The sequence below is a fragment of the Kitasatospora sp. NPDC049258 genome (assembly GCF_040678895.1).
Classification (GTDB): Bacteria; Actinomycetota; Actinomycetes; order Streptomycetales; family Streptomycetaceae; genus Kitasatospora.
The window spans coordinates 1-57,160 of the sequence record NZ_JBFAQT010000015.1; the positions used below are offsets into that span (position 1 = coordinate 1).

Genomic DNA, 57,160 nt, shown 5'->3' on the forward strand with positions numbered 1-57,160 from the left:
ATGCTGCGCCTCGGTCGCCTTCTCGCTCGGACCCCGGCGGACCTGCTCCCGAAGCTCGTGCAGCTCGGCCACCCGCCCCCGCGCATCAGCGGGGGCGGTCTCCAGCTCCTCAAGGATGTCCATGCCGCGGACGGTAGGAACGGCATCTCGCGCCGCACTCGGCCGGCGCTCAAGGCACGCCGGACTCCCGGTGGAGGCAGGTCGGCCGACCGCGCGATCCGGTCGGCCGACCTGGGGTCGGGTCAGCCGACCACGTGGTCCAGCTCCATCGACAGCTCGGCCCCGGCCAGGTCGAGCCGGGTGTCCGCGGCCAGCACCGCGGCGTGCAACCGCTGCAGCCGCGCCGAGGGCTCGATGCCGAGCTCGCCGACCAGCGTGTTGCGCAGCCGCTGGTAGGTCTCCAGGGCCTGCCAGGAGCGGCCGGAACGGTACTGCGCCAGGATCAGCTGGGCGTGCAGGCCCTCGTGCATCGGCCGCTGCGCGGAGAGCATGGTCAGCTCGCTGAGCAGCACGGCGTGCCGGCCCAGCCGCAGGTCGGCCGAGATCCGGCTCTCCAGCGCGCCCAGCCTGGCCTCCTCCAGCTGCAGCACCTCGATCTCCAGCACCCGGCCGACCTGGATGTCCACCAGCGCCGGCCCGCGCCACAGCGCGAGCGCCTGGCCGAGCAGCTTCGAGGCGGACAGGTCGTCGTGCGCGGCGAGCGCGGTGCGCCCCAGTGCGAGCAGCCGCTCGAACTCGGAGCTGTCCACCTCACCGGGCTGGACGTCCAGCAGGTAGCCGCCGTAGCGGGTGACCAGGATCTCCTTGGCCGTGGAGGACTGCTCGGCGTGGAACGCCGTGCCGAGCTTCCGGCGCAGCTGGAGGATGTAGGTCTGGAGCGTGGTGGAGGCACTGCGCGGAGGATGGTCGCCCCAGATCTCCTCCATCAGGGTGGGTACGGTCACCACCTGGTTCGCCTGGAGAGCCAGCAGCGCGAGGATCTGCCGTGGCTTCGCGGCGCTTGGTGCGAAGGAGGTCTCCTGCTCCTGCGCGACGAACGGGCCCAGAAGTTTGATCTGCATGGATCCGCCTCCCTTCCATTACTGGCCAGCACCGGGGAATCACTCCGGAGAGCGTCGCACGCGGGCGGTGGCCGGCAACAGTGAGATCTTCACGGATCGGGCGGGAATCACGACACGCGAACGCCATGCGATTCTCACGCCGCGCACATGACGGATCCACTGTCCACGGCGGGGTCGAATCACACAGACTTCCGTGCCGTACCCACTGTGAGAGCACCGGCCGACCCTAACAACGGAGTAGCCCCCGTGACCGCACTCGCCGTTTCAGCCGCACCGTCCAGCACCGGCCTCGAATGCGACTGGCGTTTCGCCGAACTGGTCATCGCAGCCCACCTCGACCCGGCCCTGCGCACCCGCTACACCGCCGAACCCGCCCCGGTCCTGGCCGAGTTCGGAATCTCCCTGCCGCTCGGCGCGCCGATCCCGGCGCTCGCGCCGGCCACCGCCGCGCAGTTCACGATCGAGGACCTGGACCGCATCGAGGTCCTCGCCGACTTCTGCTTCTGCACCGTCGACAGTGAGCTCTGAGCCGGAGCTCAGAGCCCTTCCCACGACCGGCCCGCGGGTACTGGCGTTCCGACGCCACCTGCGGGCCGAGGTCGTCGTGGGCAAGGGTGCGTACCTGATCTCGGAGCGGGGCACCACCCGCCTGCGCGGTGCGCACGTGGAAGCGGTGGCCCCCCTGCTGGACGGCACCCGCGACCTGCCCTCGCTGCTGCGCGAGGCCGGCGACCGCGCCTCGGCCGCGGAGATCGGTGAGCTGCTCGGCTCGCTCTCCGCCGCCGGCCTGGTCAGTTACCGGCCCGCCGACCAGCCCGGACGGGATCCGCGGGCCGAGGCCTTCTGGGAGCTGGCCGGCCTCGACGGCACCAGCTCCTCGGCCCGCGTCGGCGCCGCCCAGGTCCGGATCCTGGCGGTCGGCCGGGACGACGAGGCCGCCGTCCGCCCGGCGTTCGAGGCGGCCGGACTGCGCTGCGTGAGCTCGGACTCCCCCACCGCGGCGGAGCTGACCGTGGTGGTGTGCGACGACTACCTGGCGCCCGCGCTGCGCCGGATCGACCTGGCCCAGCGGGCCGCCGGCCGGCCCTGGCTGATCGCCAAGCCGACCGGGTCGGTGGTCTGGTCGGGGCCGGTGCTCACCCCGGACGGCGGCGCCTGCTGGCAGTGCCTGGCCCACCGGCTGCGCGCCAACCGGGTGCACGAGCTGACCGTCCAGCACGCGCTGGGGATGGCCGAACCACCGCTCGGCCCGGAGGCCTCGCTCGGCGCCACCCGCGCCATCGGCCTCCAACTCGCCGCCCTGCAGGCCGCCAAGTGGCTGGCCGGGCAGCCCGGCCCGCAGCGCCAGGAGATCCACACCCTGGACACCCTGGGCCTGCGGGCCGAGCAGCACGCGGTGCTCCGCCGACCGCAGTGCGCCACCTGCGGCACCCCGGGCGCCGGTGCGGCCAGGATGCTGGAGCCGGTCGTGCTGCGGGCCGCCCGCAAGGTCTCCACCACCGGGAACGGCCACCGGCACCTGACCCCGCAACAGGTGCTGGACCGCTACGGCCACCTGGTGAGCCCGGTCTCCGGGGTGGTCCAGGCGATCACCCGGGCCGAGGCCCCCGCGCTGCTGCACTCCTTCACCGCGCGCACCTGCACCGTGCCGGTCGGCCGGGCCCCGCTGCGCCGCGAGAGCGGCGGCAAGGGCGCCACCGAACTCGACGCCCGGGTCAGCGCGCTGTGCGAGGCGCTGGAGCGCGAGTCCGGACGGCTGCACGGCGACGAGCCGCGGATCAGGGACTCGCTGCGCGGGCTCGGCGAGATCGCCCTGCACCCCAACCGCTGCCAGCTCTACCACGAGCGGCAGTACCGCGACCGGGCCCAGTGGAACGCCGCGCACGGCAGCTACCAGCGGGTCACCGAACCGCTGGACGAGCGCACCCCGATCGACTGGACCCCGGTCTGGTCGCTGACCGGCGGCCGCCGGCGGCTGCTGCCGACCTCGCTGCTGTTCTACGGCTCGCAGCCGTCCGGCGAGGGCTCCCGCTACGCCCGGGCCGACTCCAACGGCTGCGCCGCCGGGGGCAGTCTGGAGGACGCCGTGCTGCAGGGCTTCCTGGAACTGGTCGAGCGGGACGCGGTGGCGCTCTGGTGGTACAACCGGACCCGCCAGCCGGCGGTGGACCTCGCCGCCCTGGGCGACCCGTGGATCGGCGAGGTCGCCCGGCTGCACCGCCGGCAGGGCCGTGAACTCTGGGTCCTGGACCTCACCGCCGACCTCGGCGTCCCGGTGGTGGCCGCACTCTCCCGGCGGGTCAAGGGGCCCACCGAGGACATCCTGTTCGGCTTCGGCGCGCACTACGACCTCGCGTCGGCCGTCCGCCGGGCCGTCGCCGAGGTCAACCAGCTGCTCCCGGCGGTCGCCCCGGCCGTCCCCGGCGGTCCGCCGCGCTACTCCCTGCGGGACCCGGCCGCCCTGCACTGGTGGCGGACCGCGACCGTCGCCCGCCACCCGTACCTGCTCCCCGACCCGGCGCGGGCCGCCGTCCGCCCGCACGAGCGGCCGTCACCGGCCGGCACCGACCTGCGCGCCGACGTGGAGACCGCCGGCGAACTGGTCCGCCGACACGGCATGGAGCTGCTGGTGCTCGACCAGACCAGGCTGGACATCGGGCTGCCGGTGGTCCGGGTGATCGTGCCCGGCCTGCGGCACTTCTGGGCCCGCTTCGCCCCCGGCCGGCTCTACGACGTGCCGGTCCGGCTCGGGCGGCTGGCGGAGCCGACGCCCTATGAACGGCTCAACCCCGTACCGTTGTTCGTGTGAGCGCGGTCCGCCCACGGGTGGTTCGTGGGAGACTTGAGCGAGACTCGACCGAGACCCTCGATAGTGGGCCATTCGCACACTGCCTACCCCGGAGAGCCCCATGGACGTACCGGCCGGAGGCTCCGCGCCGGAGCTTCAGCGCCTCTGGTCGCTCCGCGAGGACGTCGATGTCGAATTCGAGGAGGGGCCGGACGGGGACGCCCTGTTACGCAACCGCTGGTCGACCGTGCGGCTGGCCCGGCCCGACCGGGCCGGCCGCGAGGCGCTGCGCCGGATGACCTTCGGGCCGATCTCGCTGGACAACATCCTCAGCGGCGCGGAGCGCGGCTCCCGGGCCCGGCTCGACGATCTGCTGGGCCGCATCCAGCACCTGACGATCCGTTCGGTCGGGTTGACCGACAGCGAGCTGCCGCTGCTGTCGGTCGTCCCGATCTCGCCGCGGGCGGAGCTGGAGCAGGTCGGGGTCGGGCCCGACCGGCCGATCCGGCTCTCCCGGTTCGCCGTGCTGTCCGGCGCCGGGCGCGGTCTCACCCTGGAGTCGCCGCTCTCGCTGTTCCGGGTGCTCGCGCACCGGCCGGCCGCCGCCGCCCTGCTCGGCGCGCTCGGCTGGACCACCACCCTGGCCGAGCTGACCGCCGCCCTGCCGTTCCCGGCCGCGGCCGTCCGGGAGGCGGTCGAGCACCTGCTGGGGGCGGGGCTCGCGGTCGGCGGCCACCCGGGGCCGGAGGGCTGCGCCGCCGTCTTCGCCGAGGACACCGATCCGGTGCTGGCCACCTGGGCACCGGTGGACCTGCTGTTCCACACCCGCAGCACGATCGGCCGGCACGACAACGACTTCGGCGCCACCTATGCGCACGCCAACCGGCTGGCCCCCGAGCCGGCCGTCCGCCCGGTGCCGGCCGGCCGCCGCTTCGCACTCCCGCTGCCCTCGGCGACCGACCGGGCCGAGCCGCCGTTCGCCGCCGTGGTGGAGCGGCCGCCGCAACCGGTCGACTGCGCCCCGCCCACGGCCCGGCTGACCCTGACCCAGCTGGGCGAGCTCTTGTACCGCTCGGCGCGGATCCGCGCGGTCTCCAAGGACCCGTCCGGCCCGCCCGAGTACGAGATCAGCGAGCGGCCGTACACCAGCTTCGGCGGGACACATCCGCTGGAGCTGTACGTCTCGGTGGACAGCTGCGCGGGCCTGCCCCGCGGGGTGTTCCACTACGACCCCGCACGGCACCGGCTGACCCTGCTCACCGAGGACCGGGACGTGCTCGCCAAGGTGCTCTCCTGCAGCAGGGTGGCGGCCGGGCTGGCCGGCCCGCCACCGCTGGTGATCACCCTGACCGCCCGGTTCGCGCGGGCCGCCTGGAAGTTCAGCGGGCAGAGCTACGCGCTGGTGCTGCGCGACACCGGCGCCGCCCTGCAGACCCTCGAACTGGTCGCGGCCGCGATGGGCCTGGCGACCGCGCCGCTGGCCGCCGCCGACATCGAGGCGGGCGCCCGGGTCTCCGGCGTCGACTGGCGGGCCGAGTCCTCGGTCGGCCAACTGGTGGTCGGCCCGGCGGCCGCCCCCGCGGCACCGGGAAGCTCGTACCATCCCTGGAACCATGGTGTCTGACGGTCTCTCACCCCGTACGCTCGGTCCTCAGATGCGTCTGATCGGAGGATCCGGACCAGTGGCGAGGGACGACATGGCCGATGACGAGGGGATCCGGCGGGAGCCGGCACCGATGTTCGCGCTGGGGATCCTCTACTCGGCGCTGCTCGCCTATCTGGTGCAGGTCTCGGTCAACCTGGTGGTGATCCGCCCGGGCAGCCCCGGCCTGGTGCTGGGCATCGCGAGCTTCATCGTGATCTGCGGCTGCCAGCTGATCCACTCGCTGCCGCAGGCGAAGAAGGTCCGGCGAAGATTCGGCCGGCTGACGCTGGCCCTGCAGGCCGTGCTGACCTACCTGCCGATCCTGCTCTTCGGCGCGGTCTGGGGCGCCGCCGGCGGCTTCCTGGCCGCCTCCGGGCTGATGCTGCTGGAGGGGTTCTGGGCCTGGCTCTGGTACTCCCTGGTGGTCCTCTCGATGTCCGGCGTGGCGCTGGCCTACCAGGCCAAGCCGCAGGACGTCGTCTACGTCACGATCTCCACCCTGCTGAGCGGCCTGATGATGTACGGACTGAGCCGGCTGGTCACGCTGGTGGTCGAACTGCACCGGGCACGAGGCCAGTTGGCCCGGCTGGCGGTGGCCCAGGAGCGGCTGAGGTTCGCCCGGGACCTGCACGACCTGCTCGGCTACAGCCTCTCCGCGATCACCTTGAAGAGCGAGGTCGCGATCCGGCTGGTGCACAACAACCCCGGCCGGGCGGTCGAGGAGCTCACCTCGGTGCTGGGCATCTCCCGCCAGGCCCTGGCCGACGTCCGCGCGGTGGCCCGCGGCTACCGCGACATGTCGCTGGCCGGCGAGGCCGAGTCGGCCCGGGGCATGCTGGCGGCCGCCGACATCGTGGTGGAGACCCGGATCGAGTGCGCCGACCTGCCGGGCGTGGTCGACACCACGCTGGCCACCGTGCTGCGCGAGGCGGTCACCAACATGCTCCGGCACAGCAAGGTCGAGCGCTGCGACATCGAGGTCACCGAGCAGGGCCCGGACATCCGGCTGCGGATCGTCAACGACGGGGTGCCCGACCGGCACCGCCAGCGCGCCCGGGTGGTCGGCCAGTTGCCCGGCGCCCGGACCTCCGGCGAGGAGGGCGGCAGCGGTCTGGGGAACCTGGAGAACCGGCTGGCCGCGATCGGCGGCACGCTGCTGGCCGGCGTCCAGCAGGACGGCACCTTCCAGGTGGTCGCCCTGGTGCCGCTGGCCCAGCAGACCGATCTGCGCAGCGTCTCCTGACCCTCGATCGGTCACCGCTGCGGTCGGACGGTCTGCCGGGCCTGGTCCTGCCGAGCCCTGGTCCTGCCGAGCCTTGGTCCTGCCGAGCCCTGGTCCTGCCGAGCCTGGTCCGGGGCCGCTCAGCTCAGCCAGCCCGCCTCGTCCGCGAGCCGGATCGCGTCCACCCGGTTGCGGGCGTTCAGCTTGGTGACGATGTTGGTCAGGTAGTTGCGCACGGTGCCGGCCGACAGGAACAGCCCGGCGGCGATCTCCACCACCTCGGCGCCCTGCGCGGCCATCCGGAGCACCTGCACCTCCCGGTTGGTCAGCGGGCAGTCGCCCGAGTCCCAGGCGGCCATGGCGAGTTGCGGGTCGATCACGCGCTCGCCGGCGGCCACCTTGCGGATCGCCTTGGCCAGTTCCTCCGGCGGCGCGTCCTTCAGGATGAAGCCGGACACCTTGGCGGCCATCGCCCGCCGCAGGGTGCCCGGCCGGCCGAGGCTGGTCAGGATCAGCGCCCGGCAGGACGGCAGCCGCTCCCGCAGCAGGGTCGCGGCGGTCAGGCCGTCCACCCCCGGCAGGTCGATGTCCAGCACCGCGATGTCCGGGCGGTGGGCGAGCGCCTGCGGCAGGATCTGGTCGCCGTGGTCCACCTCGGACACCACCTCGATGTCCGGTTCCATACCTAACAGCGCCACCAGCGCCCCCCGGACCATGTTCATGTCCTCGGCAAGCAGTATCCGAATCACTTGGCCCCGGCCCCCGTCCGCGCACCGGCTCACAGACGTCTGCCTCCGACACCGGTACCGCTTCGAATCGGTCTGGCTTGTGCGACCGCCAGAGGTGCGATTCTAGTCAGGAGATCGCGGCAAGCAACCTTCTGATCACACTCCGAAAGCTACCCCTGGCGGGTGGGGCCGATCAGAGCGTCGACCAGCCCGTCGTCGAGCATGGTGGCGGCCGCGATGTCCGGTGTCTCGTCGAACCCGGCGTCGAACAGCGCCACGCTCACCGTGTAGCCGGTGACGGCCCAGGTGCCGAAGCTCCACTCACCGCCGGTGCCGGGCGAACCGTCCGGGCGCAGCACCTGCACCCGCTCCGCGCCCGGCGCGAAGCCGAACTCGGTGAAGCGGAACCGCAGTCCCTGCCCGATCGCCTTGCTGTAGGCCTCCTTGAGGGTCCACAGCCGCACCAGCGCCGGATTGCGCAGCTCGGGGTCGATCAGCTCCAGCTGGGCCGCCTCGTGCGGGGTGCAGATCTGCTTCTCCGCCCCGGTGCCGAGCAGCGTGCGGCCGGCCAGCTCGGCGTCCACGCCGATCCAGCCCCGCCGGGTCAGCCCCACCACCAGCAGGTCCTCGGTGTGGCTGAGGCTGATGTCGACCTGGTCGCAGCCGCGCAGGTACGGCCGGCCGCCGAGCTTGTACGCCAGGTCCACCGTCTCCGGCGGCGCCTGCAGGGCGGCGCCGGCCGCGGTCTTCAGCAGCAGCCGGGAGGCCAGGAAGCGGCCCCTGACCTGCTCGTGGGACATCGCCTGGTACCTGGCCCAGTCGCGGCCGAGCACCGCCCGGTCACCCGGGTAGTCCTCCTCCGCCGCCGGCGGCTCGGCGGCCTGCGCCCCCGGCATCCAGTCGCCGAGGGTGGCCACCAGCACGGCGCTGCCGCGGCGGGTGAGCGACTCCCGGATCTCGTCCCAGCCGCCGTCCCGGCCGCGGTGCACCGGGATCGGGCGCCCGATCGCGGAGCTCGGGCCCAGCACCGGCATCACGGCCGGTCCTCGGCGGCCAGCTCGGCCAGGTACTCGGCCAGCGTCGAGCAGCTCACCAGGCTGTCCACCATCTCGGCCAGCGAGAGCTCGCCCAGCTCCGGGAAGCGCAGCTCGATCCGGTACTTGAGCTGCATCAGCATCACCGAGTCGAAGCCGAGGTCGTCGTAGAAGCGGGCGTCCACCGGCACCGCGGGATGCCCGCCGCCCAGCACCGCGGCCGCCTCCTGGACGATCTCGACCAGCAGCTCGGCCGGCCGCTCCAGCACAGCACTCATCGCGCACTCCCTCGTTCAAGGTCGGTCATGGTCACGGCTCCTGAGATGCGATCAGTCCGCCGGCACCGCGGCGGTCGGGTCGTCGTAGAGGTCGAAGCTGCCGCCCGCCGCGTAGCGCCGCAGCAGCTCCTCCAGCACCCGGCCCTCGGCACCCGGCGCCGGGCGGCCCGGCAGCCCCAGGCCCAGCCGGCGGCAGATCCGCAGCAGGGCGAGCACCACCCAGTCGGGCCGGGCCAGGAACTCGTCCGGCCCGCCCCGCTGGTGCCGCCAGACACCGAGCGCCGAGGCCGCCGCGAGCAGCAACGAGTACCGGTCCATCAGCGCGTAGCTGCGCGGGTCGGCCAGGTCGTCGCGGCGCCGGCCGGCCAGGCTCCGGGCGGCCGCGCGCAGTTCGTGCAGCTCCGCGGCGAGCGTGCGGACCAGGGTCTCCAGCACCTCGCGGTGCTCCCCCGCCGCGGCCACCGCGGTGGAGCCGGCCGCGAAGTCCGCCAGCTCGGCGAGCAGCGGATCCCCGGTGCCGGCGACGCCGAGCCGGCCGGTGTCCAGCGGGGGCAGGTCGTCCCGCAGCCGGAACAGCGCCGGGCCGGGCGCCTCCTCGACCAGCCAGGCGTGCTCGGCCAGCACCGGCAGCCGGGGGATGACGGTCGACTGGCAGGCCGCCGTCCCGGAGTGGCCGAGGCTGGTGATCGGCAGGTCGCGGACCTGCTTCTGGAAGATCCCGTACGCCCCGGAGCGCTCGTACAGGCTGGAGCCGAGCAGCACCGAGAGGTCGTAGACGGTGTCGCTGAGCAGGATCGGCAGCAGGTACTTGGTGGCCGCCGCGTACACCCCGGTGGCCTCCGGGTGCAGGTGCACCGCGCGGGTGCTGGTCAGCGCCAGGCTGTCGCAGACCAGCAGGTCGGCGAAGGAGCCGGCCAGGCTCGCCCTGGCCTGCGGCACCCGCAGCACCGGCCGGCCGTGCACCCCGCGCTCGATCGCGAACCGCAGCGCGGTGCGCAGCGCCGTGTCGACCCCGGCGAGCACCATCGAGGGCAGCACACTGCGGGTCAACTGGAAGGAGCTGAGGGCGAGTCGGACGCCGTCGCCCCAGCCGCCGAGCAGCGCCTCGCGGGGCACCGGGCAGTCGGTGAAGGCCAGCCCGCTCATGGTGCAGCCGCGCAGGCCGACGGTGGGGAAGCGGTCCAGGTCGCGCACCCGGTCGGTGGGCAGCGCGGCGCGTTCCAGCAGGACGGCGGAGTGGCTGCGGCTGCCGGGCCGGTCGTCGGTGCGGCAGAAGACCACCAGCGCCCCGGCGTGCTCGGCGTTGACGATCACCCGCTTGGCACCGTCCAGGCGCAGCGTGCCGTCCTCCTCGGTCAGGCTGAACTCGTCCCGCAGGAAGGCGTTCCCGTGCGCCAGGTCGCGGTAGGCGACGGCCACCCGCCCGCCGGCCAGCAGCAGGTCGGCGGTGCGGCGCTGCTGCTCCTCGGTGCCGGCCGCCCAGACCGAGACGGCGGCCAGGAAGGAGCCGGCGCCGAAGCCGACCCCGAGCGAAGGGTCCCGCCGGAAGACCGGCCGGAGCATCCGGGCGAGCACGTCCGCCCGGTCGAAGCGCCCGCCGAGCCGCTGCGGCACGAACTCCGCGCAGAGCCCCAGCGCGTGCAGCAGCCGCTCCGCCTCGGCGGGCAGCTCGCTGCGGTCGTCGGCCTCCAGCACGGCGCGGTGGCCGTACGGGTTGGCCGGGTCCCAGGGGTCGCCGAGGGCGCTCTCCAGCTCGGCGATCCGGCGGGCGACGGCGCTCTCGGCCGCGCGGGTGCCGACGGCGGTGCTCATCGCCCCACCTCCGACTGCACCAGGCCGCCGGCCACCAGCTGGGCCACCGCGGGGTCGACCACCTGGTGCAGGGCCTGCAGGCGGCCGGACAGGAAGAGCCGGCGCATGGTGCCGCGTTCCAGCTTCCCGCTGGTGGTGCGCCGGACGGTGCCGGGGCGGACCAGCAGCACGTTGCCCGCCCGCACCTCGAACTCCCGGGAGACGCACTGGCGCACGTTCATGTTCAGCCGGGCCAGGTCGACGTCGAACCGGCCCCCGGTCCTGACCTCCTGCACCACCACCACGTGCGGCCGGCCGGGCTCCACCTCGAACACCACCCCGGGCCCGAAGGAGCTGCTGAGCTGCTGCACCGCGCGTTCGATGTCCTGCGGGTAGAGATTCCGCCCGGCCACCACCAGCAGCTCCTTGATCCGACCGGTGACGAACAGCTCGCCGTCCCGCAGCACCCCGAGGTCGCCGGTGCGCAGGTAGCCCTCGTCGCCCTCGGCGGTCACCGCGCGGAAGGTCTCCGCGGTCTCCAGCGGGCGCTTCCAGTAGCCCTGCGCGATGCCCTCGCCGCGCAGCCAGATCTCGCCGACCTTGCCCTCCGGCAGCACCCGGCGGCTGGTCGGGTCGACGATCCGCAGGGTGAGCGCGTCCGGCGCGGGCCGGCCGCAGCTGACCAGGGTGCGCGCCGGGCGGCCCTGGACCGGCTGGACGAACTGGTGCTTCTCCAGCGAGGCCGCGTCCACCACCCGCTGGGTGGGCGCGGTGGCGTGGCCGCTGGGCCGCGCGGTGGCCAGCAGGGTGGCCTCGGCCAGACCGTAGGCCGGGACGAAGGCGGAGGCCCGGAAGCCGACCTGGGCGAACCGCTGGGCGAAGGCCCGCAGGGTGTCGGCCCGGACCTGCTCGGCGCCGCTCACCGCGGTCGTCCAGCCGGACAGGTCGAGCCCGGCCAGGTGGCGGTCCGCGATCCGGCGCACGCACAGCTCGTAGCCGAGGTCCGGGCCGCCGCTGACGGTGATCCCGTACCGGGTGATGGCCTCCAGCCAGCGCGCCGGGCGCCGGATCAGCAGGTCGGTCGGCAGCAGCACGCCGGTGCCGCCCAGCCAGAGCGGGTGCAGCAGCTGGCCGACCAGCCCCATGTCGTGGTGGTACGGCAGCCAGCCGCCGACCGTGGAGTCGCGGTCGGTGCGCAGCACGGCGGAGATCGCCCGCTGGTTGGCGAGCAGGTTGCGGTGCGTGACCATCACGCCGCGCGGGTCCCGGGTGGAGCCGGAGGTGTACTGCAGCATGGCGAGGCCGTCGGCCGCCCCGGCGGGCCGTCGCCAGTCCGCGGCATCCGGCAGGACGGCACCGTCCAGGGCCAGGCAGGACACCTCGCCGTGCCCGGCGACGGCGGCCATCAGCGAGATGTCGGGGGCCGAGCGACGGTCCGTCAGGATCAGCTGCGGCGCAGCGTCCTTGATCATTCCGAGGGTGCGCTCGTCGTTGCCGCGGCGGCCGTTCGGAGCCGGCCCCGGCACCGCGACCACACCGGCGTACAGGCAGGCCAGGAAGGAGACGGCGAACCGCTCGGCGTTCGCCTGGAGGATCAGCACCCGCTCGCCGGCGAGCCGTCTGTCCTGGAGCCAGGCCGCCAGCCGGCGGGCCGCGGTGTCCAGCTCCGCGTAGTCCATCCGCCGGTCGGTGAGCCGGTACTCGCGCCGGGCGGGCGCCGGGTGCTCGATCCCGGCCGGTACGGCCAGGGCCGGCAGCCGCACCCGCCCGACCGCCGCGGCCCCGACCGGCTCCTCCCGCAGGAACACCAAGGCATCCTTCTCCGGCTGCTGCGCGGCGTGCCGCAGCAGTACGTCGGTGAAGGTCTCGTTCTCCGACATCGCTTCCCTCCCTGGCCGTGGTGTCCGGCGCGGCTCCTCAGGCCTGCGCTGCGCACCGGCAGCCCGCCCCGTCGGGGGTCAGGATCAGCGCAGCTGCTCGACTCCCTCTCGACTGCGGGGCGGGCCCGGGTGGACGGGTGGTGGTCGCCCGGCCACGGTGTGCTGACGGTGCATGAGCGGTGGCCCGGTTGCGGGTGATCCACCCCGGCCGAACCATGGAGGGGTGCCCGGATACCTGCGCCACCCCCACCTGCGCGGCGACCTGCTGACCTTCACCGCCGAGGACGACGTGTGGGCGGCCCCGCTGGCGGCGGACGGCACGGTGGGACGGGCCTGGCGGATCAGCTGCGACCGCACCAGGGTCAGCCACCCGCGGCTGTCCCCGGACGGGGCGACCATCGCCTGGACCGGCTGGCAGACGATCGCCCCCGAGGTGTGGACCGCCCCCTCGGCGGGCGGCGAGGCCGTCCGGCTGACCTACTGGGGCAGCAGCGACACCCGGGTGCGCGGCTGGCTGCCGGACGGCGAGGTGCTGGCGGTCACCTCGTACGGCGAGCCCTTCGCCCACTACACCTGGGCCTACGCGCTGCCGCCGGACGGCTCGCCGGGCCGCCGGATGCCCTGGGGGCCGGTCGCCGACGCGCAGCTGAGCGCCGAGCAAACGGTGCTGCTGACCGCCTCCGCGCCGCACGAGCCGGCCGCCTGGAAGCGCTACCGGGGCGGCGCCACCGGCCGGCTCTGGCTGGACCGCACCCCGCTGCTGCCCGGTCTCCCCGGCCATCTGGCCTCGCCGATGCCGGTCGGCGACCGGATCGCCTTCCTCTCCGACCACGAGGGCGTCGGCAACCTCTACTCCTGCCGGCCCGACGGCACCGATCTGCGCCGGCACACCGACCATGCCACCTACTACGCCCGGGAGGCCGCCGGTGACGGTACCCGGGTCGTCTACCAGCACGCGGGCGACCTCTGGCTGCTGGACGGCCTGGACGCGCCCGCCCCGCGCCGGCTGGAGGTGCCGCTGGGCGGGGCCCGGGCGGGCCGCCGGCCGTACCAGGTGGTGGCCTCCTCGCACGTCAAGGACCTGGCCTGCGACGCCACCGGCCGGGCCGGGGTGATCAATGTGCGCGGCAGCCTGTACTGGCTGACCCACCGGGACGGGCCGGCCCGGGTGCTGGCCGACACCCCCGGGGTCCGGGCCCGGCTGCCGGTCCTGCTCGGGCACTCCGGCCAGGTCGCCTGGGTGAGCGACGCCGAGGGAGCGGACGCGGTCGAGCTGGCCCCGCTGCCGACCCGGGACGGCACCGAGCGGGCCGCGCCGCGCCGGATCGCCGCGGGCCTGATCGGCCGGGTGCTGGAGCTGGCCGCCAGCCCGGACGGCCGCACCCTGGCGGTGGCCGCCTCCGACGGGCGGCTGCTGCTGATCGACGCCGAGGACGGCGCGGTGCGGGAGGTGGTGGCCTGCGCCTTCGGCCCGGTCAGCAGCCCCTCGTTCGCCCCCGACTCGCAGTGGCTCACCTGGTCGCAGCCGGTGGCCGGCCGGTCACTGCGCTCGATCCAGCTGGCCCGGGTGGACGCGCCGCAGCGGACCTTGGACGTGACCGGCGGCCGGTTCGAGGACGAGCATCCGGTGTTCACCCGGGACGGCCGCTTCCTGGTCTTCCTGTCCTGGCGCGGCTTCGACCCGGTGCACGACGTGCACACCGGCGACCTCTCCTTCCCGCTGGGCTGCCGCCCGTACCTGGTGCCGCTGTCCGCCGACACCCCCTCCCCGTTCGCCGCGCCGGCGCAGGGCCGCCCGCCGGTCGGCCTGGACCCGGAGGAGGCCGTCGGCGACGGCACCGTCCGGGTCGACGAGGCGGGGCTGTCCAAGCGGCTGGTGCCGTTCCCGGTGATCGCCTCCAAGTACTCGGCGACGGCCGCGGTCCGCGGCGGGGTGGTCTGGCTGCGCTGGCCGATCTCCGGGGCGCTCGGCCAGACCTTCGCCAATCCGGCCGACACCTCCGGGCGCCCCGCGCTGGAGTACTTCGACCTGGCCCACGGCACCCGCAGCACGGTGGTCGACAAGCTGGACGGCTTCGCGGTCTCCGGTGACGGCAGCGCGGTGTCGGTCTTCTCGGCGGGCGGCCTCAAGCTGCACCAGCTGTCCTCCCCCAACTCCCCGCTGACGGTGGACCTCCGGCGGATCACCCACACCGTGCACCCGGCCGCCGAGTGGCGGCAGTCCTACCACGAGGCGGCCCGGATCGCCCGCGACCAGTTCTGGGACGCCGGCATGTGCGGCCTCGACTGGGCCGCGCTGACCGCCCAGTACGAGCCGCTGCTGGACCGGATCGCCTCCCCCGACGACTTCGCCGACCTGCTGCGCGAGCTGCTCGGGGAGCTCGGCACCTCGCACGCGTACGTCACGCCCGCCCGGCGCGGCGAGGGCCCGTCCCCGGTGCTGCACCTGCTCGGCCTGCTCGCCGCCAACGCGCACCGCGCCCCGGACGGCCGCTGGCTGGTGGACCGGATCCTGCTCGGCGAGTCCTCCGACCCCAGGGCCCGGGCGCCGCTGGCCGGTTACGGCATCGAGGACGGTGACGAGCTGCTCGCGGTGGACGGCCGCCCGCCGGATCCGGTGCGCGGTCCGGCGCCGCTGCTGGCCGGCAGCGGCGGCACCACGGTCGAGCTCACCTTCCGCCGGGGCGAGCGGATCCGGCGGATCGCGGTGACCCCGCTGACCGACGAACGGCCGATCCGCTACCAGGACTGGGTGACCAAACGCCGCCGGCTGGTCCGGGAGTTCAGCGACGGGCGGTGCGGCTACCTGCACATCCCCGACCTCGGCGGCTCGGGCTGGGCGCAGTTCAACCGGGATCTGCGCAGCGAGCTCGCCAAGCCCGCCGTGGTGCTGGACGTGCGCGGCAACGCCGGCGGCAACGTCTCCGAGCTGGTGCTGGAGAAGCTCAACCGTCGGGTGCTGGCCTGGGACTTCACCCGCGGCAGGCACCCGGTCCGCTGGCCCAGGGACGCTCCGCGCGGCCCGGTGGTGGCCCTCGCCGACCACGCCACCAGCTCGGACGGCGACGTCATCATCACCGCGATCCGGCTGCTGGGCCTGGGCCCGGTGGTGGGCACCCGCACCTGGGGCGGGGTGGTCGGGATGACCGGCCGGCACACGCTGGGTGACGGCACCCAGATCTCGGTGCCCAAGAACGCCTCCTGGTTCACCGGCGGGGTCGGCTTCTCGGTGGAGAACCACGGGGTGGAGCCGGATGTCGAGGTGGTCCGCGGCCCGCAGGACTGGGCCCGCCGCGAGTACCCCGACCTGACCACCGCCGTCGAGCTGGCCCTGGGCCTGCTGGCCGAGCACCCGGCCGCCGGCCCGCCGCCGGACGACGCTCCCCGCCCCGACCTGCGGCGCCCCCCGCTGCCGCCGCGCTGAAGGCCGCCCCCGGCGTTCCGGGGGCGGTACGGCCGGGGCCGATCAGTCGAGGGGGTCGCCCTCGGCGGTCATGTCGGCGGCGGCCCGCCGGTCCTCCTCGGCCTGCTGGGCCTGCTGCCGTGCGCGTTCGGCCCGGTCCCCGAAGGCGTCCGCGGCCTCGTCGTGCGCGAGCGCCCCGCGCTCACCCGGGCTGACCATCTCGTGCGCCTTGGACCGGAACCTGTCGAAGATGCCCATCGCTCTCTGCTCCTCCGGCTAGTCGGACGGCGGAATCCCCTTCACTCTCACACCACCCCGCCACCCATGCCACCGGGGCCGCCCCACCCATCGGCCCGCCGGCCCTCGGCACCCCGGGACACGGCCGGGTACAGGACGAACCGGGCCCCGCGCAGCGTGTGCCGCGGGGCCCGGCTTCGATACGGGTGCGGGGTCAGCCGCTGATGCTGGGGGTGCCGGTCTCCAGGTGGCCGGTGAAGCGCTGGGACCAGGTGGTGTCGGTGTTGACGGTGACCGTGAAGTCGTACCAGCCGTTCTGGTAGGCGACCGCGTTGAAGTAGTCGCTCACGTTGCCGCCGGCCGGGACGGTGTAGGTCCACGGGCCGTCGGTGCGGTAGAAGTTCGAGGTGATGGTGAAGGTCACCGGGGCGGTGCCCGCGTTGGCGAGCTTGAACCAGACGGCCAGCTTGCCGGTGGTCGGGGCGTCCGCGTAGGAGGCGGTGACCGAGACCGTCTTGCCGGCCTTGGTGGCGTCGCCCTTGAAACGCCGCAGGAAGCGGTTGGGGCCGACCACGCTCAGGTCGTACGGGCCGTTGCCGAAGTTCGCGCCGCAGTTGAAGAAGTCGCTCTGGTCGGTGCCCGGGTCCACCGTGTACTGCCAGGGGCCGCCGCTGCGGTAGGCGTTGGCGTAGGCCGCGAAGTGCGCCGTGTTGGTCGCCGCCGCGCCGCGGTTCTCCATCTTCAGCCAGACCTTCATGACGTTGCCGGAGGCGAACTCCAGGTGGTCCAGGTTGGCGTTCGGCTGGTACGGCACCGCGCGGGCCGGGCGGGTACCGGCCTCCTGAAGCGGGAGCGCGTTGTTGACCGGCGCCGGGTTGGGCAGCGGGCCGCAGGCGGACAGGCCGATGGTGCCGTCCGTGTTGGGCAGGGCGGGCAGCCCGTACACCGGGTTGGCGAAGTCGAAGACGCTGGTGAGGTCGCCGCAGACCTTGCGGCGCCAGGCGCTGATGTTGGGGGTGGTGGCGGGCTTGCCGATGGCAGCCGTCCACTTCTCCAGGAAGCGCAGCACCGAGGTGTGGTCGAAGACCTCGGAGCTGACCCAGCCGCCGCGGGTCCACGGCGAGATCGCGATCAGCGGGACCCGGAAGCCGAGCCCGATGTTGGTGCCGCTGTAGAACTCGCCGGCGGTGCCGGCGGGGGCGGTGGGCGGCGGGACGTGATCGAAGAAGCCGTCGTTCTCGTCGTAGTTGAGGAACATGACGGAGGAGTTGAAGACATCCGGGTTGGCGTTGAGCGCGTCGATCACCATGTGCACGAAGTGCGCGCCGTCGGTCGGGGTGGCGTACGGGTGCTCGGAGGAGGCCTCGTCGGCGACCACCCAGGAGACCTGCGGGAGGGTGCCGTTCAGCACGTCGGCGCGGATCGCGGCGGCGATGTCGTTGGGGGTCTTCCCGGTGACCTTGGGCACCGACCCCATGCCCTTGACCGCCAGCGGGCTGCCGGCCGGGGCGCCGGAGAAGGTGTTGAAGTAGGCCAGTGCGTTGTCACCGTAGTTGTCGGCGGCGTTCTGGTAGACCTTCCAGCTGACGCCGGCCCGCTCCAGGGCCTCGGCGTAGGTCTCCCAGCGCAGGTTGGACTCGTCGCCGCCGTCGTACGCGGGGCCGCCGGCGGCGCCGGCCGGGTCGATCTGGCCGCTCCAGTGGTAGGTGCGGTTGGGGCCGGTGGCGCTCAGCACCGAACAGAAGTAGGCGTCGCAGATGGTCCAGTTGTCGGCCAGCGCGTAGTGGAACGGGATGTCGTCGCGGGTCAGGTGGCCGAGGGTGCGGACGTTGCCCTTGGCGGCGACCCAGGCGTCCATCTTTCCGCCGTTCCACGCCTTGTGCTGGTCGGACCAGCCGTGCGCGAGGTCGCCGTTGCACTGGGCGAGGCGCTCGGGGTCGGCGCCGCCGGCCGGCTTGGTGGCGCTGAACTGCCAGGGGTACTGCCGGCCGAGGCCGTTCGGCTGGTTGAAGACGCTGTAGCCGCCCGCGATCTGGATGGCGCTGCGGTCGGCGAAGCCCCGGACGCCCTTGAGCATGCCGAAGTAGTGGTCGAAGCTGCGGTTCTCCTGCATCAGGATCACGATGTGCTTGGCGTCCACGATGGTGCCCGTGGTGCTCGGCGCGGCGGCCTCGGCCGACGCGGTGGCGGCGGTGACGGTGCCGCCCGCCACCGCTGCCCCGGCCGCCGCGCTCGCCGACAGCGCCATGAACTTCCTACGACTCAGCTCAGCCATCCGAACCGCCGCCCTCTCAGGAGTTGTGCACACAGGTTTGCACTCACCGAACGCGGTGCATCCTGGCCCAGTCGGGCGCGGAAGGCCATGACTTTGCAGGAAGGCTTGTTGGACTGTTCGCCCGTGCGTCGTCGGGCGACCCGGGGGTGAACGGACGGGTCAGTCGTCCTTCACAACGATGCCGAGCGCCTGGGCGAACTGCGGCGCCAGCTCGAAGAGTTGGTGTGTGGAGATCAGCGCGCCGCGCAGCCCCAGGTGGCCGTCGGCCAGCCCGAGCCGGACCGCCCCGCGCAGGTCGGTGCGGGTCAGCGCGGCCCCGCCGAGCCGGACCTCCTCCAGGGTGGAGCCCGGGAAGGCCACGTCGGTCATCCTGGCCTCGCCGAAGTCGACGTCGCGCAGCAGGCAGTCCTCGAACACCACGTCCCGCAGGGTGGCCCCGCGCAGGTTGACGGCCTCCAGCTTGCACTGACGGAAGACCACCCGGCGCAGCGCGGCGCCGTACCAGGCGACGCCGGCGAGCACCGTGCCGAGCAGCGCGCTGTCCTGCCAGTCGCTGTCGGCGAAGTCGGTGGCGACCAGCCGACTGCTGTGCATCCAGGCCTCGTTGAAGGAGGAGCGGCGCAGCTTGGCGCCGTCGAACTGCGCCCCGGTGAAGGCGCACTCCAGGAAGCCCGCACCGGCGGCCGGACCGGTCTGCTCCAGGCCGTCGAACAGGACGGTGTCGTAGCGCCGGTCGGGCCGCAGCGGGCCGGTGTGCGGCTGCAGGAGGTGGGCGTACGGCAGCTGGTCCAGCTCGTCGGGAGCGGCGGGGACGCTGGGCATGGGGTGGCTCGTTCCGGTCGGCGACGGGGCCGGGCCATCCTCGCACCCGGCACCGACAACCCGGCCGCGACAGCCCGGCCGCGGCCGCTCAGCGCGCCGCGAGCGCCCGCCCCTCCCGCGCGTACAGCACCAGCCCGACCGCGACCGTCGCGGCCGCCACCAGCCCCGCCAGCAGCACCCCGGCCTGCCCGGCGAAGGTGCAGCCGAGCACCGCCGCCGCGGCGAGCGGCAGCACCGCCTGGCCGACCCCCTGCTTGGTGTGCCGGGAGTGCAGCAGCCAGACCGTGAGCAGGTAGACCGCCGCGGGCACGGTGACCGCCGCGGTGGCCGCCTCGGCCGAGATGTGCGCCTGCCCGACGGCGTACTCGACCGCCACCTCCAGGCCGGCCCCGATCGCGGCCGCCGAGCCGAGCACCAGGTAGTGGCCGTAGCCCCAGAGGAAGGCCTGCCGGTTGGAGCGCAGGTGCTCGTGGATCGGCCGGGCGAAGTAGATCCACCAGGCGGCGAAGCAGAGCAGGATCCCGCCGCCGGCGATCGGCAGCAGCTCGCCGAGGGCCTCGTGCTCGTCCAGCGCGGACTGGATGGCGACGGTCGCGGCGGAGACCGTCTCGCCGAGCACGATCAGGGTGAACAGGCCGTAGCGCTCGGCGATGTGGTGCGGGTGCCAGGTGCTCTGGGTATGCCGCTCGGCGAACACCGGGACGGACAGCTCCAGCGCGATGCCGATCGGGACCACGTACGGGCGGGTGCTCGCCGGGACCAGCAGCATCAGCGCCCAGCCGACCTGGCAGACGGTGATCCCGGCGGCGTACCGCAGCGCCATCACCCGGGCCCCGCCGCTCTCGCCGCGGGCGGCGCGCAGCCACTGGGTGACCATCGCGAGGCGCATCACCACGTAGCCGACCACCGAGAGCGTCAGGTCCTGGTCGTCGAACATCCGCGGGACCCCGGCCGCGAGGATCAGCACACCGGTGATCTGCACCAGGGTGGTGATCCGGTACGGCACGTCGTCCACGTCGTAGGCGGAGGCGAACCAGGTGAAGTTCATCCAGGCCCACCAGATCGCGAAGAACGCGAAGGCGTAGCCGACCAGGCCGTTGGCGAGGTGGTCCTCGGTGACGGAGTGCGCGAGCTGCCCGCCGGCCTGGGCCACCGCGACCACGAAGCAGAGGTCGAAGAAGAGCTCCAACGGGGTGGCGGCGCGGTGGGGTTCGTCCCGGCGGCGGGGGACCATCCGCCGGACCGGCCGGGCGTCCCCGGCGAACGGGTCGACGCCGGCCGGGGCAGGGCGGTGCGGGGCGCCGCGGTCCGGGTCGGGCAGGGCGGCTTCGCTGGTCATCGGATCGCCTTCGCAGGGGGAGAGCTGACCCCGCGATCCTGGCAGCAGCGCCGCCCGCGCGCACGCATCCGCGCGGCACGCCGAACTGTCCCGTTGCACCCGTTTTGACCAGTCGTCAGGCAGAGTTGACGGTGCAGTGCGCGATCCGGGTGACAGCTCGACGGCTCCCGGGCGCGCCCTGCGCGCGGTGTCCCGTCCACCCCGGGCGGGCCGATAGATTCCACGCCAAGTGGAACGACGACACGGGCGGTCTGCGGGCAACGCGGAAGGTCAAGGCGGACGGCGTGGACACGGGGGCGGCTTCGCCGGATCCCGCGCCCACGCCTGAACTCCTCGTGATCACCGCGCTGCTCGCCAGCGCCGCCGGTCGCTCGCCCCGGCCGCGGGCCCGGGAGCGGGCCCGGGAGCGGGCGTCGGCGAGATGGGCTACTTCTCCCAGCCGACCGAGGTGATGACCGTGTCGGCGAGGCTGCCGGCCCCGAAGTTGGCCAGGCCCTTGCGGACCGCCACGATGCTCGGCCGCTGGTACAGCTCGACGGTGTGCGCGAGCTCCCAGATCTTCACGTCCGCCTGGTTGTAGAGCTTGGCCGCCTCGGTCGGGTCCAGCGCGCCGGCCGCCTTGCGCAGCAGCGAGTCGATCTCCGGGGTGCTCAGCTTCGAGTAGTTGCCGAACACGTTGTCGCCCTGCGGGGCCCGGTAGATCGGCACCGTCTTGGAGAGCGGGAAGGAGCCGGTGTTGCGCCAGCTCGCCAGGTCGAACTTGCCCTCGTTGATGTACTTGGAGAAGTACTCCTTGCTGGGCACCTTGTCGACCGAGAGCTTCACCCCGACCTGCTGGAGCATGCTCTGCACGGCCGCGGCCAGGTCGGACTGCGCCTGCGTGGAGCCGTCGCTCATCACGTAGTGCAGCTCCAGCGGCTTGCCGTCCTTGCTGCGCACCCCGCCGGCGTCCTTCCAACCGGCCGTGTCCAGCAGCTGCTTGGCGGCGGCCGGGTCGTACTTCACCCAGTCGCCCGCGTTGGCCTGGTAGCCCTTCTGGTTGGTCATGAAGAGGTGGTTGTCCAGCGGCTTGAACTCCACCGGGACGCCCTGGTTGACGATCTTGATCAGCGAGGCCCGGTCGAGCGCCTTGCCGAGCGCCTGGCGCACCCCTTGGTCGGCGAGCGCGCCGTTGCCGCCGAAGGAGATGTGCACCTCGTCCCAGGGGGTGCCGGTGCGGATCGCCGCGTCCTTGGAGTCCTTGAGCTGGCCGTACGCGGTGGCGGTGCCGGCCGAGGCGAAGTCCACCTCGTTGTTGAGGAAGGCCTGGGTGATGGCGGCGGAGTCCAGCACCCGGTAGGTGATCTTGTCCAGCTTGGGCTTGGGGCCCCACCAGTCGGGGTTGGGGACCAGCGTGATGGTCTGCGCGGTCTTGTCCGAGTTTCCGATCTTGAACGGGCCGCCGTAGATCGGGACCTGCTCGATCCAGCCCTCGTTGAAGGCCTGCGGGGTGGCGATGCCGGCGGCCGGGAGCAGCGGGCTGAACAGGCTCTGCCAGTCCGCGTACGGCTCGCTGAAGGTGACCTTCACCTCGCTCGGATCGGCGCCCTGCTCCACCGCGGAGATCTGCTCGTAGCCCGAGGAGTCCGACAGGTTGTAGGCCGGGTCCTTGCCGTTGGAGGCCTGCCAGACCGCCTTGAAGTCCTGGTAGCTCAGCTGCTTGCCGTCCGACCACTTGGCCTTGGGATTGAGCTTGTAGGTGATCACCTGGGGCGAGGTGGAGGTGACCTTGGCCGACTCCAGGTACTCCGGGACGGGCTGGTAGACGCCCTTGGCGTCGGAGCGGAAGATCCTCGCCTCGACGTAGCCCATGATCTCGACCGCGTCGCCGTAGGTGCCGTCGACCTGGTACGGGTTCCACTGGGTGATCCACTGCTGCAGCGGCTCGCGCAGCTCCCCGCCGTCCTTGATCTTGTCCAAGGGCTGCGGGTTGTTGTCCTCCGCGTCCTGGGTCGGCGCCACCGTCTTGGCCACGTCGTTCGCCGAGCCGCCGGCCGAGCTGCTGCAGGCGGTGGCGGCCAGCACCACGGCGACGGCGGCGGCCGCGGCACGGCCGAATCTGCGGGTGGCGAGCGATGCGTCCATCAGGAAGTTCCCCGGGGTCTCGAAGAGTCGACGGCCGCCAGGTGTGGCGACACTTGAACGTGGGCAGCCAAGTCGGTGCCGACAGGCAGAACGTAACAGCGGATCAAGTCGACTACCAGGGGGCGGTGTTCAGATCTGATCCAACCGAAACGGGCCGCAACACCGCCGCAACATCCCGTCTGCACCCGTCTGATCCACTGTGACCTGGGCGTTCTCCCACCCGGTCGAACCGCCTCGCAGCGCAACCCCTGGACGGCCGACCCGCAGTGCCGTACAACTGCTGCGCGAACCTGCTGAATCCACCCCTTGAGCGAAGGCGAACGATCATGTTCACCAGGTGTGCGAACTTCCTCGGCGGCATGCCGTGATCCGCTATCTGGCGAAACGGCTGAGCTACTACGCCGTGCTGCTGGTCGTCGCGATCTTCCTCGCCTACGCCCTGTCCTGCACCGCGCTCGGCCCGCGCGCCTACTTCGAGGCCAAGCAGCCCCGGCCCTCGGCCGCCGCGGTCGACCGCCAGCTCACCGCGCTCAACATCAACGACCGGACCCCGGTGGTGGAGCGCTTCGCCACCTGGGCGGACGGCCTGGTCTTCCACGCCGACCTCGGCCGGACCATCCACAACACCTCGGTGAACGAGGAGTTCGGCCGCCGGATCTGGGTGTCGCTGCGGCTGCTGCTGATCGGCAGCCTGCTGGGCATGCTGCTCGGGGTGGCCGGCGGGGCCTGGAGCGCGGTCAAGCAGTACCGGATCTCCGACCGGACGCTGACGGTCTTCTCCTTCGTGCTGCTGTCCACCCCGGTCTTCCTGGTCGCGCTCTTCCTGAAGAACGGCGCCATCGCCGCCAAGAACGCGGCCGGCCACGAGGTGATCCCGTTCACCGGCTACGAGACGCCCAACCTCGCCGGCGGGGTCGGCGCCCACCTCGGCGACTGGGCCCTGCACCTGCTGCTGCCCACCCTGTCGCTGGCGCTCGGCGGCCTCGCCACCTACAGCCGCTACCAGCGCTCCACCATGCTCGACGTACTCGGCTCCGACTACCTGCGCACCGCCGAGGCCAAGGGGCTCACCCGCACCCGGGCGCTGCTCAAGCACGGCCTGCGCACCGCGGTGATCCCGATGTCGACCATGTTCGCGTACAGCTTCCTGGGCATCTTGACCGGCGCCGCGTTCACCGAGACCATCTTCGGCTGGCACGGCATGGGCGAGTGGTTCATCCAGGCCATCAACGAGCAGGACATCAACGCCGTGGTCGCCGTCAACCTGTTCGCCGCCGTGGTGATCCTGGCCGCCGGCTTCCTGGCCGACGCCCTGCACGCCGCGCTCGATCCCCGGGTCAGGTACTGATGACCACCACCGTGCTCCCCGACACCGCCCCGCCCCCGGCCGAGGAGGCCGCCCCCGCCGGGCGGCTGCGGCTGGTGCTGACCAGGCTGGCCGCCGCCCGGGGGGTGCTGGTCGGCGCCGTGATCGTGCTGCTGCTCTTCCTGCTCGCCTTCCTCGGCCCGTACCTGACGCCCTGGGACTACGCCACGCCCAACTACACCGCGATCCGCCGACCGCCCTCCGCCGAGCACTGGTTCGGCACCAACGGGATCGGCCAGGACGTGTTCGCGCAGACCGTCCGGGGGCTCCAGAAGTCGCTGGTGATCGGCCTGCTGGTGGCCCTCTTCTCGACCGTGCTGGCCTCGCTGGTGGGCGCCTGCGCCGGGTACTTCGGCGGCTGGGCGGACCGGGTGCTGATGTTCCTGGTCGACCTGATGCTGATCTTCCCCAGCTTCCTGATCATCGCCATCGTGTCGCCGAAGCTTCGCGGCACCGGCTGGCTGGCCTTCGTGCTGCTGCTGGGCCTGTTCAACTGGATGATCACCGCCCGGGTGATCCGCTCGATGACGCTATCGCTCAAGGAGCGCGAGTTCGTCCGGGCCGCCGAGTTCATGGGCGTGAAGCCGTTCCGGATCATCCTGCGGCACATCCTGCCGAACGTCTCCTCCTTCCTGATCATCGACGCCACCATCACGGTCGGCGGCGCGGTGATGAGCGAGGCGGCCCTGTCCTACTTCGGCTTCGGCGTCCGCGCCCCGGACGTCTCGCTGGGCACCCTGCTGGCCGCCGGCACCGGCGACGCACCCGTCTTCCCCTGGCTGTTCTACTTCGCCGCCGCGCTGCTGGTGCTCTTCGTCCTCGCCGTCAACCTGGTCGGCGACGGGCTCCGCGACGCGCTCGACCCCACCGCCGAGGCGGGCCGCCCGGCCCGCGCCACCGGCACCGCCACCCGCCGTCTGCGCCGGAGAAACCCGTGACCCCCGCCCTGCTCACCGTCCAGGACCTGACGGTCGACTTCGGCCCCTCCCCCGCCGTCCGCGGCGTCGACCTGGAGCTGCGGCGGGGCGAGACCCTCGGCATCGTCGGCGAGTCCGGCTCCGGGAAGTCCGTCACCGCGCTCGCGGTGCTCGGGCTGCTGCCCGGTACCGCCCGGGTCGGCGGTTCGGTCCGGCTGGAGGGCCGCGAGCTGGTCGGGCTGCCCGGCCGGGAACTGGCCCGGATCCGCGGCCGCAAGGTCGCCATGGTCTTCCAGGACCCGCTCTCCGCCTTCACCCCGGTCTACCGGATCGGCGACCAGATCGCCGAGGCCGTCCGGATCCACCAGCCGCTGGACCGCGCCGCCGCCCGCCGGCGGGCCGCCGAACTCCTCGACCTGGTCGGCATCCCGGCCGCCGAGCGGGCACTGGACAGCTTCCCGCACGAGTTCTCCGGCGGCATGCGCCAGCGCGCGATGATCGCGATGGCGATCGCCAACGACCCGGACATCCTGCTCGCCGACGAACCCACCACCGCGCTGGACGTCACCATCCAGGCCCAGGTGCTGGAGGTGCTGCGCACCGCCCAGCGGGAGACAGGGGCCGCCCTGGTGCTGGTCAGCCACGACCTCGGGGTGATCGCCGGGATGGCCGACCGGGTCGCGGTGATGTACGCCGGGCGGGTGGTGGAGACCGCCCCGGTGGACGAGCTGTTCGCCCGCCCCCGGCACCCCTACACCCTCGGCCTGATCGGCGCCGTCCCCCGGCTGGACGGCCGCGGCGGCCCGCTGGTCCCGATCCCCGGCAGCCCGCCGGCCCCCGGCGAGGGCGGCCCCGGCTGCCCGTTCGCCGCCCGCTGCCCGCTGGTGGAGGAGCGCTGCCGGGCCGCCGAACCCCCGCTCGCCGGCGCCGACGACCACCTGGCCGCCTGCGTCCGGGCCGAGGAGCTGGCCGAACGCGGCCCGGCCCCGAGCGAGGTCTACCCGGTGCCCGAGCTGCCCGCGCCCGCCCCGGCCACCCCGCGCGAGGAGCGGGCCCCGGTGCTCGCCGTCAGCGGGCTCACCAAGACCTTCCCGCAGCTCAAGGGCGCCGTCTTCAAGCGCAAGGTGGGCGAGGTGTACGCGGTCGACGGGGTCGACCTGGACATCCGGCGCGGCGAGACCCTCGGCCTGGTCGGCGAGTCCGGCTCGGGCAAGTCCACCACCCTCTACGAGCTGCTCCGCCTCACCCGGCCCCAGGCCGGGCGGATCGAACTGCTCGGCCAGGACACCGCCACGCTCGACCGGGCCGCCGCCCACCGGCTCCGGGCCCAGCTGCAGATCGTCTTCCAGGACCCGATGGCCAGCCTCGACCCCCGGATGCCGGTCGGCGACATCATCGCCGAACCCCTGCACGCCCAGGCCGTCCCCCGGGAGGCGGCCGCTCGCCGGATCCCCGAACTGCTGCGCCAGGTCGGCCTGGACCCGGCCCACGCCAACCGCTACCCGCACCAGTTCTCCGGCGGCCAGCGGCAGCGGATCTCGATCGCCCGGGCGCTGGCCGTGCGGCCCGAGCTGCTGGTGCTGGACGAACCGGTCTCCGCCCTGGACGTCTCCATCCAGGCCGGCGTGCTCAACCTGCTGCAGCGCCTGAAAGCCGAACTCGGCCTCGCCTACCTCTTCGTCTCGCACGACCTCTCGGTGATCCGGCACCTGGCCGACCGGGTCAGCGTGATGTACCTCGGCCGGACGGTCGAGACCGGCGCGGTCACCGAGGTCTTCGAACGGCCCCGGCACCCCTACACCCGGGCACTGCTGTCCGCCGTCCCGCTGCCCGACCCGGCCGCCGAGCGGGCCCGCACCAAGGTCCTGCTGGCGGGCGACCCGCCGTCCCCGACCACCCGCCAGGACGGCTGCCGCTTCCGCACCCGCTGCCCGGTCTACGCCGCGCTCGACCCCGCCCGCCGCACCCGCTGCGAGACCGAGGCCCCGGCCCCCACCCCCGCGGCCCCGGGCATCGACCACACCGCGGCCTGCCACCACCCGGACGGTGCCTAGCGGGCCGTGGGGGCGCCGGGAGGCGCCCCGGCGCCCCCGCGGCCGACGTTCCGTCAGCCGGGCCGCACCGCACCCATGTACGGCATGGTGTCGATGGCCAGGTACATGACGTTCTTGCCGGCGCGCGGGGCGTGGATCATCATGCCGCCGCCGACGTATATTCCGACGTGGTGAATGTCGTTGTAGAAGAACACCAGGTCACCGGGTTGCAGATCGGCCCGGGCGATGTGCGGGCCGGCCCGCCACTGGTCCTGCGAGACCCGCGGCAGCGAGACCCCCGCCGCCTGCCAGGCCCGCAGGGCCAGCCCCGAGCAGTCGAAGACGTCCGGCCCGGTGCCACCCGACCGGTACGGCTTGCCGAGCTGGGCCTTGGCGAACGCCAGGACGGCGGCCGCCCGGCCGCTCGCCGGCACCTCGGCCGCGAGCGCCTCGGCGGTGGGCCCGCCGTCGCGGCCGGTCGAGGAACGGCCGGCCCGCGCCTGGTCCGCCGCGTCCACCGTCGCCCGCTCCGCCGCCGTGAGGCCGGCCATCAGGCGGTTGGTCTCGGCGAGCTTCGTCTGGACCGTCTTGCGCTCGGCGGCCATCGCGGAACGGCTCTGCTCCAGCTCGGCCAGCGCCGAGGTGGCCTCGGCCCGCTGCTGGTCGAACCGCCGGCGACGCTCCTGGAGGTCCTTCAGCAGCCCGACCTGGGTCTCGGCGGCCTGCTCCTGCCCCGCGGCCCGCCGCAGGTAGCCGGCCGGGTCGGAGTCCAGCATCAGCGCGATCCCCGGGTCGATGCCGCCCGCCCGGTACTCGGCCGCCGCGACCGTGCCCAGCCGCTCGGCGAGCGCGTTCAGCTGCTCCTGGCCCTCGGCCAGCCGCTGCTGGAGCCGGGTGGTCTCGCCCTGGAGCTGCTGGTGCCGGGCCTCGGCGCCGTCGAAGTGCTCGGTGGCCACCTCCGCCTCCTCGTTCAGCCGGTCCAGCTGCGCCTGGACGGTGGCCAGGTCCGGCTTGGGGGCGGCCTGCGCGGCCGGTGCCGCGGACAGCGCCGCCGTACCGGCGGCCGCCGTGGTCAGGACGGCCAGCCTGGCCCGGCTCGGCGGACGCTGCTTGCGGTGACTACCCATGTACTCGACTCTTCTCCGGAACGACGGATCCCGTCAGGACGGGACGGGGTTTCGGCCCCACCCGGTCATACTCACGGGCGGCCGCCGAGGTTGTCTGCCGAATCGAACTCCCGCCCGGCCCGATCTGCGGGCCGCCGAGTTGAGCGGGGCGACCGGCCCCGTGTAATGTTCCGCAGGTCAGCAGGCGCCGCTAGCTCAGTTGGTTAGAGCAGCTGACTCTTAATCAGCGGGTCCGGGGTTCGAGTCCCTGGCGGCGCACAGACAGGGTCCGGGCCTCTCCACCACGGTGGAGGGGCCCGGACCTTTTTGCCCCCATGCGCACCACCGCCTCCCGCCGCCGCGACCAGAGTGCGGGACGGGATCTCGGGCAGCAGCTCGGACCGGGACGTCCTCAAGGCGCAGGCCAAGGCCCAGGGGATCGACGTCCGACTGGTCACCTTCGACGACTACGCGCTGTCCAACAAGGCGCCGACCGGCGGCGGCATCGAGCTGAACGCCTTTCAGCACCTGGCCTTCCTGAGCCGGTTCGACGCCGGCAAGCGCACCGACATCGCCTCGATCGGCGCCACCGCGGTCGCCCCGTGCGACCGGGCAGACCGTCTGCATGGTGCTGGTCACCCTGCTGATCGCCGGGGTGCTGATCGGCACCGAGGCGGCCATCTTCCCGATGGCCCTGGTGGCCACCTTCGGGGTGGCCCGGGCGATGGGGGCGGGGCCGCTGCGGATCATCCTCACGGTGCTGGTGCCGGAGGCGCGGGGGCCGCTGATCCTCGGGCTCACCTTCGTGCTGGTGGCGCCGATCGACGTCTCCGCGGTGGCCGACACGGTCGGCGGCGGCGTGGGCGCCTGGCGATGACCTACGGCCACCTGCGGTTCGACACCTCGGTCCAGCCGACCGGCGCCCTGCCGGCCCGGCCGGTGATGCGGCGCCGAGCCGCCGCCCCTCCCCCGGCCGGCCGCCGTCACCCCGACCGCCCGGCCAGGATCGCGGCCGCCACCTCGGCCGGCCGGTCGAGCATCAGCAGATGGCCGGCCGGCACCGCGGCCCGGAACTCGCCGTCCAGCCGGGCGGCCAGCGCCCGCTGCCGGTCCAGCCAGCCGGAGCCGTCCGCCCGGCCGGCGGCCAGCACCGTCACCGGGACGTCCGGCAGCGGCAGCCGGGCGCGCAGCCTGGCCAGCTCGGCCGCGGTGTCCAGGTAGGCGGTGTTCTCCCGCAGCAGGGCGCGCAGCACCCGCCCGGGCCGGTAGCACCGGCGCACCAGCTCCGCCGGGACCTCGTCCCGGCCGCGCACCGAGACCAGCCGCACCACCAGCCGCCGCGCCGCGGGCCCGGTCAGGTAGGGCACGGCGGCCGCGGTGAGCGTCGCGGCCAGGGCGCGGGCCGCCAGGTCGCGCGGCCCGGGCCCGGGCCGGGGGCGCGGATCCTCCTCCACGCTCCCGTCCAGCAGCACCAGGCCGGCCGTCCGTCCGGGGTGCAGCCGGGCGAAGGCCTCGACGTGGAAGGCCGCGAGCGAGTGGCCGACCACCGTGCACGGGCCGGGCAGCCCCAGCGCGGTCAGCACCCGGCCGATCCGGTCCGCCTCGCCCGCCAGGGAGGGCGGCCCGGCCGCCGGTGCGCTGAGGCCGTACCCGGGCCGGTCGAAGCGGACCACCGTCCGGTGCGGGAGCAGCAGCGGCACCACCGGGTCCCAGTCGAACCAGCAGCCGCCGAGGCCGCTGCTCAGCAGGCAGACCGGCCCGGCGCCCTCCCGGAGCACGTGCAACGGCAGGCCGCCGATCCGGAGGATCACCGGACCTCCTCGCGCTGGGCGCCAACAGTGTGTACATAGGCACCCTAATCGGATGCAATCGGGCGGCCCGTGCTGACCATCCCCGCGAACCGTGTATTGTTTTCCACGTCGGACAGGCGCCGCTAGCTCAGTTGGTTAGAGCAGCTGACTCTTAATCAGCGGGTCCGGGGTTCGAGTCCCTGGCGGCGCACAGACCATCGGAAGGCCCTCGCGAAAGCAGGGGCCTTCCGGCGTTTCAGCAGGTCGCGGCGATCGAGGCGACCAGCGCGGCGACGAAGCGCTCGCGCACCCGCGGCTCGAGAAGATCGAGCGAGAGGTAGGGGTTGAGGTCCTCCAGCTCCACCAGGAGCAGGCCGCCCTCGGGGGTGCGGCAGGCGTCGACCCGCTGGATCCCGTACGGCAGCGTGTTCCAGTCCGCGAAGTGCTGCGCGAAGGCGAGGTCCTCGCCGCCCGGCCGGTAGACCTCCAGCTCCCAGCGCCGCTCCGGGTCCGGGGCGTACAGGGCGTACTGGAAGACCCGGTCGACGAAGTAGAACGAGACCTCGTAGCGGAACGGGATCCGCGGCTGCACCAGCGCGCCGGTGAGATCGGCCGCCGCCAGCTGCTCGGGCCGCAGGAAGGTCAGGCCCATCGAGTCCGCGCCCAGCACCGGCTTGACCACGTACTCGGCGGCGGCCGGCAGCCGGTCCAGGTCCTCGTGGCGGTGGACGGTGGGGATCACCGGGTGGCCGTCGGCGGTCAGGTCGAGCAGATACTGCTTGCCGGCCATGTCGCCGCGCCCGGTGAGCGGGTTGTGGACCAGCGTGCCGCGCTCCCGGGCGGCGGCGCGGAAGGCCTGGTGGTCCTCCTGGTAGTGGATCACCGGACCGCTGTTGCGGATCAGCACCGCGTCGAAGGCGTCCATCAGGTCGACAGCCTCCCGGGGGTGGCAGAGCGCGACGGTGAAGTCCGCGCGGAGCCGGTCGGAGAGGTACACGTCCTCGTCGCCGTAGCGCCGGCCGTTGGCCGGATAGCCGAGGTCCGTGACGTACAGGATGCGCGGTCGCCTGGTCATGGGTGGTGCTCCCGGTGCACTGATACGGGTGAGTTCCGGCACCTTACCCGCGCCGGAGAGCGGGCCTACCAGGGATTTCTCCGCCGAGTGGGGAGAATTGGGACATAGGTCACCAACACCTGCGAAGTTGATCAGGCAGGATGGATCGGTCCATATCGTCAACCGGGTGAGCGACCGTCACGGGGCTCGCAGGGAGGTCCTCCGGTGCCCCGCACAACCCAGCAGGCCGACCCCAGTCAGCCGCGCGCCAAGCGCCGCCCCCGCCGGACCGGCTGGCGCCGGCTGATACCGACCTGGCGAATGACCCTGGTCGGTCTGCTCACCTCGACCCTGCTCGGGGTCGGGCTGTTCGTGCTGGGCATCACCCTGGTCAAGGTGCCGGACGCGCACGCCGCCGCGACCGCGCAGAGCAACACCTGGCTGTACCAGGACGGCTCGCTGATCACCCGCACCGGCCAGACCAACCGGCAGAACGTGGGGCTGGACCGGGTCTCCCCGGCCGCCCAGCACGCGGCGCTGGCCGCCGAGGACCGGAACTTCTACGACGAGGGCGCGGTCAACCTCAAGGGCATGACCCGGGCCGCGCTGGCCACCGTGTCCGGAGGCGGCACCCAGGGCGGGTCCACCATCACCCAGCAGTACGTCAAGAACACCTACCTCAATCAGAAGCAGACCGTCAGCCGCAAGGTGAAGGAGGTCTTCATCGCGATCAAGGTGGATGCGACGCAGAGCAAGGACGAGGTGCTGGCGGGCTACCTCAACACCTCCTACTACGGGCGCGGCGCCTACGGCATCCAGGCGGCCGCCCAGGCGTACTTCGGCGTCGACGCCGCCCAGCTCACCCCGGCCCAGGGCGCCTACCTGGCGGCCCTGCTCAACGCGCCGAGCGCCTACGACGTCTCGACCGCGACCCCGCAGGGCAAGCAGAACGCGGTCAACCGCTGGAACTGGGTGCTGGACGGGATGGTCCAGGAGAAGTGGCTGTCCGCCGAGGACCGGGCCGCGATCACCTTCCCCGAGGTGCTCAAGCCGCGCAGCGCGCCGGGCCTGTCCGGCCAGGCCGGCTACCTGGTGAACGCCGCCACCGACTACCTGACCTCGCACGGCATCCTGACCGACGCCCAGCTCGCACAGGGCGGCTACACCGTGAAGCTCAGCGTCGACGCCGAGCGCCAGCAGCAGCTGCAGGGCGCCGTGACCCGCCAGCTCACCGACAACCTCAAGCCGGACAGCCGCAAGCCGGACGCCGCCGCCCAGGCGGGCGCGGTCTCGCTGGACCCGAAGACCGGCGCCGTGGTGGCGCTCTACGGCGGCACCGACGCCACCAAGCACTGGATCAACAACGCCACCCGGCAGGACTACCAGGTCGGCTCGACCTTCAAGCCGATCGCCCTGGCGGCCGCGCTGGACAGCGGCGCCCGGACCCAGTCCGGCCAGCGGATCACCGCGGACACGGTCTACGACGGCAGCAACCGCCGCCCGGTCCAGGGCGGCGACGGCGTCCCGTTCGCGCCGAAGAACGAGGGCGAGCGCGGCTACGGCCCGATCACCCTCCAGCAGGCCACCGACTGGTCGGTGAACTCGGTCTACGCCCAGCTGGCCCAGGACGCCGGCCTGGAGACCGTCCGGGACACCGCGATCGCGCTCGGGCTGCCCGCCGACACCCCCGGGCTGAAGGCCCAGGGTGCGATCCCGCTCGGCGTCGCCTCGCCCAGCGCGATGGAGATGGCCGGGGTGTACGCCACCCTCGACAACGACGGCAAGCAGATCACCCCCTGGCTGGTGGGGTCGCTGGAGCACGGCGGGGAGCAGATGGCGCTGCCCGAGCACAAGGTCACCCAGGCGGTCAGCAAGCAGACCGCCCGGGCGGTCACCTCGATCCTGCAGGGCGTGGTCTCCGACGCCGGCGGCACCGGTTTCCGGGCGCAGGAGCTGGGCCGGCCCGCCGCGGGCAAGACCGGCACCACCGACGACGCCAGGTCGGTGTACTTCGTCGGCTACACGCCGGAGCTGGTGACGGCGGTCGGCCTGTTCGGCCAGGATCCGGCCGACGGCTCCCAGGTCTCGCTGAACGGGGTCGGCGGGGCCGGCAGCGCGGCGGGCGGCCGGTTCCCGGCCCAGATCTGGACCGACTACATGCGGGCGGCGCTGGCCGGCCAGCCGGTCAGGTCCTTCGCCAACCCGGTCGCCGACCGGCGGCCGCCGGCCGGCACCCCGACCGCGACCCCCAGCACGGCGCCGGCCACCCCGTCCGGTACGCCGTCGGCGGCCCCGACCCCCTCGGAGCGGCCGTCCTGGGGCGGCGAGCGCAACCAGTCCGGCGGCGGGCAGGGCCGCAACCCGTCCCGCACGCCCGCCACCCCGGGCACCTCGGCGAACCCGGGCGGGAGCTCGGCGGCCCCGGACACCGGGACGGACCAGGGCGCCACCCCGGCGGCGACCGGCAGGCCCGGCCGCACGGCGGTGCCGGCCGGGTAGCCCGCCCCGGGTGGCCCGCGCCGGGCCGGGCGGACCGCCCGGCCCGGCAGGACCAATACGCGAGATTGCACCTTACGTAGACCGTATGCCGACTGGCACAATGCCCGGGTGCACAGCTCCATGCCATCGCCCCGCCGCTCGGCCCGCTCGCTCGGTCTGACCCTCGCGCTCGTCTCCGCCTTCGCCTTCGGCGGGTCCGGCACGGCCGCGAAACCCCTGATCGAGGCGGGTCTGTCCTCCCAGCACGTGGTCTGGCTCCGGGTCGCCGGCGCCGCCCTGGTGCTGCTGCCGCTGGCCTGGCGGCACCGCTCGGCCGTGCTGCAGCGGCCGGGGGTGCTGATCGGCTTCGGGCTGCTCGCCGTGGCCGGCGTCCAGGCCTGCTACTTCGCGGCGATCGCCCGGATCCCGGTCGGGGTCGCGCTGCTGATCGAGTACCTCGGGCCGCCGCTGCTGCTCGGGTACGTGAGGTTCGTCCAGCGCAAGCCGATCTCCCGGGGCGCCACGATCGGCGCCGCCGTCGCCGTCGGCGGCCTGGCCTGCGTGGTCGAGGTCTGGAACGGTCTGAGCTTCGACGCGCTGGGGGTGCTGTTCGCGCTCGGCGCCGCGGCCTGCCAGGTCGGCTACTTCGTGCTGGCCGATGCCGGCCGCCAAGGCGAGCGGCCGATCGACCCGATCGCCGTCAGCGCCTTCGGGCTGCTGATCGGCGCCGTGGTGCTGACCGTCTTCACCCGGCCCTGGGAGGCCGACTGGAGCCTGCTGGCCGGCCAGGTGACCATGAACGGCCACCAGTTGCCCGCCCTGCTGCCGGCCGCCTGGATGGTGCTGGTGGCCACCGTGCTGGCGTATCTGACCGGCGTGGTCTCCGTGCAGCACCTGTCACCGCCGGTGGCCGGGGTGGTCGCCAACCTGGAGGCCGTGGTGGCCACGGTGCTGGCCTGGGTGCTGCTGGGCGAGCACCTCGGGCTGCCGCAGCTGACGGGTGGCGCCCTGGTGCTCGCCGGTGCGTTCGCGGCGCAGACCAGCAAGCCGCCGGCCGAGCCCGCTGCCGTCCCGGCGGACCTTACGGCCTTCGCGGAGGCGACCGCCGTCGCGGAAACGACCGCCGTCGCGGAAACGACCGCCGTCGCGGTGCCGGCCGGCCCGGACCAGGCGCCCGTCGACCTCGGGGCTCAGCGGCCGGTGAAGCCGAACCAGTCCAGATGACCGAGCGGCCACACCACCGCCGAGGCCGGGCCGGCCACGTCCGACACCGGCACCGCGCCGCCGCCGGGACCGTCCCGGTGGTAGCGGGAGTCGGCCGAGTCGCTGCGGTGGTCGCCCTCCACCCAGATGTGCCCCTGCGGCACCGTCACCGGGCCGAAGTCCAGCCCCGAGCAGGAGTCGTCCCCGGCGTGCAGGTAGGGCTCGTCGACCGTGCGGCCGTCCACCGTGAGCGTGCTGCCGCTGCACCCCACGGTCTGGCCCGCGGTCGCGATCACCCGCTTGACCAGGTAGTTGTCGTCCTTGGGCGGCAGCAGGCCGAGGAAGCTCAGGGTGCTGCCGACCGCGCCGGAGAGCGCGTTGTCCGCCGGCGGCTGCGGCGGCAGCCAGCCGCCGGGATCGCGGAAGACCACCGGTTCGCCGTCCTTCGGCTCCCAGCCGAAGATCGGCGCCAGCTTGTTGACCGCCACCCGGTCGCCCACCTGGAGGGTGTTCTCCATCGACCCCGAGGGGATCGAGAACACCTGGAACAGGCAGGTCTTGATCAGCAACGCGACCACCAGGCCGACCGTGATCATGACGGGGATCTCCACCCACCACGGCCAGCGGCGACGGCCGGGCGCCGGGGACTGGAGTTCAACTGCTGGACGGGGCTGGGTCACGGATCAGGCCGCCTGCGGGGAGAGGGAGGGTACACCGCACGCTAACTCCGATCGGGACGGACCGCGAAATCCCGTTCTTATCCGGAGCCGACGCGACCGCGCCCGACCAGGGGGCCCGGCCGACGAGCGGACTCAGCCGGTCAGCGGCTCGCTGGCGATCGCCTCGTGGTGGCGGATCACCTCGGCGATGATGAAGTTGAGGAACTTCTCCGCGAACACCGGGTCCAGGTGCGCACCCGCCGCCAACTCCCGCAGCCTGGTGATCTGCTCCCGCTCCCGGGCCGGGTCCGCCGCGGGCAGCCGGTGCTCGGCCTTCAGCCGCCCCACCCGCTGGGTCGCCTTGAACCGCTCGGCGAGCATGTGCACCACGGCGGCGTCGACGTTGTCGATGCTCTGCCGCAGGCTGGTCAGCTCGGCCCAGACAGCCGCGTCGACCCCCTCCGAGGAAGCGGTGGAGGAGTTCGTGGGCTGGTCCGTCATCGGGTGGCTCCGGGGCTGGCGGCGGTGCTGGCGGGCTGGGTGGCCGGTCGGCGCCCGTCCGAGGTCCGGACGGGCGGGCTCGGGCCGCCGCCAATCTAACAGGGGCGGCCGGACGGACCTGCGATTTTCGGCTGCCGTCCCGCCATCCGGAACGCCGGCCGCGGGTGCGGACGGGTACCGATCCTGCCCGGCGGGGCGGCTCGTCCGCGCGCACCCGTCGGCCGGTGCGCCCGCCCCGTAGGCTGGGCACCGCAGCACCGGACGTGACGACCCAACAGTTCCCCCCGCACAGGAGGCACCTGATCGTGGCAACCACCCGTACCGCGCACACCGACTGGGAAGGCGACCTGCTCAAGGGCAGTGGCCTGGTGACGTTCGACTCCTCCGGTATCGGTGAGTACGCCGTGTCCTGGCCCTCCCGCGCCGAGAGCGCGAACGGGAAGACCAGCCCGGAGGAGCTCATCGCCGGCGCGCACTCCGCGTGCTTCTCGATGGCCCTCTCGCACGGCCTGGCCGGCGCCGGCACCCCGCCCACCCGGCTGAACACCAAGGCCGACGTGACCTTCCAGCCCGGTGAGGGCATCACCGGCATCCACCTGACCGTCATCGGCGAGGTGCCCGGGCTCGACCAGGCGGGCTTCGAGGCCGCCGCGCAGGACGCCAAGAAGAACTGCCCGGTGAGCCAGGCGCTGACCGGCACCACCATCACCCTGACCGCCAAGCTCGGCTGACTCCTCGTCGGCTCCGCTCCCGCCCCCGGTGCGCGCCCCTACGGCGCGCGCCGGGGGCGGTGCTGTACCCGCAGCCGACCGAGCCGCGAATCACCCTGCCGGCGGTCGCCCCGGGTTCTTCCGGCCACCTATGATCAGCCACAGTGGCCTGTTCGCCGCCGGTGTGCTCCGTCCAGTGGTCCCCCGATCCCTCGGGCCGGGCCGGGCGGCCGATCCGGAGCCCGGCAGCCGTCCACCCCGGTACGGGCGGCCGACCGGATCAGTGCGAGCAGCGGACGGGAGCGTGCCGTGCCGGGCCGGAACGAGGGGGCCGACGCGCAGAGCCTGGGCGTCCGGCCGGAAGAGGGCCGCCGGGCCCGCGAGCCGCGGCCGGCCCCGGATCCCCACCCGCCCCATCTGCCGGGCGACGCCGAGCCGTCGGCGGGCCTGGCCACCTGCCCCAGCTGCGGCGGGCCGGTCGGCGGGGGCACCAGGCGGCTGCTGTCCGCGCTGCGCGCGAGCGAGTCCCGGTTCCGGGCCGCCTTCGCCGACGCCGGCATCGGGATGGCGCTGATCGACGCGGACGACCACATCATCGAGGCCAATCCGGCCTTCGCCGCCATGATCGGCCGCGAGGCGTCCGAGCTGGTCCGGGTGCACATCCACCAGATCATCGACCCCGAGGACACCCCCCGCCGGCTCTACCTGGAGCTGCTGCGCGGCGAGCGCGACCGGTTGAAGGTGGAGAAGCAGCTCAAGCACCGCGACGGGCGGACGGTGCTGGGCAAGGTCACCATCTCGCTGATCCGGGACGGCGCCGGGCGGCCGCTCTACACCCTGGCCATGGTGGAGGACGTCACCGAGCAGCGGCTGCTGGGCGACCGGCTGGCCTACCAGAGCCTGCACGATCCGCTGACCAGGCTGCCGAACCGGGCGCTGTTCTTCGAGCGCCTGGAGGAAGCCTTCGAGGCGGCCGGCGCCCGCCCGCCGGCGACCGGCCCCCGGGAGCCCCGGATGGGCCTGTGCTACGTGGACCTGGACGGCTTCGCGGCGATCAACGAGATGCTCGGCCACCACGTCGGCGACCAGCTGCTGGTGGCGGTCGCCGACCGGCTGGAGAGCGGCTTCGCCCAGGGCGACGGCCGGCTGCTGGCCCGGCTCGGGGGCGACGAGTTCGCGCTGCTGATCACCGACAGCTCCGGCAGCGGGCAGCTGACCGCGCTGGCGGCCCAGCTGGTCGAGGCGTTGGAGCAGCCGTTCGAGGTGGCCGGCCACCAGCTGACGGTGACCGCCTCGGTCGGCGTGGTGGAGCGGCCGGTGCACGGCACCACCCCGATCGACCTGCTGCGGGACGCGGACTCCACGCTCTACTGGTCCAAGGCCGACGGCCGGGCCCGCTGGACGCTCTACGACCCCGACCGCGGCGCCCACCAGCTGACCCGCCAGCGGCTGGCCACCGCCCTGCGGCCGGCCCTGGAGCGCGGCGAGTTCACCGTGGAGTACCAGCCGCTGGTGGGCCTGTCGGACGGCGTGGTGCGCGGCGCCGAGGCGCTGGTGCGCTGGCAGCACCCCCGGTACGGCACCCTCTCGCCGGACCGCTTCATCCCGCTCGCCGAGGAGTCCGGGGCGATCGTGCCGCTGGGCAAGTGGGTGCTGGAGGAATCGTGCCGCCAGGCCCGGCGCTGGCTGGCCGAGTTCCCCGACACCGAGACCTTCGTCAGCGTCAACCTGGCGGCCCGGCAGATCTGGGACTCGGACGTGGTGGCGGACGTCGCCGAGGTGCTGGCGGCCACCGGCCTGCCCGCCCGGCTGCTCCAGCTGGAGATCACCGAGAGCGCGGTGCTCGGCCCCGGCGGCCGGCCGTTGCAGGCGCTGCAGGCGCTGGCGGACATGGGCGTGCGGATCGCCATCGACGACTTCGGCACGGGCTACTCCAACCTGGCCTACCTCTCCCGGCTGCCGGTGCACGTGCTGAAGCTGGACGGCACCTTCATCGAGGGCTTCCGGGACGCGGCGCCGCTCGGGCCCGGCCCCGCCGGCGGCCCGGAGCCGGGCGACGACCCGCGGCGCCAGGCCCGGCGGGACGCGGCGGACGAGCAGATCGTCGGTGCCATGGTGCAGCTCGCCCACGCCCTGGGCCTGACCGTCACCGCCGAGGGGATCGAGAGCGCCGCGCAGGCCGAGCGGCTGCGGCTGACCGGCTGCGACACCGCGCAGGGCTGGTACTTCGCCCGCCCCGGCGAGGCCGAGCTGGTCGCGGCCATACTGCGCCGCGACCGCTCGGGCTGACCCGGTCGGCCGGCCCGTACCCCTCGGCGATCAGCCGGTCAGCCCGTACGCCTCGGCGATCAGGCCGTAGGAGCGCAGCCGGCGCTCCTGGCCGTGGATGTGCGAGGTGACCATCAGCTCGTCGGCCCCGGTCCGCTTGCGCAGCGCCTCCAGCCCGTCCGCCACCTGGCCGGGCGCGCCGAGCACCACGTTGGCCAGCCAGCTGTCGAGGAACTCCGCCTCGGCCGGGCTGTACGGGTGGTCGGCGGCCTCCTCGGGGGTCGGGATCAGCCCCGGCCGGCCCTGCCGGAGCCGGAGCATTCCCAGGCCCGCCGAGCGGGCCAGGAAGCGGGCCTGCGGCTCGTCCTCGGCCGCCACCGCGCTCACGCCGATCAGCGCGTAAGGCTCGTCCAGCACCGCGGACGGCCGGAAGCTGGAGCGGTACAGGTCGAGGGCCGGCACCGTGTTGGCCGCGCTGAAGTGGTGCGCGAAGGCGAACGGCAGGCCCAGCCGGCCGGCCAGCTGGGCGCTGAAGCCGGAGGAGCCGAGCAGCCAGACGGGCGGGCGCCCGGCGTTGCGGGGGACGGCGGCCAGCCCGGCGTAGGGGTGCCCGGGCGGGAAGTCCCCGTCCAGGAAGTGGGTCAGCTCGGCCAGCCGCCGGGGGAAGTCCTCGGCGCCCTCGTCGTCGCCCCGGCGCAGGGCCCGGGCGGTCGCCGGGTCGGTGCCGGGTGCGCGGCCCAGCCCCAGGTCCACCCGGCCGGGGTGGAGCGCCTCCAGCAGGCCGAACTGCTCCGCGACGGCCAGCGGGGCGTGGTTGGGCAGCATCACGCCGCCGGAGCCGAGCCGCAGGGTGCTGGTGTGCGCCCCGAGGTGGGCGAGCAGGACGGCCGGGGTGGAGCTGGCGACGCCCGGCATGCCGTGGTGCTCGGCCACCCAGAAGCGGTGGTAGCCCCAGCTCTCGGCGCTCCTGGCCAGCTCGGTGGTGGCCGCCAGGGCCTGGCTCGGGGTCGATCCGACGCCGACGGTGGCCAGGTCGAGGATCGACAGCGGCGCGGGCGCCGTGCCTCGGGCGCGGCCGCGGATCGGGTCGCCTTCCACTGTGGTCATGCCGTGCGTCCTCCTGGTCACCGTGAAGCCCTGCTCCTTGCGCTGGGGGACAACCGGCGAGGGCGGCGGGGTGTTCCCGGGCCCGCGCGGGCCCCGGCGCCCGGCTGCTGACCCTCCGACAGCGAGCCTCCACGCTTGGCGACTTCACGCCAGCGCGGGAAGTCGCCAGGCCCCGGGGGTCGCGGGCGCCGTGATCCTCGGGCAGGCTTGTGGATCAGCGCGGACCACTCACCGGTGCCGCGCCCATGTGCAAGGTCGACGGGCTGGACCAGCGCCGTTCGATCCCAGCGGGCCCCTGGTGCGGCACACCGTCCCAGGGGCTCGTGCCATGTCCGGGGTCGGCCTGTCCGGGGTGGCGTGAGCCCGCCGCGCCTCCTGTGAGTTCTGCCACCAGGGGTGCTTCATGGCATGAAATGTCGACCCGATAGCGTTGGCACCCTTAGCTGCTCTCCCCCGGGCGGTCTGGAGGGAGTAAGACCTTGGACGCCGCCGCCTTCATCGGCACCTCATGGATCTGCGCACTGGCGCTGTGTGCCGTGCTGGGCGACGCCTTCCTGCCCTTCATCCCCAGCGGCAGCCTGGTGATCCTGGCGGTGCTCAGGACCTCCCAGGTGGACGGCGCGCCGCTGCTGCTCGGGCTCGGGGTGGCGATCGCCTCCTTCCTCGGCGACCTGCTGCTGCTCAATCTGGCCCGGCGCGGCGCACCCGCGGTGCAGCGCCGGCTGGCGCACCGCCCGAAGCTGGCGGCGAGCGTGGAGCGGATGCAGCAGAGCTTCGCCGGGCGCTCCAGCCGGACCGCCGCCGCGATAGTGATCATCGCCAGGTTCGTCCCCGCCGGCCGCACCGTGCTGGACCTCGCCGTCGGGCACTCCCCCGAGCGCGGCGGCTTCCTGCGCTGGTCCGCACTGGCGGCGCTGCTCTGGGCGGCCTACATCGTCAGTCTCGGCTGGCTGAACAGCCACTGGTTCGACACCGCCTGGCTGAGCCTGGCCGTCTCCTGTGCGGCGGCCACCACCATCAGCACCGCGGTGGCCCGCTGGGCCCGGCGGCGGCGGCACGCGGTCGCGGTCTGAGCTCAGCCCCCGGCTCCGTTCGCGACCCGGCCCGCGACCTGCGGCGGCGGCGTTCTGTCCCAGGATCGCAACAGAGCCGACCGCGCCCGAACCCCTGCCCGAGTGGTCCGCGTGTGTGCTGACGGCGAGCGCCCCGAGGCTGACCGCTCCCAGGCGCTCGTGACATCCTGTGGGCTGAAATACAGATCAAATGTCCAATTTTGCTATCACTTGACCTCCCGGGAAGCTGTGGGTTCTCCGGAGGTCCGCTGGGCAGTCGGACTCATCGCGGCAGGGGAGACCACATGAGCACCATCTCGCGCAGGACAGTGCTGGGCGCCACGGCGGCGACCGCGGCGCTCGGAGCGGTCGCCGCCTGTTCCAGCAGCGGATCCGGCGGGAAGTCCCTCCCAGGGTCGGACAGCAAGGGGTCCGCCGCACCGGGTACGGCCACCGCCAAGCAGTCCCCGAAGGGCACCCTGATCGGTGACGGCTCCACCTCGGACACCGGCCCGCAGCCGAACCAGCCCAAGCCCGAGAAGCTCGAGCCGGGCGAGCAGCCCCCGCAGTTCGTGGTGCTCTCCTGGGACGGCGCCGGCGCCACCGACGACGGGCAGTTCGCCCGCTTCCTCAAGGTGGCGGCGGACCACAAGGCCGCGATGACCTTCTTCCTGTCCGGCATCTACACCCTGCCGAAGGAGAAGTCCGGTCTCTACCAGCCGCCCAAGCACCCGGCCGGCGCCTCCGACATCCCGTACCTGTCCGCCAACGCCGTCAAGAACACCGTCAAGCTGATCAGCGAGGCCTGGTCGGCGGGCCACGAGATCGGCACCCACTTCAACGGCCACTTCTGCTCGACCCGCGCGGACGGCAACGGCGTCAACAAGTGGACCCCGGAGGACTGGGAGAGCGAGATCGCGCAGGCGGTCTCCTTCGTCACCCAGTGGCGGACCAACACCGGCTTCACCGACGTGGAACCGCTGCCCTTCGACTACCGCAAGGAGCTCATCGGGGGCCGCACGCCCTGTCTGGAGGGGCAGAAGTCGCTGCTGCCGACCGCCGCCAAGCTCGGCTGGAAGTACGACGCCAGCTCGCCGGGCGGCCTGCAGATCTGGCCGCAGAAGGTCCAGGACGGCAAGATCTGGGACTTCCCGCTACAGGGCATGCCCTTCCCCGGGCACAACTTCCAGGTGCTCTCGATGGACTACAACATCCTCGCCAACCAGTCCGGCGGCTCCACCAAGGGCGACCCGGCCAAGTACAACGACTGGCGCACCCAGGCCCGCGACAGCTACCTGGCGGGCTTCGAGCGGGCCTACACCACCAACCGGGCCCCGCTGTTCATCGGCAACCACTTCGAGCAGTGGAACGGCGGCATCTACATGGACGCCGTCGAGGAGACCATCAAGACGATCGCGGGCAAGCCGGACGTCCGGCTGGTCTCGTTCCGGCAGCTGGTGGAGTGGCTGGAAGTGCAGGACCAGTCCGCCCTGCGCAAGCTCCGCACGCTCGGCGTCGGGCAGGCGCCGGCCGGGGGCTGGGCCGGCTTCCTGGGCGCCGCCGGCTGACCGCGGGCCGGCCCGCGCCGGAGCGGAGTGTGGGCAGCCCACACTCCGCTCCGGCGCGGATGGCTGTGTGCCCTACTTCGCCTTGAGGTCCGGCACCCGCCAGTCGATCGGCTCGGTGCCGAACTGCTCCAGCGCCTGGTTGATCTGCGAGAACGGTCGGCTGCCGAAGAACAGCTTGGCCGACAGCGGCGAGGGGTGCGCCCCCTGCACCACCACGTGCCGCTCGGTGTCGATCAGCGGCAGCTTCTTCTTCGCGTAGTTGCCCCAGAGCACGAAGACCACCGGCTCCTCACGCGCGCTGACCGCCTTGATCACCGCGTCGGTGAACTTCTCCCAGCCCTTGGCCTTGTGCGAGTTGGGCTCGTGCGCGCGCACCGTGAGCACCGCGTTGAGCAGCAGCACGCCCTGCTCGGCCCAGGGCATCAGGTAGCCGTTGTCGGGGGCCGGGACGCCCAGGTCGGCGTCCAGCTCCTTGAACATGTTCCGCAGCGAGGGCGGGGTCTTGACCCCGGGCAGCACCGAGAAGCTCATCCCGTGCGCCTGGCCGTTGTCGTGGTACGGGTCCTGGCCGAGCACCAGCACCCGGACCTGGTCGTACGGAGTGGCCTCCAGGGCCGAGAACTCCTGGCCGCTCGGCGGGAAGACCTCGTGCTCGGCCCGCTGCGCGGCGACGAAGGCCGCCAGCTCGGCGAAGTACGGCTTGTCCAGCTCGCCCGCCAGCGCCTCGCGCCAGGACTCCGGCACGTCCAGACCGGCACCCACGGCCACCTCGGCAACATCCGTCACGACATCAACCTCCCACCGCCGGGCGCGGACCAGCGGCCCGCCCCGGACGCACGACTTCCTTCGACACACCGAACGCTACACAGCGGCACCGACACTACGCGGCGCTGCGCACCGGCTCCCCGGCCGCCGCCCGCCGTACCCGCAGGTACTCCCAGCCGTTCAGCCCGACCAGCGCGACCGCCAGCACCCCGAGCGCCGCCAGGGCGGGCAGCCGGACCAGCAGCGGCAGCACGGCCAGCAGCAGCACCGCGGCCGCCAGCCGGGTCGGCGAGATCACCCCGAACATCATCTTCCGGGTGTAGCTGAAGCTCAGCAGGTACAGGGCGCACCCCCCGTACAGCAGCCCGAGCGCGCCGGCGCCCAGCGCGGCGCCCGGCTCGGCCACCGTCTCGCCGAAGCCGACCGCGACCGCGACCACCCCGGCGATCAGCGCCAGGTGGCCGTAGGAGAAGACCCAGCGGATCAGGTCCCGCCGGGACTCGCTGACCTCCAGGGCGAACCGCATGGCGTCCGCCGCGTACCCGAAGTAGAGCCACCACAGCGCGCAGGAGATGACGAAGGCCAGCGCGACCGAGACCAGCTGGGCCGCGTGCAGCCGGGACTGCGCGACCGGGCCGCCGATCCCGACGATCGACTCGCCGAGCGCGACCAGCAGGAAGAGCCCGAACCGCTCGGGCAGGTGCGCCGGGTCGTACCGCACCTTCGCCAGCCGGCCGCGGAACACCAGCGGGGCGGCCAGGTCGCAGCAGGCCGCCAGCGCCCAGAGCGCCACCCGCGGCCCGCCCTCCAGCAGCCCGCCCGCCACCAGCAGCGGCCCGCTCACCAGGGCGCCGACCCCGTACGGGCCCCGCCAGACGCCGCGGATCCCGGCCACCAGGGCGAGCAGCACCAGGCGCGCGGCCCAGTACGCCGCACCGAACAGCAGGCCCCGGGAGCCGTACGCCCCGGGCAGGGCCAGCGCCATGAACAGGCCGGCCAGGCCGACCGTGAAGATGCCGAGCCGCCCGCGCGGGGTGTCCACGTCCCGGATGTTCGCCTGGACCGTCGTGCCCACCCAGCACCAGTAGACCGGGACGAAGGCGATCAGTGCCTCGCCCGTACCCGCCAGGTCGTGGTGGTGGTGCAGCAGCTGCGACACCTGGGTGACGGCGAACACGAACACCAGGTCGAAGTAGAGCTCCGCCCAGGTGACGCGCTTCTCCCCGGTCCCCACCGGTTGCTCGCCCACGAATGATCCCCCCTCGTACGGACGAAGCCCTGCCGCCCCGGGCGGGGCGGCAGGGCTTCGTCGACGGTCCTCAGATCTGGTCGATCAGATCCGCGATCGACGTGACCACCCGGGTCGGGCGGTACGGGAACCGCTCCACGTCGGTCTCCGCCGTCAGACCGGTGAGCACCAGGATGGTCTCCATACCGGCCTCCATGCCGGCCACGATGTCGGTGTCCATCCGGTCGCCGATCATCACGGCGCTCTCCGAGTGGGCGCCCGCGGTGTTCAGCGCCTCGCGCATCATCAGCGGGTTGGGCTTGCCGACGAAGTACGGGTCGACCCCGGTCGCCTTGGTGATCAGCGCCGCGACCGAGCCGGTGGCCGGCAGCACGCCTTCGGTGGACGGGCCGGTCTCGTCCGGGTTGGTGCAGATGAACCTGGCGCCGGCGTTGATCAGGCGGATCGCCTTGGTCAGCGCCTCGAAGCTGTAGGTGCGGGTCTCGCCCAGCACCACGTAGTCCGGGTTGTTGTCGGTGAGCACGTACCCGGCCTGGTAGAGCGCGGTGGTCAGACCGGCCTCGCCGATCACGTACGCGGTGCCGCCCGGGCGCTGCCCCTTGAGGAACTTGGCGGTGGCCAGCGCGGAGGTCCAGATGCACTCCTCCGGCACCTCCAGGCCCATCCCGGCCAGCCGGGCGCTGAGGTCGCGGGGCGTGTAGATCGAGTTGTTGGTCAGCACCAGGAAGGGCTTGCCGGACTCCCGCAGCCGGCGGAGGAACTCCTGCGCGCCGGGGATCGGCGTGCCCTCGTGGATGAGGACCCCGTCCATGTCGGTCAGCCAGGACTCGATGGGCTTGCGGTCTGCCACGTGCGTGTCTCCAGAACTCGTGCGGTGGTCGTACGGAAACTGCACCCCGCTCCCCGGCCTGCGCGCCGGTCGGCCGGGTCACTGCTGGCTGCCCCAACGGCACCACCCTAATCCGCACGCCTGCCCGACGGCAGTCCCGCCCGCCCACCGGACGACGGCGGGGAGGTGAACGCCCCCCTCAAGGCTGCCTTAAGCCGCCCATAACACCGCTGAGCAGCCGTCATCTCCCCCTCCGGGCCCGGCTAGCTTCGTTGCCGGGCACCCCCACTCCCTGCGCCCACCCTCATCCCGACCGTCTCCCTGGCCGCTCCCCGCACCGGGCCGGGACGGGCCACCCGAAGGAGCACCGCCATGTCCGTCCGCCGCCTCACCGCCACCGCCGTGGCCCTCGCCGGCTGCGCCCTCGCCGGCACCCTCGGCTCGGGCACCGCCTCGGCGCACGGCTCGATGCAGAATCCGGTCAGCCGGGTCGAGGGCTGCTACCTGGAGGGCCCCGAGCACCCGAAGTCCGCCGCCTGCAAGGCCGCCGTCACGCTCGGCGGCACCCAGGCGCTGTACGACTGGAACGCCGTCCGGATCGGCGACGCCGGCGGCCGGCACCGCCAGCTGATCCCGGACGGCAAGCTGTGCAGCGCGGGCGACCCGGAGTTCACCGGCCTGGACCTGCCCCGCGCGGACTGGCCGGCCACCAACCTCACCGCCGGCGCCGAGTTCACCTTCCGCTACCACGTCACGGCGCAGCACCGCGGCACCTTCCAGCTGTTCCTCACCGACGACCACTACGACCCGGCCAAGCCGCTCGGCTGGTCCGACCTGGAGCCCACGCCCTTCCTGACCGTCACCGACCCGACCGTGTCGAACGGGCAGTACGTGCTGCCGGGCCGGATCCCGGCTGGCCGGACGGGCCGTCAGCTGGTGTACGCGATCTGGCAGCGCTCGGACAGCCCCGAGGCCTTCTACTCCTGCTCGGACGTGGTCTTCGACGGCTCGGGGGCGCCCGCCGGCTCGGCCGCCACCCCGAGCCCGGGCAGCGGCGCCACCCACTCCCACGAGCCGGCCCCGTCCCCTTCCGTGCCGGCGCCCGCCGCCTCGGCCCCTGCCCCAGCCGTCCCGGCGGGCGCGGCGGTCACCTCGGCCGAGCCGCCCGCACCGGCCGCACCGGCCGCCGCGACCACCCAGGGCAGCCCCGTGCGGACCGAGGGCGGCGAGCTCGCCCAGACCGGCAGCAGCCGCGCCACCGGCCTGCTCGGCTCCGTCGGCGGTGCCTTCCTGCTGGCCGGCGCCGCCGTGGTGGTGATCAACCGCCGCCGGCGCCGGCCGGGCTCGCACGCCCGCTGACCGGGCGTCACGGCCGGGGCGTGGTGCCGGGGCGTGATTGAGTGGGGGCATGACCAGCTCGCCCCGCTCCCCGTTCCGCGTCGGCCTGATCGGCTACGGCCTGGCCGGTTCCGCCTTCCACGCCCCGCTGATCGCCACCACCCCCGGACTGCGGCTGGACGCGGTGGTCACCGCCAACCCCGACCGCCGCGCCCAGCTGCACCGGGAACACCCCGGCGCCCGCGCGCTCGACACCCCCGAGCAGCTGCTCGGGGAGGCGGGCACCCTCGACCTGGTGGTGATCGCCTCCCCCAACCGCACCCATGTGCCGCTCGCCCGGGCCGCCCTCGCCGCCGGGCTGGCCACCGTGGTCGACAAGCCGCTCGCCGCCACCGCGGCCGAGGCCCGGGAGCTGTGCGAGCTGGCCGAGCAGGCCGGCCTCCTGCTCTCGGTCTTCCAGAACCGCCGCTGGGACGGCGACTTCCGCACCGCCCGCCGGCTGGTCGAGCAGGGCGCGCTCGGCCGGGTGCACCGCTTCGAGTCCCGGTTCGAGCGGTTCCGGCCGAAGCCCAAGGCCGGCTGGCGCGAGCTGGCCGACCCGGCCGAGGTCGGCGGCACCCTCTACGACCTGGGCAGCCACCTGGTCGACCAGGCGATCACCCTGTTCGGCCCGGTCGAGACCGTCTACGCCGAGATCGACACCCGCCGGGACGGCGCGGTGGTCGACGACGACGCCTTCCTCGCCCTGACCCACGCCGGCGGCGTCCGCTCCCACCTGTGGACCAGCGCCGTCGCCGCGCTCGGCGGCCCCCGGCTGCGGGTGCTCGGCGACTCGGCCGGCTATGTGAAGTCCGGCATGGACCCGCAGGAGGCCGACCTGCGCGCCGGCCGCCGCCCCGGCGACGGCCTCCCCTGGGGCGCCGAGGACCCGGCCGGGTACGGCACCCTGGGCACCGACGAGGAGTCCGCCCCCGTCCCCACCGACCCCGGCGACTACCCCGCCTACTACGCCGGCATCGCCGCCTCGCTCGCCACCGGCGCCCCGCCGCCGGTCGACCCGCGCGACGCGGTCGCCACCCTGGCCGTCCTGGAGGCCGCCCGCACCTCCGACACCACCCGCTCGGTGGTCCCGGTCGGCTGAGGCCCGGCGCACCGGAGGCAGGGTGACCCTCGTCACCCTGCCGGGAGTGGCCCCGGGCCGCCCGGGTGCCGCAGCATTCGAAGGAGGACCACCCGCACCGCACGGATCCCGACGTACCATCGCCGGAAGCCGTCCGTGCCCACACCCGAGGAGGAGGTCGGCGATGTCCCTGCTCGCGCTGCTGCTCGGGGTATTCCGGCTGCTGACCGGTGAGCTGCTCACCGGCTCCCCCGGGCTGACCGTCGCCGCCGCGACCGCCGCCGTGGTGCTGCTGTCGGGCGCCGTCGCCGGTACCCTGGCCGCCGCCCGGCTGCTCGGGGCGCGGGCCCCGGCCGCCGTCCGCAGCGGGGTGCTGCGCCGGCGCGCCTACCGCACGGCCTTCCTCCCCCAGCGTGATCCGGACGCCCGCGGCCGTCGCCGCCCCAGGGCGCCGGGAGCGGCCCCGGCGGCCGCGTAACCCTCGCCACCCCGGCCCCGCGCGGCCGCCCTCCGCCGTCAGCTCCGCTTCCTGAGACCCTCGGAGGGCTCGCTCCCCATGTCCCTTTTCGCCGTGCTCGACCCGGCCGTCCGGCTGGCCCACGACATCGTCTCCACCCTCGCCCAGGTGATGCCGACCGCGCTCGCCATCGTGCTGTTCACCGTCGCCGTCCGGCTGGCGCTGCACCCGCTCGCCCGGGCCGCCGCCCGCGGCGAGAAGACCCGGATGCGGCTGGCCCCGCAGGTCGCCGAGCTCAACCGCAAGCACAAGGGCAAGCCCGAGAAGCTCCAGGCCGCGATGGCCGAGCTCTACCGGACCGAGAAGTCCTCGCCGCTGGCCGGCTGCCTGCCGATGTTCGTGCAGATCCCGTTCTTCTCGGTGATGTACCGGCTCTTCACCGGCCACAACGACCTGCTGGACCACACCCTGCTGGGCACCCCGCTCGGACTGCACCTGCACGAGGCGCACGGCCCGGCGCAGTACCTGGTCTTCGGCGCGCTCTACGCCGCGCTGGCCGCGGTCGGCTACGCCTCCTTCCGGCGCGCGCGCCGGCTCTCGGCCGGCTCGACGGCGCCCGGGGCGTCCTTCGCGCCGTACCTGTCCTTCCTGACCGTGCTGTTCGCCGCCGTGGTCCCGCTGGCGGCCGGCGTCTACCTGCTCACCACCACCGCCTGGACGGTGGCCGAGCGCGCCTGGCTGCACCGCGACGCCCCGGCACCGGCCCCCGCCGCCCTCGCCAAGGCGGCGTAGCGCGGCGGCCCCGGGGCACCGCACGGGTGCCCCGGGGGGCGGCTCAGCGCCAGGCCGCCAGGTGGGCGTCGATCTCGGCGGTCAGCCGCGCCTTGCCGGCCTGGTCCAGGAAGGAGGCCTCGACGGCGTTCCTGGCCAGTGCGGCGACCCCGGCCTCGTCCAGGTCGAGCAGCCGGGCGGCGACGGCGTACTCGGTGTTGAGGTCGGTGCCGAACATCGGCGGGTCGTCGCTGTTGACGGTGACCAGCAGCCCGGCGTCGACCATCTGCCGGATCGGGTGCTCCTCGATCCGCTCCACCGCCCGGGTGGCGATGTTGGAGGTCGGGCAGACCTCCAGCGCGATCCGGTGCTCGCCGAGGTGGTCGAGCAGCGCCGGGTCCTTGACCGCATGGGTGCCGTGGCCGATCCGCTCGGCGCCCAGCACCCGCAGGGCGTCCCAGACCGTCTCGGGGCCGGTGGTCTCGCCGGCGTGCGGGACGCTGCGCAGCCCGGCGGCGCGGGCCCGGTCGAAGTACGGCTTGAACTGCGGGCGCGGCACGCCGATCTCCGGGCCACCGAGGCCGAAGCTGACCAGGCCCTCCGGGGCCAGGTCGACGGCCAGCCGGGCGGTCTCCTCGGCGGCGGCCAGACCGGCCTCGCCCGGGATGTCGAAGCACCAGCGCAGCACGACCCCGAGCTCCTTCTCGGCCGCCTTGCGGGCGTCCTCGATGGCCTCCATGAAGGCCACGTCCGGGATGCCGCGGCTGACCGAGGAGTACGGCGTGACGGTCAGCTCGGCGTACCGGATCTGCTGGCGGGCCATGTCCTCGGCCACGCCGTAGGTCAGCGCCCGGACGTCCTCGGCGTCCCGGATCAGGTCGACCACGCTCAGGTACACCTCGATGAAGTGCGCGAAGTCGGTGAAGGTGAAGTAGTCGGCCAGCGCGGCCGGGTCCAGCGGCACCTTGGTCCGGCCCTCGTGCCGGGCCGCGAGCTCGGCCACCACCCGCGGCGAGGCGGAGCCGACGTGGTGGACGTGCAGCTCGGCCTTGGGCATCCCGGCGATGAACGCCTCGATCCCGCTCTTCTCCTCAGCCACCCGGACACTCCTTCATCCCATTGCCCAACCTGTCCCGGCTCATCGTACGGATCATCGGCGGCCGGCCGGGTCACCCGCCCAGCGCCACCGCCACCGTGTGGATCAGCAGGCCCGCCAGCGCGCCCACCACGGTGCCGTTGATCCGGATGAACTGCAGGTCGCGTCCGACGTTGGCCTCGATCTTGCGGGAGGCGTCGTCGGCGTCCCAGCCGGCCACCGTGTCGGAGATCAGTGAGGTGATCTCCTCCCGGTAGGTCTCCACCACGTACTGCGCGGCGTCCTGCAGCCAGCCGTCGGCCTTCGCCTGGAGCCGGGTGTCGGTGGCCAGCCGCCGCCCGAAGCGGCGCAGGCCGTCCCGGATCCGCTGCCGCAGCTCGCTGTCCTCGTCCTCGGCGGCGGTGAGCACCAGGGTGCGCACGGCCGTCCAGGCGGAGGCGATCAGGTCCTGCACCTCGTCCCGGGCCAGCAGCTCGGTCTTGGCCCGCTCGACCCGGGCGATGGTGTCGGGGTCGTGCTGGAGCTCGACCGCGAAGTCGGCCAGGAAGTTGTCGACGGCGCCGCGGGCGGCGTGCTGCGGGTCGTCGCGGATGTCGGTGACGAAGCGCAGCAGCTCCTTGTAGACCCGCTCGCCGACCTGGTGGTCGACGAACTTGGGCGTCCACCCCGGGGTCTTGGCGGTGACCCGCTGCACCACGTCCTCGTGGTGCTCGGTCAGCCAGTCGTGCACCCGCACGGTGATCAGGTCCACCACCCCGTGGTGACCGCCGTCGCCGACCACCTTGGCCAGCAGCCGGCCGGCGGGCTCGGCGACCGAGGTGGCGGCGGCCCGGCGGGTGACCGCCTCGGCGACCACCGCCTGGACGTCCTCGTCGCGCAGCACCGCGAGCACCCCGCGCAGCGCGGCCGCCGCCTCCCGGGTCACCCGCTCGGCGCTGCCCGGCGCGGCCAGCCACTCGCCGAGCCGGCGGGCGATCCCGATCGCGCCCAGCCGGGCCCGGACCACGGGCGCGGAGAGGAAGTTGTCGCCGACGAAGTCACCGAGCGAGCGGCCGAAGGCGTCCTTCTTGGTCGGGATGATCGCGGTGTGCGGGATCGGCAGCCCGAACGGGCGGCGGAACAGCGCGGTCACCGCGAACCAGTCCGCCAGCGCGCCGACCATGCCGGCCTCGGCGGCGGCCGCGACATAGCCCGCCCAGGCGCCCGCGCCCGCCGCGTCGGCCCAGGTGGCCAGCGCGAACACCAGGGTGGCGAAGGCCAGCAGGCCGGTCGCGATGGTCTTCATCCGCCGCACGCCCCGGCGCTTCTCCTCGTCCGCGGCGGTGAAACTGACTCCGGGGGCGCGCCGGGGCGGCTCGGCCTGGCTCACTCTCTGATCAAGGGTCACCCCGACAGTCTGCCCCGCCGCCCGCCGCCCGGGGCCTCAGACCCCGCCACCGCCCAGGACGATCCGGCGCACACCCTCCCAGCGGGCCGGGTCGGTGACCCCCCGGCCGTCCAGCAGCACCCGCACCGCCGGGTGGTCCACCGAGCCCAGCTCCCGGTACTCCGGGTGGTCGGCCTGCACCACCAGCGCGCTCACCGGCTTCCCCTCGTCCGCCGGCAGCCCGAGCGCCGCGAGCTCCTCCGGGCCGTACAGCGGATCGCTGACGTACGGCTCGGCGCCGGCCGCCCTGAGCGCCTCGACCAGCGGGTACACCCCGGAGCGGGCGGTCTGCCGCACCCCGCCCCGGTACGCGGCGCCGAGCACCCCCACCGCGACGCCGGCCAGCGGGCCGAGCGCCCCCTCCAGCAGGCCGACGGCGTAGCCGGGCACCGCCTCGTTGGCCTCGCGGGCAGCCCGGACCACGGTGGCGTGCGGGTCGTTCCACAGGTAGAGCCGGGGGTGGACCGGCACCCGGTGGCCGCCGACCGCGATGCCGGGCCGGTGCAGATGGCTGGAGGGCTGCGAGTTGCAGGCCTCGATCACCCGGGCCAGGTCGACCCCGACCCGGTCGGCGTACCGGGCGAACTGGTTGGCCAGGGCGATGTTGACGTCCCGGTAGGTGCTCTCGGCAAGCCTGGCGAACTCCGCGGCCTCGGCCGAGTCCAGCGGCCAGACACCGTTGGGGCGCTCCAGGTCGGGGCGCGGGTCGAAGTCCAGCACCGCCCGGTAGAACTCCGCGCCCTGCTCGGTGGAGTCCTCGTCGATCCCGCCGACCAGCTTGGGGTGGCGCCGCAGGTCGGCCAGCACCCGGCCGGTGCGGACCCGCTCCGGGCTGAACACCAGGGCGAAGTCGCGGCCGGCGACCAGCCCCGAGCCGGCCTCCAGCCGGCGGGCGAAGCGGCCCCGGACGGTGCCCACCGGCAGTGTGGTCTCGTAGCTCACCAGGGCGCCCTGCCGCAGCCCGCCGGCCACCGCGTCGGTCACGGTGTCCAGCACCGAGAAGTCGGGTTCGCCGTCCTCGTCGGTGGGCAGCGGCGCCGCGATCACGATCGCCGCCGCCCCGGCGGCCGCCGCGGCGGTGTCGGTGGTGGCCCGGAGCCGGCCGTCCGCGACCACCTCGGCGAGCAGGTCGGCCAGGTCGGCCTCGCCGGGGAAGGGCGATCGGCCGGCCGCCACCGCGGCCACCACCTCGGGCGCGATGTCCGCGCCGGTGACCAGGTGACCCTTCGACGCGAACTGCACCGCCAGCGGCAGGGCGGCCCTGCCCAGGCCCACCACGCAGATGTCCATCATGTTCAGCTCCCTGCCGCCTTCGCCGGCCGGGCGTCCCGCCAGGCCCGGCGCCACCTGCGTGCGCTGCGCCGGACCTGGCGCGGCACCAGTCGGCGCCACCCCGGCGGCCGCACGGCGGGGCCTCCGGGAAGTTCGAAGAGCGCGTCGGGCAGGCCGAGCCGGGCGTCCCGGAAGACCGGGTAGCCGGCGTAGCTGCGCCCGCCGCGCCGGACCTCGGGCGGCGGCCCGAACACCGCCTCGTGGGCGATCAGGCCGCGCAGCACGGGCAGCTCGCCGCGCTGGGCGAGGGCCAGGCGCAGCCGGTCCGCGACCGGCAGCCGGACGAACAGGCCGGGCGAGCAGTACCGGTCGACCAGGCGGCCGATCTCCCGGACGAGCTCCGCCTGGTCCGGCCCGTCCAGGGCCAGGAAGGGCTGCTGGAGCAGCTGCGGCAGGTCCCAGCCGAAGTGCCGGCCGCGGATCGCGTCGCGTGCGGGGCCCGGCCCGGCCAGTTGCTCGACCACCTCCTGGACGGCCCGGATCCCGCGCAGCCGGTCCGCCGCGGCCGACCGGCAGCCGGCCGCACCGGGCCGGCGGGCCGCGCCGGGCACCGGGTGGATGTGCTCGTGGTCGGCCAGCACGGAGATCCGCCCGGCGAGCAGCAGGGCGGCCACGCCGAACGGCTGATCCGCGTGGGCCGCCAGGTCGGGGCGGCGGCGCAGGCCGTGGCGGGTGATCAGCTCGCGGCGCAGGAACCTCACGCCGGAGAGCTCCCAGGCCAGCGCCGGGTCCGCGAAGGTCACCCGCTCGGCGGTGGCGGCGCGCACACCCCGCGGCGGCTCGCCGGCCGTGCGGGCCAGCACCACGTCGGCCCCCCAGCGGTCGGCGGCGTCCACCAGCCGCTCCAGCGCCTCGGCGTCGAGCCGCTCGTCCGCGCCGAGCTCGCACACGTACCGGCCACGGGCGTGCGCGGTGGCCAGGTCGAGCGGGTCGGTGGGGGCACCGGCACCGTCCGGGGCGGCGGCCGGCCCGAGGATCCGGCAGCGGCCGGGGTGCCGCGCGGCGAAGCGCCGCAGCTGCGCGCCGGAGCCGTCAGTCGAGCCCAGGTCGACCGCCACCACCTCCATCCGCGGGGCGCCGATGGACTGCCCGGCCAGGGAGGCCAGGCAGTCCGCCAGGTGCGGCATGGCGTCGTGCACGGCGATCACGACGCTGACATCGGCTACGGTCATCGGTTCCTCACGCGGCGGCAGAGTCACCAGGTGACAACGCACCCGGCGGGGCACCGGTCACCACGATCACTCCAACGGTCCAGGCCGCCGCGGTCCGGGAGGCCGCCGCTCAGCCGATCGCGACCTCCGCGTACATCCGGGCGATCACGTCCTCGATCGCGGGCTCGCGCACCGACAGGTCGACCAGCGGGTACCTGGCCGCCACCGCGGCCAGCAGCGGCGCGGCGCTGTCCTGCGCCGGGAAGGCCAGCCACTGCCGCGGACCCTCGACCCGCACCACCCGAGCGCCGGGCACCTCGATCGCGGGCCGCGGCTCGGCCAGGTCGACCACCAGCGTGCGCTCGCTCTCGCCGGCGGCGTGCAGGCCGTCCAGGCCGCCGTCGTAGACCAGCCGCCCGTGGTCGATGACCATCACCCGGCCGCACAACTGCTCGATGTCGGTGAGGTCGTGGGTGGTGAGCAGCACCGTGGTGCCCCGCTCGGTGTTGACCTCGCGGAGGAACTCGCGGACCTTGGCCTTGCTGACCACGTCCAGGCCGATGGTCGGCTCGTCCAGGTACAGCACCTGCGGGTCGTGCAGCAGCGCCGCCGCCAGGTCGCCGCGCATCCGCTGGCCGAGCGAGAGCTGCCGGACCGGGATGTCCAGCAGCGCGCCGAGGTCGAGCAGGTCGACGCAGCGCGCGAGGTTGGCCCGGTAGCGGGGCTCCGGGATGCGGTAGATCCGGCGGGCCAGCTCGTAGGAGTCGCGCAGCGGGAGGTCCCACCAGAGCGTGGTGCGCTGGCCGAAGACCACGCCGATCCGCTGGGCCAGCCGGGTGCGCTCGCGGGCCGGGTCGACACCGGCCACCCGGAGCCGGCCCGAGGTGGGCACCAGGATGCCGGTGAGCATCTTGATGGTGGTGGACTTCCCCGCGCCGTTCGGGCCGATGTAGCCGACGCACTCCCCGGCGCCGACGGTGAAGCTCAGCCCGTCCACCGCCCGGACCTCGCGCTTCTCCCGGCGCAGCCGGCCCGCCTTGGTGCGTACCGTGAAACTCCGCCTGACGTCTTCGAGTTCGATCAGTGCCATGTCCGACTCCCTTGCCCAGATGGTCAGTTGTCGATGGTCAGTTGCCGGCGGTCAGTTGCCGGTGCCGCGGTAGGCCCGCAGGCCGGCCCGCCAAGCCGTCGCGGCGGCCAGCACGCACAGTGCGGCGGCCAGCGGCGAGGCGAACTGGAAGGCGGCGGGCAGGCCGAGCGGGTCCGGCTTGTCGAGGATCCGCAGCGCGGGCAGCCAGTTGACGAAGGCCAGCGGGAGGCCGAAGACCGTGCCGGCGACGAGTTCCCTGGCGAAGATGGTGGGCGGGTACTGCAGCATGGTGGCGCCGCCGTAGGTGAAGGAGTTCTGCATCTCCTTGGCCTCGTCCCACCAGAACTGCGCGCTGGCGCCGCCGATGAAGACGCAGGCGAAGATGACCGTCCCGCTCACCAGCATCATCGGCATCAGCAGCACCCGGTCGGGCGTCCAGTGCACGGACAGCTCGCCCAGCGACCAGAGCAGCAGCACCCCCGCCTGCAACGGCCGGCCGAGCCGGCGCAGCGAGAACCGCTCGGCGCACAGCTGGGCGAGGGCGGGCGCCGGCCGGATCAGCACGATGTCCAGGGTGCCGGCGCGGATCCGCTGCCCGAGCGCGTCGATGCTGCCGACCAGCAGGTTGGCCATCCCCAGCGCGAGGCCCGAGGTGCCGTACAGGAAGGCGAGTTCGGGCAGCGTCCAGCCGCCGAGGGTGTCGGTGTGCCGGAACATCAGCAGCAGCACCACGAAGTCCAGCGAGTTGGTGGCGATGTTGGCGCACAGCATCAGCACGAACGAGATCCGGTAGGCCATGATCGAGCGGGTCCACATCGCCGCCACCAGCCACCAGGAGCGCACCGACCAGCCGGCCCGCTCCAGCAGGGTCTCAGCCACCCTGGACCACCACCTTGCGGGTGGCGAGCAGTTGGACGCCGCGGCCGGCGGCCAGCAGCAGTACGGCCCACAAGGCCTGGAAGCCGAGCCCGGTGAGCAGCGCCGCTCCGGTGCGGCGCTCCAGCAGGACGTCGGTGGGCACCGAGATCAGCGCCGCCCAGGGCAGCTCCACCGCGACCCGGCCGAGCCAGCCGGGGAACAGCGCGAGCGGCAGCAGCATGCCGGAGAAGAACATCGCGACCACCAGCATCACCGCCCGCACGCCCTCCGAGTCGTGCAGCCAGAAACCGGTCAGCGAGACCAGGAAGCGCAGTCCGAAGCTGACCACCACGGCGAGCAGCACCGAGAGCAGGAACGCCGCCCAGACCCGGGGGTCGGCCGGCAGCCGGGTGTCGAAGGCCAGCACCCCGACCAGGGTGGGCAGCGCGCCCCGGCTGATCAGGTGGAAGGCGGCCCGGCCGAGGTCGCCGGCCAGCCACCAGCCCTGGAAGTCGACCGGCCGGTAGAGGTCGACCGCGATGTCCCCGGTGCGGAACCGCTCCTGCACGTCGTCCTGGAAGCCGCCGCCCCAGACCGCGACGGTGACCAGCAGCGCCTGGCTGATCCAGATGTAGCTGACGGCCTGCCGGGTGTCGTACCCGCCGAGGCCGGGCCTGGCCTGCCAGAGCGCGAGGAAGGTGTAGGCCAGGATGCAGCCGAACACGGTGTTGGTGAAGGCGCCGGCCAGGGTGGCGGCCCGGTAGGTCGAGTAGCGGCGGAAGGCACCGCGGGCGACCGCGAGATAGAGCTGCGCCGTGCCTCCGGGCACCGGCCTGAGCTGCGCTGTTAACGTCACAATATCTCCTTGTCGACTTATCGCAGCAGAGCAGTCCACAGGGCCGAACGGCGCGGCGGCGCAGAGGCGCGCAGAAATGCGCGAAGTCGCCGGGGCAGCCGGAACGGCCCCGACCGTCGGGCCCCCGGGGGTGCCGGGGCGACGTGCGGAGCTGTCCGAAGCGCTGTTCAGATGTGGACTACGACCGTATCGTCACCGATCCGACGGCGCAGCCGGATTACGGCAACCGACGGGCGGAACGGAGAGCCGGCGGCGGAGCGCCGCCGGCCCGGAGATGTCGCAGGTCTACAGGTACAGGCCGGTCGATCCCTCGGTGTCACCGAAGCGGGCGGCCGCCACCGCGTGCAGGTCGCGCTCGCGCAGCAGGACGAAGCTCGCGCCGC

47 protein-coding genes, 2 tRNA genes and 1 pseudogene (1 of these 50 cut by a window edge) are annotated in these 57,160 nt (G+C 73.8%); 22 read left to right on the forward strand and 28 right to left on the reverse strand.

Annotated elements, in window-relative coordinates; all coding sequences use genetic code 11:
• Window positions 1-242 precede the first annotated feature (242 nt).
• Entirely contained in the window at window positions 243-1,061 is an 819-nt protein-coding gene (locus AB0K43_RS15210; protein WP_363639709.1) for an AfsR/SARP family transcriptional regulator, read from the reverse strand.
• A gap of 246 nt (window positions 1,062-1,307) precedes the next feature.
• Here AB0K43_RS15210 and AB0K43_RS15215 point away from each other — a divergent pair, with 246 nt between their 5' ends.
• The 4 genes from AB0K43_RS15215 (at window position 1,308) to AB0K43_RS15230 (ending at window position 6,737) form a co-directional block, all read left to right on the forward strand.
• The gene (locus AB0K43_RS15215; protein ID WP_363639711.1) at window positions 1,308-1,589 is read left to right on the forward strand and encodes a hypothetical protein; all 282 of its coding nucleotides are present in this window, start codon (window positions 1,308-1,310) and stop codon (window positions 1,587-1,589) included.
• Window positions 1,579-3,870, forward strand: a complete 2,292-nt coding sequence (locus tag AB0K43_RS15220; RefSeq protein WP_363639713.1) for a TOMM precursor leader peptide-binding protein — start codon at window positions 1,579-1,581, stop codon at window positions 3,868-3,870. Before AB0K43_RS15215 ends, AB0K43_RS15220 begins: the two co-directional genes overlap by 11 nt.
• A 100-nt stretch (window positions 3,871-3,970) precedes the next feature.
• Entirely contained in the window at window positions 3,971-5,473 is a 1,503-nt protein-coding gene (locus tag AB0K43_RS15225) for a SagB family peptide dehydrogenase (protein WP_363639715.1), read from the forward strand.
• 58 nt (window positions 5,474-5,531) lie between these two features.
• Complete coding sequence (locus AB0K43_RS15230) at window positions 5,532-6,737, forward strand: histidine kinase (protein ID WP_363639717.1); 1,206 nt, start codon at window positions 5,532-5,534, stop codon at window positions 6,735-6,737.
• A gap of 119 nt (window positions 6,738-6,856) precedes the next feature.
• On the opposite strand, the gene AB0K43_RS15235 is transcribed toward AB0K43_RS15230, so the two are convergent.
• From AB0K43_RS15235 to AB0K43_RS15255, 5 genes are all read right to left on the reverse strand, one after another.
• A complete protein-coding gene (locus AB0K43_RS15235; protein ID WP_363639719.1) occupies window positions 6,857-7,465 on the reverse strand; it encodes a response regulator transcription factor in 609 nt (202 codons plus the stop codon).
• A gap of 149 nt (window positions 7,466-7,614) precedes the next feature.
• Window positions 7,615-8,478: a 4'-phosphopantetheinyl transferase superfamily protein gene (locus AB0K43_RS15240; RefSeq protein ID WP_363639721.1), complete on the reverse strand. Its 864-nt coding sequence runs from the start codon at window positions 8,476-8,478 to the stop codon at window positions 7,615-7,617.
• Window positions 8,478-8,756 (reverse strand): acyl carrier protein, encoded by a 279-nt coding sequence (locus AB0K43_RS15245; RefSeq protein WP_363639723.1) that lies wholly within the window; start codon window positions 8,754-8,756, stop codon window positions 8,478-8,480. The genes AB0K43_RS15240 and AB0K43_RS15245 overlap by 1 nt, the downstream gene beginning before the upstream one ends.
• Before the next feature lie 51 nt (window positions 8,757-8,807).
• Window positions 8,808-10,568 (reverse strand): acyl-CoA dehydrogenase family protein, encoded by a 1,761-nt coding sequence (locus AB0K43_RS15250; protein WP_363639725.1) that lies wholly within the window; start codon window positions 10,566-10,568, stop codon window positions 8,808-8,810.
• Complete coding sequence (locus tag AB0K43_RS15255; protein ID WP_363639727.1) at window positions 10,565-12,427, reverse strand: fatty acyl-AMP ligase; 1,863 nt, start codon at window positions 12,425-12,427, stop codon at window positions 10,565-10,567. Before AB0K43_RS15255 ends, AB0K43_RS15250 begins: the two co-directional genes overlap by 4 nt.
• A gap of 223 nt (window positions 12,428-12,650) precedes the next feature.
• Here AB0K43_RS15255 and AB0K43_RS15260 point away from each other — a divergent pair, with 223 nt between their 5' ends.
• Entirely contained in the window at window positions 12,651-15,851 is a 3,201-nt protein-coding gene (locus AB0K43_RS15260; RefSeq protein WP_363639728.1) for a S41 family peptidase, read from the forward strand.
• A gap of 42 nt (window positions 15,852-15,893) precedes the next feature.
• Here AB0K43_RS15260 and AB0K43_RS15265 read toward each other — a convergent pair whose 3' ends face one another.
• The 5 genes from AB0K43_RS15265 to AB0K43_RS15285 all read right to left on the reverse strand — a co-directional run bounded on the left by AB0K43_RS15265 (window position 15,894) and on the right by AB0K43_RS15285 (window position 22,627).
• Window positions 15,894-16,088 carry a hypothetical protein gene (locus AB0K43_RS15265; protein WP_363639730.1) on the reverse strand — a complete coding sequence of 65 codons (195 nt, stop codon included), beginning with the start codon at window positions 16,086-16,088 and terminating at the stop codon, window positions 15,894-15,896.
• 193 nt (window positions 16,089-16,281) lie between these two features.
• On the reverse strand, window positions 16,282-18,342 hold the full coding sequence (locus tag AB0K43_RS15270; protein ID WP_363639732.1) for a phosphocholine-specific phospholipase C: 2,061 nt from the start codon (window positions 18,340-18,342) through the stop codon (window positions 16,282-16,284).
• A gap of 159 nt (window positions 18,343-18,501) precedes the next feature.
• Window positions 18,502-19,164 carry a pentapeptide repeat-containing protein gene (locus AB0K43_RS15275; RefSeq protein ID WP_363639734.1) on the reverse strand — a complete coding sequence of 221 codons (663 nt, stop codon included), beginning with the start codon at window positions 19,162-19,164 and terminating at the stop codon, window positions 18,502-18,504.
• Window positions 19,165-19,252: 88 nt separating this feature from the next.
• Window positions 19,253-20,398, reverse strand: a complete 1,146-nt coding sequence (locus tag AB0K43_RS15280) for a low temperature requirement protein A (RefSeq protein WP_363639957.1) — start codon at window positions 20,396-20,398, stop codon at window positions 19,253-19,255.
• A gap of 531 nt (window positions 20,399-20,929) precedes the next feature.
• Window positions 20,930-22,627 (reverse strand): ABC transporter family substrate-binding protein, encoded by a 1,698-nt coding sequence (locus AB0K43_RS15285; RefSeq protein ID WP_363639736.1) that lies wholly within the window; start codon window positions 22,625-22,627, stop codon window positions 20,930-20,932.
• A gap of 364 nt (window positions 22,628-22,991) precedes the next feature.
• Here AB0K43_RS15285 and AB0K43_RS15290 point away from each other — a divergent pair, with 364 nt between their 5' ends.
• Genes AB0K43_RS15290 through AB0K43_RS15300 form a run of 3 tightly spaced genes read left to right on the forward strand, consistent with a single transcriptional unit; the run spans window position 22,992 to window position 26,964 of the window.
• Window positions 22,992-23,975: an ABC transporter permease gene (locus AB0K43_RS15290; RefSeq protein WP_363639959.1), complete on the forward strand. Its 984-nt coding sequence runs from the start codon at window positions 22,992-22,994 to the stop codon at window positions 23,973-23,975.
• Complete coding sequence (locus AB0K43_RS15295) at window positions 23,975-24,931, forward strand: ABC transporter permease (protein WP_363639738.1); 957 nt, start codon at window positions 23,975-23,977, stop codon at window positions 24,929-24,931. The genes AB0K43_RS15290 and AB0K43_RS15295 overlap by 1 nt, the downstream gene beginning before the upstream one ends.
• Window positions 24,928-26,964, forward strand: a complete 2,037-nt coding sequence (locus AB0K43_RS15300) for an ABC transporter ATP-binding protein (RefSeq protein ID WP_363639740.1) — start codon at window positions 24,928-24,930, stop codon at window positions 26,962-26,964. The genes AB0K43_RS15295 and AB0K43_RS15300 overlap by 4 nt, the downstream gene beginning before the upstream one ends.
• A 53-nt stretch (window positions 26,965-27,017) precedes the next feature.
• Here the strand turns inward: AB0K43_RS15300 and AB0K43_RS15305 are convergent, their stop codons facing one another.
• Window positions 27,018-28,070, reverse strand: coding sequence for an NlpC/P60 family protein (locus AB0K43_RS15305; RefSeq protein WP_363639742.1), 1,053 nt, complete (start codon window positions 28,068-28,070; stop codon window positions 27,018-27,020).
• A 184-nt stretch (window positions 28,071-28,254) separates the two neighbouring features.
• Between AB0K43_RS15305 and AB0K43_RS15310 the strand changes: the two genes are divergently transcribed.
• From AB0K43_RS15310 to AB0K43_RS15320, 3 genes and pseudogenes are all read left to right on the forward strand, one after another.
• Window positions 28,255-28,328, forward strand: a tRNA-Lys gene (locus AB0K43_RS15310).
• 90 nt (window positions 28,329-28,418) lie between these two features.
• Window positions 28,419-28,643 (forward strand): annotated as a pseudogene (locus AB0K43_RS15315) (MetQ/NlpA family ABC transporter substrate-binding protein); the annotation flags it as partial.
• Between the two features lie 31 nt (window positions 28,644-28,674).
• Complete coding sequence (locus AB0K43_RS15320) at window positions 28,675-28,926, forward strand: hypothetical protein (RefSeq protein WP_363639744.1); 252 nt, start codon at window positions 28,675-28,677, stop codon at window positions 28,924-28,926.
• 106 nt (window positions 28,927-29,032) lie between these two features.
• Here AB0K43_RS15320 and AB0K43_RS15325 read toward each other — a convergent pair whose 3' ends face one another.
• The gene (locus AB0K43_RS15325) at window positions 29,033-29,860 is read right to left on the reverse strand and encodes an alpha/beta hydrolase (protein ID WP_363639746.1); all 828 of its coding nucleotides are present in this window, start codon (window positions 29,858-29,860) and stop codon (window positions 29,033-29,035) included.
• Between the two features lie 116 nt (window positions 29,861-29,976).
• On the opposite strand from AB0K43_RS15325, the gene AB0K43_RS15330 reads away from it, so the two are divergent.
• A tRNA-Lys gene (locus AB0K43_RS15330) sits at window positions 29,977-30,050 on the forward strand.
• Between the two features lie 45 nt (window positions 30,051-30,095).
• Here the strand turns inward: AB0K43_RS15330 and AB0K43_RS15335 are convergent.
• A complete protein-coding gene (locus AB0K43_RS15335) occupies window positions 30,096-30,914 on the reverse strand; it encodes a hypothetical protein (protein WP_363639748.1) in 819 nt (272 codons plus the stop codon).
• Between the two features lie 204 nt (window positions 30,915-31,118).
• On the opposite strand from AB0K43_RS15335, the gene AB0K43_RS15340 reads away from it, so the two are divergent.
• Both AB0K43_RS15340 and AB0K43_RS15345 read left to right on the forward strand, forming a co-directional pair.
• On the forward strand, window positions 31,119-33,392 hold the full coding sequence (locus tag AB0K43_RS15340; protein WP_363639750.1) for a transglycosylase domain-containing protein: 2,274 nt from the start codon (window positions 31,119-31,121) through the stop codon (window positions 33,390-33,392).
• 120 nt (window positions 33,393-33,512) lie between these two features.
• Entirely contained in the window at window positions 33,513-34,595 is a 1,083-nt protein-coding gene (locus tag AB0K43_RS15345) for an EamA family transporter (protein ID WP_363639960.1), read from the forward strand.
• On the opposite strand, the gene lepB is transcribed toward AB0K43_RS15345, so the two are convergent.
• Window positions 34,562-35,254: a signal peptidase I gene (gene lepB, locus AB0K43_RS15350; RefSeq protein WP_363639752.1), complete on the reverse strand. Its 693-nt coding sequence runs from the start codon at window positions 35,252-35,254 to the stop codon at window positions 34,562-34,564. The two genes, AB0K43_RS15345 and lepB, sit on opposite strands and share 34 nt — an antisense overlap.
• Before the next feature lie 132 nt (window positions 35,255-35,386).
• A complete protein-coding gene (locus AB0K43_RS15355; protein WP_363639754.1) occupies window positions 35,387-35,734 on the reverse strand; it encodes a chorismate mutase in 348 nt (115 codons plus the stop codon).
• A gap of 305 nt (window positions 35,735-36,039) precedes the next feature.
• Here AB0K43_RS15355 and AB0K43_RS15360 point away from each other — a divergent pair, with 305 nt between their 5' ends.
• Both AB0K43_RS15360 and AB0K43_RS15365 read left to right on the forward strand, forming a co-directional pair.
• Window positions 36,040-36,465 (forward strand): OsmC family protein, encoded by a 426-nt coding sequence (locus AB0K43_RS15360; protein ID WP_363639756.1) that lies wholly within the window; start codon window positions 36,040-36,042, stop codon window positions 36,463-36,465.
• Window positions 36,466-36,753: 288 nt separating this feature from the next.
• A complete protein-coding gene (locus AB0K43_RS15365; protein WP_363639758.1) occupies window positions 36,754-38,733 on the forward strand; it encodes an EAL domain-containing protein in 1,980 nt (659 codons plus the stop codon).
• 30 nt (window positions 38,734-38,763) lie between these two features.
• On the opposite strand, the gene AB0K43_RS15370 is transcribed toward AB0K43_RS15365, so the two are convergent.
• A complete protein-coding gene (locus AB0K43_RS15370; RefSeq protein ID WP_363639760.1) occupies window positions 38,764-39,819 on the reverse strand; it encodes an LLM class flavin-dependent oxidoreductase in 1,056 nt (351 codons plus the stop codon).
• A 479-nt stretch (window positions 39,820-40,298) separates the two neighbouring features.
• Here AB0K43_RS15370 and AB0K43_RS15375 point away from each other — a divergent pair, with 479 nt between their 5' ends.
• Both AB0K43_RS15375 and AB0K43_RS15380 read left to right on the forward strand, forming a co-directional pair.
• Window positions 40,299-40,892: a hypothetical protein gene (locus tag AB0K43_RS15375; protein ID WP_363639762.1), complete on the forward strand. Its 594-nt coding sequence runs from the start codon at window positions 40,299-40,301 to the stop codon at window positions 40,890-40,892.
• A gap of 284 nt (window positions 40,893-41,176) precedes the next feature.
• Window positions 41,177-42,439, forward strand: a complete 1,263-nt coding sequence (locus tag AB0K43_RS15380; protein WP_363639764.1) for a hypothetical protein — start codon at window positions 41,177-41,179, stop codon at window positions 42,437-42,439.
• A 72-nt stretch (window positions 42,440-42,511) separates the two neighbouring features.
• On the opposite strand, the gene AB0K43_RS15385 is transcribed toward AB0K43_RS15380, so the two are convergent.
• From AB0K43_RS15385 to AB0K43_RS15395, 3 genes are all read right to left on the reverse strand, one after another.
• On the reverse strand, window positions 42,512-43,225 hold the full coding sequence (locus AB0K43_RS15385) for a uracil-DNA glycosylase (protein WP_363639766.1): 714 nt from the start codon (window positions 43,223-43,225) through the stop codon (window positions 42,512-42,514).
• A 94-nt stretch (window positions 43,226-43,319) separates the two neighbouring features.
• Window positions 43,320-44,453: a low temperature requirement protein A gene (locus tag AB0K43_RS15390; protein ID WP_363639768.1), complete on the reverse strand. Its 1,134-nt coding sequence runs from the start codon at window positions 44,451-44,453 to the stop codon at window positions 43,320-43,322.
• Between the two features lie 70 nt (window positions 44,454-44,523).
• A complete protein-coding gene (locus tag AB0K43_RS15395) occupies window positions 44,524-45,303 on the reverse strand; it encodes an HAD-IIA family hydrolase (RefSeq protein WP_363639770.1) in 780 nt (259 codons plus the stop codon).
• Between the two features lie 351 nt (window positions 45,304-45,654).
• On the opposite strand from AB0K43_RS15395, the gene AB0K43_RS15400 reads away from it, so the two are divergent.
• From AB0K43_RS15400 to AB0K43_RS15415, 4 genes are all read left to right on the forward strand, one after another.
• On the forward strand, window positions 45,655-46,641 hold the full coding sequence (locus AB0K43_RS15400) for a lytic polysaccharide monooxygenase (protein ID WP_363639772.1): 987 nt from the start codon (window positions 45,655-45,657) through the stop codon (window positions 46,639-46,641).
• Between the two features lie 49 nt (window positions 46,642-46,690).
• Complete coding sequence (locus AB0K43_RS15405; protein ID WP_363639774.1) at window positions 46,691-47,761, forward strand: Gfo/Idh/MocA family oxidoreductase; 1,071 nt, start codon at window positions 46,691-46,693, stop codon at window positions 47,759-47,761.
• A gap of 163 nt (window positions 47,762-47,924) precedes the next feature.
• Window positions 47,925-48,218: a DUF6412 domain-containing protein gene (locus AB0K43_RS15410; protein ID WP_363639776.1), complete on the forward strand. Its 294-nt coding sequence runs from the start codon at window positions 47,925-47,927 to the stop codon at window positions 48,216-48,218.
• A gap of 78 nt (window positions 48,219-48,296) precedes the next feature.
• Window positions 48,297-48,989, forward strand: a complete 693-nt coding sequence (locus AB0K43_RS15415) for a YidC/Oxa1 family membrane protein insertase (RefSeq protein ID WP_363639778.1) — start codon at window positions 48,297-48,299, stop codon at window positions 48,987-48,989.
• Window positions 48,990-49,032: 43 nt separating this feature from the next.
• Here the strand turns inward: AB0K43_RS15415 and AB0K43_RS15420 are convergent, their stop codons facing one another.
• The 8 genes from AB0K43_RS15420 to AB0K43_RS15455 form a co-directional block, all read right to left on the reverse strand.
• Window positions 49,033-50,067: an adenosine deaminase gene (locus tag AB0K43_RS15420; protein ID WP_363639780.1), complete on the reverse strand. Its 1,035-nt coding sequence runs from the start codon at window positions 50,065-50,067 to the stop codon at window positions 49,033-49,035.
• Between the two features lie 70 nt (window positions 50,068-50,137).
• Window positions 50,138-51,451, reverse strand: coding sequence for a DUF445 domain-containing protein (locus AB0K43_RS15425; RefSeq protein WP_363639782.1), 1,314 nt, complete (start codon window positions 51,449-51,451; stop codon window positions 50,138-50,140).
• Between the two features lie 36 nt (window positions 51,452-51,487).
• A complete protein-coding gene (locus AB0K43_RS15430; protein ID WP_363639962.1) occupies window positions 51,488-52,780 on the reverse strand; it encodes a nucleotide sugar dehydrogenase in 1,293 nt (430 codons plus the stop codon).
• 5 nt (window positions 52,781-52,785) lie between these two features.
• A complete protein-coding gene (locus AB0K43_RS15435; RefSeq protein WP_363639784.1) occupies window positions 52,786-53,994 on the reverse strand; it encodes a glycosyltransferase in 1,209 nt (402 codons plus the stop codon).
• A gap of 109 nt (window positions 53,995-54,103) precedes the next feature.
• Window positions 54,104-55,063 carry an ATP-binding cassette domain-containing protein gene (locus tag AB0K43_RS15440; RefSeq protein ID WP_363639786.1) on the reverse strand — a complete coding sequence of 320 codons (960 nt, stop codon included), beginning with the start codon at window positions 55,061-55,063 and terminating at the stop codon, window positions 54,104-54,106.
• A 51-nt stretch (window positions 55,064-55,114) separates the two neighbouring features.
• Complete coding sequence (locus tag AB0K43_RS15445; protein ID WP_363639788.1) at window positions 55,115-55,942, reverse strand: ABC transporter permease; 828 nt, start codon at window positions 55,940-55,942, stop codon at window positions 55,115-55,117.
• Entirely contained in the window at window positions 55,935-56,777 is an 843-nt protein-coding gene (locus AB0K43_RS15450; RefSeq protein WP_363639790.1) for an ABC-2 family transporter protein, read from the reverse strand. The genes AB0K43_RS15445 and AB0K43_RS15450 overlap by 8 nt, the downstream gene beginning before the upstream one ends.
• Before the next feature lie 285 nt (window positions 56,778-57,062).
• Window positions 57,063-57,160, reverse strand: partial view of a co-chaperone GroES gene (locus tag AB0K43_RS15455; protein WP_363639964.1) — the 3' end only. Its footprint extends 205 nt past the window's final position; 98 of the gene's 303 nt are visible here — the last part of the coding sequence; the start codon falls outside the window, past its right edge — the gene reads right to left on this strand; the stop codon is at window positions 57,063-57,065.

Excerpts from the sequence above, each read along its gene's own strand:
- AB0K43_RS15210 (WP_363639709.1), bottom strand. The coding sequence starts at position 1,061 with ATGCAGATCAAACTTCTGGGCCCGTTCGTCGCGCAGGAGCAGGAGACC.
- AB0K43_RS15225 (WP_363639715.1), top strand. The coding sequence starts at position 3,971 with ATGGACGTACCGGCCGGAGGCTCCGCGCCGGAGCTTCAGCGCCTCTGG.
- AB0K43_RS15240 (WP_363639721.1), bottom strand. The coding sequence starts at position 8,478 with ATGCCGGTGCTGGGCCCGAGCTCCGCGATCGGGCGCCCGATCCCGGTG.
- AB0K43_RS15245 (WP_363639723.1), bottom strand. The coding sequence starts at position 8,756 with ATGAGTGCTGTGCTGGAGCGGCCGGCCGAGCTGCTGGTCGAGATCGTC.
- AB0K43_RS15250 (WP_363639725.1), bottom strand. The coding sequence starts at position 10,568 with ATGAGCACCGCCGTCGGCACCCGCGCGGCCGAGAGCGCCGTCGCCCGC.
- AB0K43_RS15255 (WP_363639727.1), bottom strand. The coding sequence starts at position 12,427 with ATGTCGGAGAACGAGACCTTCACCGACGTACTGCTGCGGCACGCCGCG.
- AB0K43_RS15265 (WP_363639730.1), bottom strand. The coding sequence starts at position 16,088 with ATGGGCATCTTCGACAGGTTCCGGTCCAAGGCGCACGAGATGGTCAGC.
- AB0K43_RS15270 (WP_363639732.1), bottom strand. The coding sequence starts at position 18,342 with ATGGCTGAGCTGAGTCGTAGGAAGTTCATGGCGCTGTCGGCGAGCGCG.
- AB0K43_RS15275 (WP_363639734.1), bottom strand. The coding sequence starts at position 19,164 with ATGCCCAGCGTCCCCGCCGCTCCCGACGAGCTGGACCAGCTGCCGTAC.
- AB0K43_RS15280 (WP_363639957.1), bottom strand. The coding sequence starts at position 20,398 with ATGGTCCCCCGCCGCCGGGACGAACCCCACCGCGCCGCCACCCCGTTG.
- AB0K43_RS15285 (WP_363639736.1), bottom strand. The coding sequence starts at position 22,627 with ATGGACGCATCGCTCGCCACCCGCAGATTCGGCCGTGCCGCGGCCGCC.
- AB0K43_RS15295 (WP_363639738.1), top strand. The coding sequence starts at position 23,975 with ATGACCACCACCGTGCTCCCCGACACCGCCCCGCCCCCGGCCGAGGAG.
- AB0K43_RS15305 (WP_363639742.1), bottom strand. The coding sequence starts at position 28,070 with ATGGGTAGTCACCGCAAGCAGCGTCCGCCGAGCCGGGCCAGGCTGGCC.
- AB0K43_RS15320 (WP_363639744.1), top strand. The coding sequence starts at position 28,675 with ATGGTGCTGGTCACCCTGCTGATCGCCGGGGTGCTGATCGGCACCGAG.
- AB0K43_RS15335 (WP_363639748.1), bottom strand. The coding sequence starts at position 30,914 with ATGACCAGGCGACCGCGCATCCTGTACGTCACGGACCTCGGCTATCCG.
- AB0K43_RS15345 (WP_363639960.1), top strand. The coding sequence starts at position 33,513 with ATGCCATCGCCCCGCCGCTCGGCCCGCTCGCTCGGTCTGACCCTCGCG.
- AB0K43_RS15355 (WP_363639754.1), bottom strand. The coding sequence starts at position 35,734 with ATGACGGACCAGCCCACGAACTCCTCCACCGCTTCCTCGGAGGGGGTC.
- AB0K43_RS15370 (WP_363639760.1), bottom strand. The coding sequence starts at position 39,819 with ATGACCACAGTGGAAGGCGACCCGATCCGCGGCCGCGCCCGAGGCACG.
- AB0K43_RS15380 (WP_363639764.1), top strand. The coding sequence starts at position 41,177 with ATGAGCACCATCTCGCGCAGGACAGTGCTGGGCGCCACGGCGGCGACC.
- AB0K43_RS15400 (WP_363639772.1), top strand. The coding sequence starts at position 45,655 with ATGTCCGTCCGCCGCCTCACCGCCACCGCCGTGGCCCTCGCCGGCTGC.
- AB0K43_RS15405 (WP_363639774.1), top strand. The coding sequence starts at position 46,691 with ATGACCAGCTCGCCCCGCTCCCCGTTCCGCGTCGGCCTGATCGGCTAC.
- AB0K43_RS15410 (WP_363639776.1), top strand. The coding sequence starts at position 47,925 with ATGTCCCTGCTCGCGCTGCTGCTCGGGGTATTCCGGCTGCTGACCGGT.
- AB0K43_RS15415 (WP_363639778.1), top strand. The coding sequence starts at position 48,297 with ATGTCCCTTTTCGCCGTGCTCGACCCGGCCGTCCGGCTGGCCCACGAC.
- AB0K43_RS15430 (WP_363639962.1), bottom strand. The coding sequence starts at position 52,780 with ATGGACATCTGCGTGGTGGGCCTGGGCAGGGCCGCCCTGCCGCTGGCG.
- AB0K43_RS15435 (WP_363639784.1), bottom strand. The coding sequence starts at position 53,994 with ATGACCGTAGCCGATGTCAGCGTCGTGATCGCCGTGCACGACGCCATG.
- AB0K43_RS15440 (WP_363639786.1), bottom strand. The coding sequence starts at position 55,063 with ATGGCACTGATCGAACTCGAAGACGTCAGGCGGAGTTTCACGGTACGC.